The sequence below is a fragment of the Streptomyces sp. KL116D genome, from assembly GCF_030766975.1.
Taxonomy (GTDB): Bacteria; Actinomycetota; Actinomycetes; order Streptomycetales; family Streptomycetaceae; genus Streptomyces; species Streptomyces longispororuber_A.
The window spans coordinates 1-55,482 of sequence record NZ_JASERH010000157.1 but is presented as its reverse complement, the minus strand read 5'-3'; the positions used below and the strand labels follow the sequence as shown (position 1 = coordinate 55,482).

Sequence of the window (55,482 nt, the reverse complement as noted above, 5' to 3'; positions counted from 1 at the left end):
CTCGGGCGGCGCGGGAGTCCGCCCGGGAGTACGCCACCGCCCTGTTCGACCGGTCCACCGTCGAGGTCCCGCCGACCGGTTCGTGCGCGTCCTGAGCCGGCCTCGTCGCCGACCCGCGCGCGGCGTCGCGGCACTCGACGTCCTCGACCTCGGCCGAACGCGACCGCTTGCTCACGCGGTTCGACGACAGCGCGGACCAGGACTGCGAACTGACCTGTCCCCGAACTCTTCGAGAACCAGGTGGCCAGGACGCCCCGGTGCCCCCTGCCCCCGTCTGCGACGGCCGGACCCTGACCTACCAGGAGCTCGACGACCGGGCGAACGACGTCGCCTGGCAGCTCGTCCGGCACGGCGCGGGACCGGACGACCTGCCGCTTTCGCCCTGCCGCGCACCGAGGACCTGGTCGTCGGCCTCCTGGGCATCCTCAAGTCCGGCGCCGGCTACCTGCCGCTTCGACCTGCAGTACCTCGGCGGCCGGGCCGAGCGCGTGCTGTCCGAGGCCCGCCCGCGCTTCGCCGTCACCGACACCGCGACGTCCCGGGACCTGCCGCCGCACGACATGACGACCATCGACCCGACCGGCGCGCCCAGTGGGACGTGCCCTGAGGGTGCTGCACAACGGCGCCAGACGTGCCCCTCGACCCGGACAACCCCGCGTACGTGATGTACACCTCCGGCTCCACGGGCCAGCCGAAGGGCGCGGCCATCACCCACCGCAACGTCGTCAACGGCGTACGAACTGGTGCGCGTCCTCGACGCGCCGCCCGGCTGGCGGATGCTGGCCGGCACCCTCCGTGAACTTCGACGTCTCCGTCTTCGAACTGCTCACCACCCTGCGTCCACCGGCGGCGCCGAACCAGAACTGCGCCGCACGCTGGCGCTCGCCGAGCGCGACGCCTGGGACGGCCACGTCATCAGCGCGGTGCCCCTCGGTGCTTCGGCGAACTGGTGGACCACCTGGCCGAGGCGACCGGAGGTGCGCACGGTCGTCCTGGCCGGCGACGTACTTCCCGCCCGGCTGGAACCGGCAGGTGCGCGAGGCCCTGCCGCACGCGCACAGATCGTCAACCCTACGGGCAGAGCGCGAGAGCCTCTACGCACGCATGGCTCCCCTCGCCGCCGCCGACCTGTGGGACGGCGGCGACGTCAGCCCCCATCGGCAACACCGCTGGGCGTCATGCGCGCCTCACGTCCTTCGGCCTCGGGCCTCGCGCAGACCCGCAGGGGCGTGATCGGTGAGCTGTACGTGGCCGGGACCTGCCTCGGCCGCGGGCTACCACGACCGCCCGGGCCTGACCGCCGAGCGCTACGTGCCGAACCCGTTCGGTCCCGCGGGCGAGCGGATGTACCGCACCGGCGACCTGGCCCGCTGGACCGCGCAGGGGCAGCTGAGTGCGTCGGCCGCGGCGACGGCCAGGTGAAGGTGCGCGGCTTCCGCATCGAGACGGCCGAGGTCGAGGCGGCGATCACCCAGCACCCCGGCATGGCGAGGCCGTCGTGCTCAGCCGCGAGGTGCCCTTCGGGCGGCCGGCAGCTCGTCGCGTACGTGGTGCACTACCGGCGAATGGGGCCGTCGGCGACGACGGTGCCGGCGGCATCGGCGACGTCGACGTCCTGGCCGGCGCCTCGTCCGCCGAACTGCGCACGTCCGTCGCCGCACGGCTGCCCGACTACATGGTGCCGTCCGCCTCGTGGCCCTCGGCCGGCTGCCGCTCGGACCGACCGGCAAACTGGACCGCTCGGCGCTGCCCGAACCGGAGTTCCGCGGCGAGGCCTACCGCGAACCGCGCACCGAGGCCGAGTCCATCATCACCGCGGCCTACGCGGACGTGCTCGGCGTCGACCGGGTCGGCATCGACGACGACTTCTTTCGCGGTCGGCGGCGACAGCCTGCGGCCCATCCAGGTGGTGGCGCGGGCCAGGTCCCGCGGCCTGCACCCGTCCACCCGCGAGATCTTCGAGTGCCGCACCGCGGCCCGCCCCGCCGAGGCCGCCGCCGCCCGCCAGGACCTGGTGCCCCGGCTCGCCGAGGACGAGCACGGCGGCGTCGGCCCGCTGCCGCTCCAGCCGGTGGCCCGGCACGTCGTTTCGAACACGGCGGCGGCACCGACCGGTTCGCCATGTCGATGGTGCCTCGAACTGCCCGCGGACATCGACGCGGACGGCCTCGCCGCGACCCTGGACGCCGTCCTCGACCGCCACGACCTGCCTCCGCGCCCGGCTGCCGCCCGGCGCCGAACCCTCCTCGACGTCCGCCCCCCGGGCACCGTCCGGGCGGCCGACCTGATCCACCGCGTCGACTGCGACGGCCGCTGGGACGATCCCGCCACGCTGGCGGCGGCGAAAGCGGAGCTGGACGCCCGGTCGGCCGGCTCGACCCGGCCGCCGGCACCATGGCGGACTTCGCCTGGTTCGCCGCCCCGTCCGGGCCGGGACGACTGCTCGTCGTCCTGCACCACCTGGTGGTGGACGGCGTCTCCTGGCGCATCCTCATGCCCGACCTGCCGAGGCCTGGCAGCAGGTCAGGTCCGGCCGGACGCCCGAGCTGCCCGCGGTCGGCACCTCCGCCAGACGATGGGCGGCCGCGCTCGCCGACGAGGCGCTCTCCCCGGAACGCGAGGCCGAACTCGCCTACTGGCGCGACCTGTTGGAGGAGCCCGCACCGCCCATCGGCAGCCGGACCTTCGACCCCGCGGTGGACGTGATGGGCACCGTCGACACCGTGCGGGTGCAACTGCCCGCCGACGTCACCGAAGCCGTGCTCACCACACTGCCCGCCGCCTTCAGGGGGCACCGGCACCGACGTGCTGCTCGCCGCGCTCGCCCCTCGCGATCGACCGGTGGCGCGGCGCGGACCGCTCCACCCTGGTCCGCCTCGAAGGACACGGCCGCGAGGGAGGACGCCGTCCCCGGCGCCGACCTCTCCCGGACCATCGGCTGGTTCACCAGCATGTACCCGGCCCGGATCGACGTGCGCGAGGTCGACCTGGCCGACGTCCTCGCGGGCGGCCCCGCCGTCGGCCGGGCCGTCAAACTGGTCAAGGAGCAGTTGCGCGGCGTACCCGACAAGGGCCTGGGCTACGGACTGCTGCGCCACCTCAACCCGGAGACAGGACCGCAGCTCGCCGAACTCCCCGTCCCGCAGATCGGGTTCAACTACCTCGGCCGGATCTCCGAGGCCGACGTGCTTGAGCACCTGCGGGCCGGCGGCTGGGGACCGGCGTCCTGGTCCGCCGAGCTCGTCCCGGCGCCCGACCCCGACCTGCCCGCCCTGTCCGCGCTCGAGGTCAACTCCGTCGCCACCGACACTCCCCGGACGGCGCCCGGCTCCAGGTCGCCTTCATGTTCCCCACCGGCGTCCTGACCCGCGAGCGGACCACCGAACTCGCCGACCTGTGGGTCGAGGTGCTGCACGGCATGGCCGCCTACGCGGCACGCCCCGGCATCGGCGGACTCACCCCGCCGGACGCCCCTGCTCGTCACCGTGCGGCAGACCGAGATCGACGCCTGGGAGGACGGCTACGGCCGGCTGGTCGAGGTGTGGCCGCAGGCCCCCGGCCAGTCCGGCATCCAGTTCCAGGCCGCCCTCGCCGACGGGTCCTTCGACGTCTACCACATGCAGTTCGTGCTGCACCTGACCGGACCCGTCGACCCCTGCCTCGCATGCGCGCGGCCCGGCCAGGCCCCTCCTCGACCGCTACCCGAACCTGCGCTCCGCCTTCCTCGCCACGGCCGACGGCGACCTCGGTGCAGGTCGCTCGCCGAACACGTCACTCCTGCCCTGGCGCCACCTCGACCTGACCGGGCAGGACGCGGCCGGGCAGGACGCGGCGCTCGACCGGGCGCTCGCCGACGACCGGGCCGACCGGGATCGACCCCGCCCGGCCCCCGCTGATCCGCCTCGCCCTGCTCACCTGCGGGCCGCGGCAGGCCAAACTGGATCCTGACGGCCCACCACACCCCTGTTCGACGGCTGGTCCTCACCCCTGGTGATCAAGGACCTGATCCGGCTGTACGCCGAGTCCGGCGACCTCGCCCCGGTCCGCGGCTACGGCGACTACCCTGGCCTGGCTGTCCGCACAGGACCGGACCGCGTCGGCCGCCCGGTGGACCGAGGAGCTCGCCGGCTTCGACCAGCCCACCCTCGTGGCCGCCGACACCACCAGCAAGGGAGACAAGGCCGAGGTGTCCGCCCTCGGCCGGGTCGAGGTGCCGCTGTCCATCGACAAGGGCCGCGAATCTCGCCCGCCGCGCCGCGGAACTCGGGGTCACCCTCAACACGCTCCTCCAGGGGCGCGTGGCGATCGTCGTCTCGAAGCTGACCGGCCAGCAGGACGTCGTGTTCGGCGCCGCCGTCAACGGCCGCCCGGCGGACCTGCCCGGCTCCGACGAGATGGTCGGCCTGTTCGTCAACACCCTGCCGATCAGGGTGTTCTGCCGCCCCGACCAGAGCCTGGGCGACGTCATCGCCGGCCTCCAGGACCGGCAGATCGCCCTCCTCGACCACCACTACTACGGCCTCGCCGACATCCAGCGCGGCGCCGGACTGCCCGCCCTGTTCGACACCATCGTCGTCTTCGAGAACTACCCGATCGACCGCGAGGGCATCGTCGAGGCCAACGCCTCCGCCGGCTTCACCATCGACGCCATCCGCCCCTTCGCCGGCTCGCACTACCCGCTCACCCTCAACTCCTCCGACCCCTACCTGCGGCTCTCCCTCGACTACCAGCGGGACCTCTACGACCAGGGCGCGGCCGAGGAGATCGCCGACCGCCTGGTGCGCGTCCTCGACCAGCTGCTCGACGACCCGGCGACACCCGTCGGCGCCGTCGAGGTGCTCTCGGACGACGAACGGGACCGGCTGGTGCGGCGCGCCAACGACATCGGCGCACCCGGTGGCCGACACCACCCTGCCCGACGCGTTCGAGGGACCAGGTGGCCCGCGACCCCGACCGCGTCGCCCTCATCGGCGACCAGGAGCAGCTGACGTACGGGGAGTTCGACCGGCGCGCCAACCGGCTCGCGCACTGGCTCGTCGAGCAGGGGCGCGAGCCCCGAACGGCTCGTCGCCGTGCGCATCCCCCGCTCCGTCGACCTCATGGTGGCGATCTACGCGGTGGTCAAGGCCGGCGCGGCCTACCTGCCGATCGACACCGAGCTGCCCGACGACCGGGTCCGGCACGTGCTGGACAGCGCCCGCCCGCTCCTCGTCCTCGACGCGGACCTGCCGGACGTGACCGCGTACCCGACGACGGCCCCCCGGCGCGACCTGACCCCGGACCACGCCGCGTACGTCATCTACACCTCCGGCTCCACCGGCGGCCCCAAGGGCGTCCAGGTGACGCACCGGGCCATCACGAACCGGCTCCGCTGGGGCCTCGCGCACTTCGGCGTCGGGGCCGACGACCGGGTGCTGCTGAGCACGTCGGCCAGCTTCGACGTGTCCGTACCGGAGCTGTTCGCGCCGCTCCAGGCCGGCGCGGCCGTCGTCATCGCCCGCCCCGACGGGCGTCGCGACCCGGCCTACCTCGCCGAGCTGATCCGGCGCGAGCGGGTGACCGGCGCGGACTTCGTACCGTCGCTGCTGGAGGCCTTCGTCGCCGAACCCGCGGCCAAGGCGTGCGACAGCCTGCGCTGGATCGAGGTCGCGGGCGAGGCGTTCCCGCCCGCCCTCGCCGACCGGGCCGCCGACGTCCTGCCCGGCTGCGGCGTGCACAACCTCTACGGACCCACCGAGGCATCGGTCGAGGTCACCGCCTGGCAGCACGAGCCCGGCGCGGACCGCGTGCCCATCGGCACCCCCGTGTGGAACACCCAGGTGTACGTCCTGGACGCGGCGCTGCGCCCGGTCCCGCCCGGCGTCGCCGGCGAGCTGTACTCGCCGGCACCGGACTCGCCCGCGGCTACCTCGGACAGACCGCGCTCACCGCGCACCGGTTCGTCGCCTGCCCCTTCGGCGACCCCGGCACCCGGATGTACCGCACCGGCGACGTCGTGCGGTGGAACCGGGACGGCCAGGTCGAATACCTCGGCCGCGCCGACTTCCAGGTGAAGATCCGCGGCTTCCGCATCGAACTCGGCGAGATCGAGCAGGTGCTGGCCGGGCATCCGGACGTCGGCTACGCGGTCGCCGTGGTCCGCGAGGACCACGCCGACGACCAGCGGCTGGTCGCGTACGTCGTACCGGCCGACGGCACCACGGACCCGGCCGGGCTCGACCCGTCGGCCCTGACGGACCTGGCCCGCGCCCACCTGCCCGAGTACATGGTCCCTCGGCGATCGTGCCGCTCGCCGAACTGCCCACCACCCCCAGCGGGAAGCTCGACCGGCGCGCCCTGCCCGCACCGGACCACACCGCCACCGCGACCGGACGCGGGCCGCGCAACCCCACCGAGAAACCCTGTGCCGGCTGTTCGCCGACCTGCTCGGGGTGGCGGAGGTGGGCATCGACGTCGACTTCTTCGACCACGGCGGACACTCGCTGCTGGCCACCCGGCTGATCGGCCGCATCCGCAGGGAACTCGCCGTCGACGTCAAGGTCACGACCGTGTTCCGCCATCCGACCGTCGCCCAACTGGCAGACCATATAGCGGAGTTGGCCACCACGTCGAACCGACCCCGGCTGCGCCCGATGCTGCGCCCGACGAACGTGTAGGAGTGCGTCGATGATCCCGTTGTCCTTCGCCCAGCGCCGGCTCTGGTTCCTCCACTGCCTGGAAGGCCCGTCCGCGACCTACAACATCCCGTTCGTGCTGCGCCTGGACGGGCCGCTGGACACGGCGGCCCTCACCGCGGCGGTGACCGACGTCGTCACCCGCCACGAGAGCCTGCGCACCCTCTCGTCGTCGAGAACGCGGACGGCACCCCGGAGCAGCGGATCCTGCCGCCCGACGAGGCGGCCCTCCAGTTCCGGGAGTCGTCGACGTCGCGCCGGACGCGGTCGACGCGGCGACGCAGGAGGCCGCGTGCCGGGGGCTTCGACCTGGACACGGAACTGCCCCTGCGGACCACGGTGCTGCGCCTGGCACCGCAGGAGCACGTGCTGGTGTTCGTCTTCCACCACATCGCCGCCGACGGGGCGTCGATGGCGCCGTTCCTGCGGGACCTGCTGTCCGCGTACGAGGCCCGCCACCGGGGAGCGCCCCCGGTGGGCCCCGCTCGCCGTGCAGTACAAGGACTACACGCTGTGGCAGCGCGAACTGCTGGGCGACGAGGACGACCCGCAGAGCGTCGCCGCGGGCCAACTCGACTACTGGCGCCAGGAACTGGCCGGCTCCCCGCAGCCCGTCCAGCTGCCCCCTCGACCGGCCGCGGCCGAGCGCCGCCGACCACCGCGGCGGCCACGTCGACTTCTGCCCTCGACCCGGACCTGCTCACCGGCATCGGGAAACTGGCCGCCGAACGCGGGAGCCACCGCGCCGATGGTCGCCCAGGCCGCACTCGCGGTGCTCCTGCACCACCTCGGCGCCGGCCACGACCTGACGATCGGCAGCCCCATCGAGGGCCGCGCCGACGAACAGCTCGACGACCTCATCGGATTCTTCGCCAACACCTGGGTGCTGCGCGTCGACCTGACCGGCAACCCCACGTTCGGCGACCTCCTGGAACAGGTGCGGAGCGGGGCCCTCGCCGCGTACGACAACCAGGACGTGCCCTTCGAGCGCCCTCGTGGAACTGCTCAGCCTGACCGCACCACCGCCTACCAGCCGCTGTTCCAGACGATGCTGGCCTGGCAGTTCGAGTGGTCGCAGATCGAGATACCCGGCCTGCGGGTCACCCTCGTCCCGGCGGGGCACCGGCACCGCGAAGTTCGACCTGTTCCTCAACATCGTCCCGGCCCCGGACGGCGGCGCCTACGGACGGCTTCGAGTACGCGACGGAACTGTTCGACCCCACCCACCGCCGAGAGCCTCGTCGACCGCTACGTGCGCGTCCTGCGGCAGGTGGTCGCCGACTCCGGGACCCGGCTCGGCGGCATCGACGTGCTCACCGGCACCGAACACGACCGGCTCGACCGGCTGTCCGGGACGACCGCGCCGGTGCCCGCCGCGACCGTGCCGGAACTGGTCGCCGCCCAGGTGGCACGGACCCCGACGCGACCGCCGTGGTGTCCGGCGACACCGCCCTGTCCTACGCGGACCTCGACGCCCGCGCGGGGTCGGCTGGCCGCGGTGCTGCGTGCGACCGCGGCGTAGGCCCCGACGTCCTCGTCGCCGTGGCCCTGCCCAGGACCGCCGACCTGGTGGTCGCGCTGCTCGCCGTCCTCGACGGCGGGCGGCGCCTACCTGCCGATCGACCCCGGCTACCCGGCCGCGCGTCGGCCTGCTGCTCGCCACCGCCGAACCCGCGCTGGTCCTCACCGACTACCGCACGGCATCGGCGTCGCCGGCTGCCCCACCCCCGTGCTCCACCTCGACGACTCGCGCCTCGACGGCCCCGCCCCCACCGCCCCCGACACCCTCGACCACCCCCGACCATCTCGCCTACGTGATGTTCACCTCCGGCTCGACCGGAACCCCCCAGGGCGTCGCCGTCACCCACGCCGACGTCGTCAACGGCGTCCAGGACCTGCGCCGGGTCGTGCACGTGGGGGAGGGGTCCGGATGCTCGCTTCGCGACCTCCGTGAACTTCGACGTCTCCGTGTTCGAGATCTTCACCGCGCTCACCACGGGCGCGAGCGTCCACGTCGTCCGTGACGTGCTCGAACTCGCCGAACGCGGCGGCTGGTCGGGCACCACCCCTGAGCGCCGTGCCCGCCGTGCCTCCGCACTCGACCAGCTCGGCACCGACGCCCCGGCAGCCCCCGCCTCGACGTGAGACACCGTCGTCCTCGCCGGCGAGGCCCCCTTCCACCGAACTGGTCCGCAAGGTGCGCCGCGCCCTGCCCGGCGTCCGCGCCGTCAACGCCTACGGACAGACCGAGAGCTTCTACGCCACCACCCACGGTCCCGCAGGAGCAGGCGGCCACGACCGGCGCGAGTCTCCGTCGGCCGGCCTCCTCGCCAACATGCGCGCCTACGTCCTGGGACCCGAACTCACCCCGCGCCGCCCCGGCGTGACTGGCGAGCTGCTGGCCGTCGGCGGGCCGATCGCCCGCGGCTACCACCGCGGCGGTGGGGCGACAGCGCAGCGGTTCGTCGCCCGCCCCTTCGGCCTCGCGGGCGCCCGCATGTACCGCACCGGCGACCTGGCCCGGTGGGACGCCGACGGCCACCCCGTGTACGCGGGACGGGCCGACACCCAGTCGAAGGTGAACGGCATCCGGGTCGAGCCGACCGAGATCGAGACGGTCCTCGCCCGGCACCCGCGATCGGCCGGGCCGTGGTCACCGTCCGCGAGGACCACCGGCACCGCCCGCCTCGTCGGTTACGTGACACCGGCCACCCCCGGCACCCCTCCTCGCCGCAGACCTGCGGCGGTTCGTCGCCGACCGGCTGCCCGGACCGCATGGTGCCCGCCCTCTCGTGGTCCTCGACCGGCTGCCGCTGAACGCGCGAACGGCAAACCGACCGGGCCGCGCTGCCCGAGCCTCCGAGTTCGCCCGCGCCGGGTACCGGGGCGCCGCGCGGCAGACGCCGAGCGCGTGCTCGCCGAGGTGTAGGCCGCGGACGTCCTCGACGCCGAACGGGTGGGCGTCGACGACGACTCCTTTCACCAGCGGCGGGCGACAGCATCCGGTCCATCCCAGGTCGTCGCGCGCGCCAGGACCCGCGGCGTGCTGATCAGCACCCGGGAGGTCTTCGAGCACCGCACCGTCGCCCGGCTCGCGGAACTCGTCGAGGGCCGGGGCGACCAGGAACGCGTGCGGCTGCCCTGAATCTGCCGGGCGGCGCCGTCGGCCGGTCCCCGCTGCCGCCGGGCCGCCGCGCACGTGCTCGCGCTGGGCGGCGGCATCGGCCGGTTCTGCATGTCCGCGCTGCTCACCCTGCCCGACGACATCGACCGCGCCGGACTGCTCGGCACGCTCCGCCGTCCTCGACCGGCACGACGTGCTGCGCTCCCGGCTCTGACCGGGCGGAGCCCGCCCTGTGGATCGACTCCGGCCGGCGGCGTGGACGTGGAAGCGCTGCTGCGCGAGGTCCCGTACGGCGGCGCTGATGTGCAGGCCGAACTCGACGCGGCTGCGGGACCGCCCTCGACCCGGACGCGGGCGTCATGGCGCAGTTCGTCCGCTTCACCACGGACCCGGCCACCGACCCCGCCACCGGCCCCGACCGGTTGCCGATCGTCCTGCACCACCTCGCTCGTCGACGGAGCGTCGTGGCGGATCCTGCTGCCGGACCTGGCGGCCGCCTGGCAGCGGGTCCGCGACGGCCTCGCCCCGCACCGGCCGGCACCGGCACCTCGCTGCGCCGGTGGGCGCACGCCCTCGCCGACGAGGCGGCCACCCCGGAGCGGACGGCGGAACTGCCCGGCTGGCAGGAGATCCTGCGCACGGACGAACCCCCGCTGGGCGCACGGGAGGTGGACCCGGCACGCGACGTCACCGCCACCGTGGACACCGTCCGCGTCCAGGTCCCGGCCGACGTCACCCCGCACCCTGCTCGACACCCTGCCCGCGCTCTTCCACGGCGGCGTCGACGACGGACTCCTCGCCGGACTCGCCTCTGGCACTGGCCCGCCGCCGCGACCGCGAGCACCACCGGCTCCCGCGGCGCTCGTCAGGCTGGAGGGGCACGGCAGGGAGGAGCACCTGGTGCCCGGCGCCGACCCTGTCGGGCACGCTCGGCTGGTTCACCGCCATGTACCCCGTACGCCTCGACCTGCGGGCATCGACGTCGACGACGCCTTCGCCGGCGGCGCGGCCGCCGGCCAGGCGGTCAAGGCCGTCAAGGAACAGCTGCGGTCCGTGCCCGACAACGGCATGGGCTACGGCCTGCTGCGCCACTCAACCCGGGGACCGCAGCCGCCCCTCGCCGGACTGCGGCAGCCGCAGATCGGCTTCAACTACCTGGGCCGCTCCTCCCGCGCCGACCTCCCCGAGGGAACTGCGCGGCCTCAGCTGGACCCCGGACACCACGCACCGCGACCTGATCGCCGCACCCGACGCCGACCTGCCCGTCCTGTCGGCCCTGGAGATCAACGCGGTCGCCACCGGCACCCCCGACGGCGACGAACTCACCGCCTACTTCGGCTTCCCCACCGGCGTGCTCACCCGCGACGAGGTGACCGAACTGGCCGGCCTGTGGGTCGAGGCACTGACCGCCCCTGGCCCGGCACGCCACCACCCCCGGCGCCGGCGGACTGACCCCGAGCGACGCACCGCTGGTCGCGGTGGGCCAGCAGGAGATCGACACCTGAGGCCCGGTTCGGCACGCTGGCCGAACTGTGGCCGACGACGCCCGTGCAGTCCGGGATGCTGTTCCACACCCAGCTCGCCGGATCGTCCTTCGACGCGTACCACATGCAGCTCGTCTTCCAGCTGTCCGGCGACGTCGACCCGGACCGCATGCACCGCGCCGCGCAGGCTCCCTGCTGGACCGGCACGCAGGCCTGCGCGCCGCCTTCCTCGACCGGGCGGACGGCGGCGTCGTCCAGGTGGTGCCCGACACCGTGACCCTGCCCTGGCGGCACCTCGACCTCACCGCGACCGACGGGCCCGAACGCACCGCCACGTTCGAGCGGTTCCTCGCCGAGGACCGGGCCACCCACTTCGACGTGGGCGCCCCGCCCCTGATCCGCCTCGCCCTCGCCGTCCTCGAACCCGGCAGTGCCGAACTCGTCCTGACCGCCCACCACGTCCTGCTCGACGGCTGGTCCCACGCCACTGCTGATGCGGGACCTGCTGCTGCTCTACGCCTCCGACGGCGACCCGGCGGACCTGCCCGCGACCCGCGACTTCGGCACGTTCCTGGCCTGGCGCGCCCGGCAGGACGAGACCGAGTCCGCCCGGGTGTGGGCCGCCGAGCTCGCCGGCGTCGAGGAGCCGACCCTGCCCGCGCCCGGCGCCGACGGCGTGGGCGCCGACGGCGTCGACCAGATCGAGATCCCGCTGCCGGCCGACGAGGCCCGCGAGGCTCACCCGGCGCGCCGCCGAGTGGGGGCATCACCGTCAACACCCTGGTCCAGGGGCGCCTGGGCGCTGCTGCTCGGCGGCCTCACCGGCCGCCAGGACGTGGTGTTCGGCGCCACCGTCTCCGGCCGCCCCCGCCGCCGTGCCCGACGTCGATGCGATGGTCGGCATGTTCATCAACACCCTGCCCGTACGCGTCGAGTACGCCCCCGGCGACACCCTCACCGAGATCTCACCCGGCTCCAGAGCCGCCAGGCCGGCCTCATGGAGCACCACTACTACGGGCTCACCGAGATCCAGCAGACCGTCGGCCTGCCGTCGCTCTTCGACACCCTGGTCGTCTTCGAGTCGTACCCCGTCGACAAGGAGGGCCTGGGCGCCGCCGCCGACGCCGCCGACGGGATCACCTTCACTGGACTGCGCCGTCGACGGCCACCAACTACCCGCTGACCCTGATGGCGGCGGTCGACCCTCACCTCCAGCTCGTCCTCCAGTACGCGCAAGGAGTCTTCGACCGGGACACGGTCCAGGGATTCGCGGCCCGCCTCGTGCGCGTCCTGCGGCAACTGGCGGACCCCGCCGAGCCGACGGCCGCGCGCATTGATCTGCTGGACCCGGCCGAACGCGACCGGCTGCTCACCGAGTTCAACGACACGGCCGCCCCCCACCCCGGACGTCACGGTCCACGGGCTCGTCGAGGCCCCAGACGGCCCGCACCCCGGACGAGGTCGCCGTCGTCGCCGGGGACGCGTCGCTCACCTACCGCGAGGTGAACGCCCGCGCCGACCGGCTGGCCCGCGCGCTGGCCGGGCACGGAGCCGGACCCGAGTCGGTGGTCGCCGTGTCGCTGCCGCGGTCGGCGGACCTCGTGGTCGCCCTGCTCGCCGTCCTGAAGACCGGCGCCGCCACCTGCCGGTCGACCCCAAGTACCCCAGCCACCGGCTGGCGGCGGTCTTCGACGAGGCACGCCCGTGCCTCTCGTCCTGACCGACTCCGCGACCGTCGCGGTACTGCCGCCGCACGACGCCGAGGACGTCCTCCTCGACAGTCTCGACCTGTCCGCCACCGACACCACCGGCCCCGAACTGCCTTGCCACACCGAGCAGTTGGCGTGCGTGATGTACACCTCCGGCTCCACCGGCAAGCCCAAGGGCGTCGCCATCACCCACCGCAACGTGGTCAACGGCGTGCTGCGGCTCGCCTCCCGCGTCGGCCTGGCCCCCCGGCAAGCGGCTCCTCGCGGGCACCTCGGTCAACTTCGACGTCTCGGTGTTCGAGATCTTCACGACCCTCGCCACCGGCGGCGTCGTCGAAGTGGTCCGGGACGTCCTGGTCCTCGGCGAACGGGACGGCTGGCACGGCAGCGTCATCTCCACCGTGCCGTCCGCCTTCGCCGAACTCGTCGACGACGATCGCCGGCCGCACCGACGTCGAGACCGTCGTCTTCGCCGACGAGGGCCCCTGCCCTCGCCTCGCTCGTCGCGAAGACCCGCAACGCCTTCCCCGGCGTCCGGATCGTCAACGCGTACGGGCAGAGCGAGTCGTTCTACGCCACCACCTGCACCCTCACCGGCGACACGGACCGGGACACGGACGGCGCCGCGGGCAGCGTGCCCGTCGGCACCCGCTCGGCAACATGCGCACCTACGTCCTCGGCTCGGGCCTCGCCCCGGTGCCGCAGGGCGTCCGTCGGCGAGCTGTACGTCGGCGGGAACGTGGGCCGCGGCTACCACGGCCGCGCCGCACTCACCGCGGAACGCTTCGTCGCCGACCCGTTCGGCCCGCCCGGCGCCCGCATGTACCGCACCGGGGGACCTGGCCCGCCTCGACGGCGCGGGCCCGCTCACCTCGCATACGCGGGCCGCTCGGACGCGCAGGTCAAGGTGCGCGGCTTCCGCGTCGAGCCCGGCGAGGTCGAGCCGCGCTCACCGCGCACCCCGGCGTCGCACGGGCCGCCGTCCTCGCCCGACCGGCCCGGCAGCGGCGCGGCACCCGGCTCGTCGCGTACGTCGTGCCCACCGGCACCCTGGACACGAAGGGCTGCACGACTTCGTCGCGCGGCGCCTGCCGGACTTCATGGTGCCGTCCGCCGTCACGGTCCTCGACCGGCTGCCGCTCGCCCCGAACGGCAAACTGGACCGGGCCGCGCTGCCCGAACCGGAGTACGCCGGCACCGCCTACCGGGCGCCCCGCACCCCCGCGAGGAAGTCGCTGGCCGCCCTGTGCGCCGAAGTGCTCGGCCTCGACCGCGTCGGCATCGACGACGGCTTCTTCGACCTCGGCGGGCACTCCCTGCTCGCCACCCGGCTCATCAGCCGCGCCCGCGCCGAACTCGGCATCGAGATACCCATCCGCAAGATCTTCGACCTGCCGACAGTGGCCGCGCTCGCCGCGTGGTCGGAGGAATCGGCCGCTCCCGCCGCCCCAGCCTGCGCCAGATGATCGTCAGGGAGTGAAGCGATGATTCCGCTGTCCTTTGCCCAACGCCGCATGTGGCTCCTGCACCAGCTGGAGCGCGGGGGCGGCGACCTACAACATCTCGGCTGCGTTCCGGCTGACCGGAGCCCTCGACCGGGACGCCCTCGTCGCCGCGCTCCACGACGTCGTCGCCCGGCACGAGATCCCTGCGCACCGTCTACGCGACCGACGACGCCGGCGAGCCGCACCCGCGGACCCTGCCCGCGGCCGAGGCCGCGCCCGAGGTGCGGGTCGTCGACGTGGCGCCCGCCGACGTGCCCGCCGTGCTCGACGAGGCCGTCACCCACCGCTTCGACCTGGCCGCCGAACTCCCCTTCCGGGCCAGCCTGTTGCGCTGCTCCGAGGAGGAGCACGTGCTCGTCCTCGTCGTCCACCACATCGCCTCCGACGGCGGTTCCAGCGCCCCGATGATGGGCGACCCTAGTTCGCCGCCTACACCGCCCGCAGGGGACGGCCGCGCACCGGCGTGGGAACCGCTGCCCATCCAGTACAGAGGACTACGCGGTGTGGCGGCGCGAGGTGCTCGGCGACGTGGCCGACCCGGGCAGCCTCGCCGCCGCGCAGGTCGAGTACTGGCGCAAGGAACTGTCCGGGGTGCCGCAGCCGCTGAACCTGCCGCTGGACCGGCCCCGGCCCGCCGAGGCGAGCTCGGACGGCGACACGGTTGGCATCGAGGTGGCCCCCGGCGTGGTGGCCGCCCTGCAGAAGCTGGCCACCGAACGCGGCACCAGCATGTCGATGCTCATGCAGGCCGCGCTCGCCGTGCTGCTGAGCAAGATCGGCGGCGGCGACGACGTGACGATCGGCTCGCCGATCGCCGGCCGACACCGACGAAGCGCTCACCGACCTGATCGGATGCTTCGTCAACACTCAGGTGCTCCGCGCCGACCTGGCCGGGAACCCGTCGTTCACCTCCTGCTCGCCCAGGTCAGGGGACAAGTCGCTCGCCGCCTACGAGCACCAGGACGTGCCGTTCGACGTCATCGTCGAGGCGATCAACCCCGAGCGCTCCGCGGCCTACCAGCCGCTGTTCCAGGTGATCTTCGCCTGGCAGAGCTACACGAAGCCGGATCTCGCGCTGCCCGGCCTCGACGTCGCGTTCGAGCAGGCCGTCCCGTCCACCGCCATGGTCGACCTGACCTTCTTCATGGCCGTCGACGACTCGGGGACGCTGCGCGGCGACCTCCAGTACGCGACGAAGCTCTTCGACCGCGCGTCGGCGCAGACGATCGTCGCCCGGCTCGTCCGCGTCCTCGAACAGCTGGCCGCCGATCCCGGTCTGCGCGTCGGCGACGTCGACGTGCTGATCGAGGGCGAGCGGGACCGCCTGGTGCCCGGGGCCGACGACACCGCCGCCGGCATCCCCGACGCCACCTGGTCGAGCTGTTCGAGCGGCAGGCGGCGCGGCGGGCCGACGCGGTCGCCCTGGTCCACGACGGCGCAGGACACACCACGGCGAACTCAACGCCCGCGCCAACCGGCTCGCCCGGCACCTCGTCACCCGCGGCGTGGGCCCCGAGTCCCTCGTCGGGATCTGCCTGGAGCGCTCCGCCGACCTCGTCGTCGCCCTCCTCGCGGTCCTCAAGGCGGGCGAGCCTACCTGCCCATCGACCCGGCTCCCCCGGCAGACCGCATCGCCTACCTGGTCGAGGACGCCCGGCCCGTCCTGCTGGTGACCACGAGCACCACCGGCGCCGCGCACGACCTGGCCCAGGACCCTCCGCAGGTCCTCCTCGACCGCACCGAGCCTCACCGGACAGCCCGACGCCGACCTCACCGACGCCGAGCGCCGCTCGCCGCTGCGCCCCGACCACCCGGCGTACGTCATCTACACCTCGGGTTCCACCGGCCGCCCCAAGGGCGTGCTGATCCCCGCACCGCAACGTGGTCGGACTCTTCCACGCCACAGGACTTCGCCTTCGGCGCGGACTGACGTGTGGACCCTCTTCCACTCTACGCCTTCGACTTCTCGGTGTGGGAACTGTGGGGACCCGCTGCTGCACGGCGGCCGCCTCGTCGTCGTCCCCCACGACGTCTCCCGGTCACCGGCCGACTTCCGCCGGCTCCTCGCCCGCGAGCGGGTCACCGTCCTCAACCAGACCCCGTCCGCCTTCTACCAGCTCGTCCAGGCCGACGCCCAGACCGACGCCCAGGACCCCGGCGACGAACTGGCCCTGCGCTACGTCGTGTTCGGCGGCGAGGCCCTCGACCTCAACCGCCTCACCGACTGGTACGAACGCCACGCCCCCGACGCGCCGGTGCTGGTCAACATGTACGGCATCACCGAGACCACCGTGCACGTGACCCGCGTCGACCTGGACGAGCGCTCCGCCGCCCGGCACCCGGCCGGCACGATCGGCGGGCCGTCCCCGGACTGCGCGCCTACGTCCTGGACACCCACCTCAAACCGACGCCGCCCGGCGTCACCAGCAACTGTACGTGGCGGGCTATGGCCTGGCCCGCGGCTAGCCACGCCCGGCCGGGGCTGACCGCAGGACGGTTCGTCGCCTGCCCCTTCGGCGCGCCCGGCGAGCGGATGTACCGCAGCGGCGACCTGGTCCGCCGGGGCGCGGACGGCGGCCTGGAGTACGCGGGCCGGGCCGACTCCCAGGTGAAGATCGCGGCTTCCGGATCGAACTGGGCGAGATCGAGCAGGCCATGGCGGGACACCCCGGTGTGGCACAGGCCGTGGTCGTGGTGCGCGAGAACCAGGAGGGCGACAAGCGGCTCGTGGGATACGCGGTGCGCGAACCGACGCCGCGGCGGTCGACCCCGACAGGCTCACCGCCTACCTGCGGGAACAACTCCCGGACTACGATGGTGCCCTCCGCCGTCCAGGTACTGGCGGACGTCCCGCTCACCTCGAACGGCAAGCTCGACCGCCGCGCCCTGCCCGAGCAGGACACCCTCCGCACCCCGGTGGGCGCGCGGCCGCGCAACGCCTACGAGGAGCAACTCTGCGCCCTGTTCGCCGAGTTGCTCGGCGTGGTTTCCCACGTCGGCATCGACGACGGCTTCTTCGCCCTGGGCGGGCACTCGCTGCTCGCCACCCGGCTCAGCGTCCACATCCACCAAACAGTTCGACATCGACATCCCCATCAGGACGTCATCCGCTACTCCCACGGTGGCCGAGCTCGCCGCGCTGATGCTGGCCGGCGGCGTCCCCCGACGACGACGCCGACTCCTTCGCGGTCGTGCTGCCCCTGAACAGCGACCCCGGCACCGGCAAACCGCCCATGTGGTTCTTCCACGGCGGCGGCGGCCTCGGCCTGGGCGTACTGCAGCTTCGTCCTGCACCTGCGGGACCGCGCCGCCTACGCCCTGCAGTCCGCGGCTCCGACGGCGTGGAGGCCCTGGCCGCCTCCGTGCCGGAGATGATCGACGACTACGTCACCGAGATGCTGCGGATCCAGCCGGAGGCCCCCTTCCACCTGGTCGGCTGGTCCTACGGCGGCACCGTCGTGCAGGCCGTCGCGGAGGCGCTCGACCGGCGCGGCCACGAGATCGCCCTCGTCGCCGTCCTGGACGCCCAGCCGGGCGGCCACGGCTTCGCCGACGATCCACGCCGGCAAGGACGCGACGGACTACCGGGCGGAACTGGAGGACGACTTCAGCCAGTACATCCGCACCGGCAACCGGCGGGGGCTTCCTCGACACCATGTCGAAGGTCCTCGCCAACAACACGTCCCCTGATGAGCGACTTCGAATCGCCGGTCTACCGGGGCGACGTGCTGTATTTCAACGCGGCGCTGGAGGAGCCGTCGTACGCGCACCTGTGGCGGCCGGCGCGTCGGCGGCTCCCTGGAGGTGCACGGGTGCAGGCCACGCACCACGAGATGCACATGCCCGCGCCCGTGGCCGAATTCTTCGAGGTCGTCCACCGCAAGCTGGCGGCCCAGGACGAGGGAGTGGGTCGAAGTGACACAGGCCGGTACGTCGGCGGACCACGGGGGACCAGAGCACGCTGCTGTGCGTGCCGTTCGCCAGAGCGGGACCGTCGTTCTTCCACCCGTGGCAGGCGCTGGCCGCCGACCGGTGGCGCGTGACCTCGGTCGAACTGCCCGGCAGGGAACGGCGGATCCTGGGAGACGCCCTACCGCAACGTCGTCGAGGCGGCCAAGGGGCTCCGTCGACGACGTCGTCGCCGACATCGGCGAAGGGAACCGGTGCGTGCTCTTCGGCCACAGCCTGGGCGCGGTCTCGCGTACGAACTGGTGCACCTGCTCGGCACCCGCGGCGTCCACGTCGACCGGCTGGTCGTCAGCGGGTCGCCGGGGCCGTGGACGCAGCGCGAGCGGCGCGCGGCCGGGCTTCCCGACGACGAGTTCCTCGCCAGGGTAGAGGAGTTCGCGGGATTCCGGCACGAAGCGCTCGACCACCCGGAGATGCGGGAACTGATCCTGCCCGTCCTCCAGGCCGACTGCGAGATGCACGAGAGCTACCTGCCGAGCACCGACACACCGGTGTCGGTGCCGATCCACTCGCTGCGGGGCGGCTCCGACGGCCTGGTCACCGCGGACGAGGCCCGCCAGTGGCAGGCCGCGACCACGGCGGAGTTCAGCTACACGGAGTTCCCCGGCGACCACATGTACCTCGTCGACAGCGGCCCGGATGTCCTGGACGCGATCGCGGCCACCTGACCCCGGCCCGCCCGCACGAAACGGCGGCCGTCGGAACCCGGAAGGGTTCCGACGGCCGCCACGGTCATGGCGGGGTCAGCCGCTCACCTCCGGGCCGGCGGACCGAACCAGGTGGTGAGGGCGGTGCGCAGGGCGGCGCGGCCGGGCGGGCCGTCGGGGCCGCCGCCCACGCGACGTGACCGTCGGGACGGACGAGCAGCGCCGCCGGAGCGAGCACCTCGCCGATGACGGGCACCGACCAGTGGTCGGCCTCGCTGCGCGCCTCGACGACGTCCACGCGGTCGGCCCAGCCCGCGGCGACCGCCGCCGACGCACCCCGCCGCGCAGATCGAGCAGCACCGGACGCCCGGCGCGCAGCAGTTCGTGGACCCGGGTGGCGCCGTCGGCCGTCTCGAGGTCCGCGTCCGGCACCCGGCGGCCCGCCAGCGGATGGTCGCAGTCCGCCGGGTACCGGACGTCCAGCGCGGTGAGCATCGCGCGCAGGTGACGGTTCACGTCGTCGAACACCAGCAGCTCGCCGAACACCTCGCGCAGCGCGTCCGTCTGCGGTCCTGGCCGGGCCAGCGCCGACTGCGCCCGGGTGTTGTGCAGCACCCGCTCCGCGACCGGGTGGCGCTCGGCGTGATAGCTGTCCAGCAGGCTCTCCCGGCGCCCGGCCGCGCACCACGGAGGCGAGCTTCCAGCCCAGGTTGACCGCGTCCTGCACGCCCATGTTCAGCCCCCTGCCCACCGGCCGGGAAGTGGATGTGCGCCGCGTCGCCCGCCAGCAGCACTTTCGGCCCTGCCGGTAGCGGTCGGCCTGTCGCGCCGCGTCGTTGAACCGGGAGACCCAGCGCGGCTTCCGCATGCCGAAGTCCGTGCCCGCGAGCCGCACCAGCGACTCCCTGAGCTGCTCGAACGTCGCCGGTTCGGCGGACCCGGCGACCCGGTCGTAGTCGGAGGTGATCACCCGGAACCAGCCCGGCTCGAACGCGATTGCCGAGTAGTCGCCGCCGGGACCGCGCCGCACCCAGACGTACTCCCTCGGTCAGATCCGGGGGTTCCACGTCGCCGATCAGCGCGGTCATCGTCGCCGGCGTGCCGGGAAGCCGATGCCCGCCAGCTTGCGCACCGAGCTGCGCCCGCCGTCGCAGCCCACGAGATAGCGGGCGCGCAGCGCCGCGGTCCCACCCCGTCCGTACCCAGTTCGACGGTCACGCCCTCCGCGTCCTGGCGGATCCCGGTGACCGGAGCGGATCTGCGCACCCGCACGCCGAGCTCGGCGGCCCACTCCTCCAGCAGCCGCTCGATGACCGACTGCGGATCATCAGCGGGTACGCGTGCCGGGACTCGGACTCGTCGAAGTCAGGTAGAGACCGGAGAAGTGGCCCACCGGCTGCAGCTCGCCGGCCGCCAGGAAGCGGTCAGGACGCCGCGCTGGTCCAGCACTTCGAGCGTGCGCGCGTGCATTCCCGCCGGCCCGCGACTCGCCCGTCCGTTCCGCGAGCCGCTCGACCACCGTCACGTCGACGCCCGCCAGCCGCAGTTCGCAGGCGAGCATCAGGCCGGTCGGCCCGGCGCCCGCGATCACCACGTCCCGCGTCGGTATCGCTGTGTCCCCACGTCGTGCCCCCTCAATCCGCTGGGCCTCGCCCGCCGTTGCACATTCGCCCTCACGGTCACGGAGCGCGGATCAGCCGGTCAACCCATCGGCCGGCGCGCGGGCGCGCCCCGCCGACCCGGTGGGAGCGGGCCCCGATCCACGCGACGATCGACTCGCCCGATCAAGGAACGTGTCTCGCCGGCGGGACAGCGCACAGAGCCCGGAGGAAGGAAAGGACCCGCAATGGACCAACAAGCCCGCGCCTTCGAGCGCGCCGGTGTCGCTGGGGCAGGAGATCGCCGAGCTGTGGGGGAACACCTCGACGGCCGGACCGTCGGCGTGGACGACGACTTCTTCGCGCTCGGCGGCAATTCACTGACCGGCATCAAGATCATCGACCGGGTGGCGCAGGACTACGACGTCCGGCTGTCCGTCCGCGACTTCTACCTCGCCCAGACCCCGGCCCGGGTCGCCGAGCTGATCGAGCGGGCGAGGGCCGCGGCGTGAGGCTGACGCCGGGCCCCCGGCGCGCCATCGACCTCGACGCCGTCGACCTGTTCGACCTCGACCTCTACACGGCCGGCGACCCGCACCCGATCTGGGACGAGATGCGCGAGCGGGCGCCCCTGCACCACCAAGTCCTCCCGGACGGCCGGGAGTTCTGGTCCGTGACCCGCTACGAGGACGTCTGCCGGGTGCTCGGCGACCACCGGGAGTTCACCTCGGAGCGCGGCACGGTCTGCACCCATCTCGGGCAGGACGACGTCGCGAGCCCGGCACCCTGCTGACGTCCACCGACCCGCCGCGGCACACCGAGGTCCGCAGGGCCATCGGCGCCCGGCTCACCGCCCGGGCCGTGGCGCCCTGGGAGGACCGGATCCGGCAGTCCGTCGTCCGCTTCCTCGAACCGGCCCTGGACGGCGCCCCCTTCGACCTGGCCGAGCAGGCACTGCTCCTCCCGGCGATCGTCACGGGCCCGCTCCTCGGCATCCCGGAACGCGACTGGGCCGAACTCGTCCAGCTGACCGCGATGGTGACTGCCCCTCCGACCCGCACTTCCAGCTGGGCGGCGAAGCGCGACGCTCGCCATATCTCCACCACGAACTCGTCACCTACGTCACCGACCGGGTGAAGCGGCGGCGGGCCTCCGGCGACACGGACTGGCAGCCTCCTCGACCACCTCATGAGCGTCCACGCCGGGGACGCGCCGCTGACCGACGAGGAGATCGCCCTCGACGGCTACAGCATCCTGCTGGGCGCCAACGTGACGACGCCGCACACCGTCTCCGGCACCGTGCAGGCACTCATCGAGCGGCGAGCAGTTCGACAAGGCACAGGCCGACCCCACGCTGATCCCCCAACCTCGTCGAGGAAGGACTGCGCTGGACCTCCGCCGCCTGCAACTTCATGCGGTACGCCGTCGACGACGTACAGATCGGCGGGGGCACGATCCCGGCCCGCGGCGCCGTCGTCGCCTGGATCGGGTCCGCCAACCGGGACGCGAGTCGCTTCCCCGACCCGCACGTTCGACCTCACCCGCGACAACGCCAAGCGCCAGGTCGCGTTCGGCTTCGGGCCGCACTTCTGCATCGGCGCGCCCCCTGGCCCGGCTGACGCTGCGGATCTTCTTCGAGGAACTGCTCCAGCGATGCGGATCGATCGAGCTCGCCGGCGAACCGCAGCACCTGCGCTCGCACTTCATCGCCGGCCTGACCCACCTGCCCATCGTCACCCAGGAACGGCGGACGCCATGACCCCCGGCCCCACCACCACCGCGTCGCCGTGGTTCGTCCGGCCGCCGGCCCCCGACGCCACCGGCCGAATCTTCTGCTTCCCCTTCTCCGGCGGCGGCGCGTCGGCGTTCAGCGCCTGGCCGGCCGAGATCGGCGGCGCCGAGATCTGCCCGGTGCAGTTCCCCCGGCCGCGAGAACCGGCTCGGCCACCCCCCACTACGGCACCTACGAGCAGCTCGCCGACGACCTCGTCGAAGCCCTGGCGCCGCACCTCGACCGGCCGTTCGCGTTCTTCGCGCACTGCGCGGGCGCCCTGCCCGCCTACGAGACCGTGCTCCGCCTCGCCGGACTCGGCCTGCCACACCGCGGCGCCTGTTCGTGTCCGGCCAGCCGGCCCCGCACGACGCCGCCCGCGACCGCATGCTGAGCATGACCGAACCCCCAGCTCCGCACCGAACTGGAGATGTTCCTGCGCGGCCGGGGCATCGCACCGCGCCCGGACATGATCGACATGGGCCTGTCCGTCCTGCTCCGCGACCACGCCGCCGCCGGCGCCTACCGGCGCGTGGAGCGGGTCGCCGTGCCGTGCCCCGTCGTCGTCCTGCACTGGCGCGACGACCCCGACGTCACACCCCGACCAGCTCGCGGGATGGCGCCCGTACGCGGAGACGGTCGAGGTCCGCCACGTCGACGGCGGCCACTACGACTTCATGGACGCGCCGGACGGCCTGCGCGCGGTGCTGACGTCCTGGCAGTGAGCGATGCAGTCCGTACGCGCCGAGCCGGCCGTACGCCGAGAGGACCGGAAGGGGTTCGCATGAGTGGCGCAGCCACCGGTGTTACCGTCGTCGGGATGTCGTGCCGCTTCCCCGGCGTGCCCGACCTGGGCGCGTTCTGGCGGCTGCTCCTCGACGGGAGGTCGACCGTCGGCACGTTCCCCGGACAGCGGGCCACCGACGCGACCCACCCCGCCCACCCGTCCCCCATGGGCCCAGCCGTCCCCATCCGGACGCCGCCACCGTGCGCACGGGATCGTTCTTCGACTCCATCGACGGCTTCGACGCCGAGTTCTTCGATACGGGCGCGGCGGAGGCCGCCGCCATGGACCCGTGCAGCGGCTCGGCCTCGAACTCGCCTGGGAGGCCGTCGAGGACGCCCGCGTCCCGGCCACCGCGCTCGCCGGCCGCGCCGTCGACGTCCTGGTCGGCGCCGCGCCCTCCGGGTACGAACTGCTGCGCAAGCTGTCCGGCAGCGACCGCGACGACCACTACGCCGCCCTCGGCTCCAGCGGCGCGCTGATCGCGAACCGCATCTCCCACCTGTTCGACGCCCGCGGCATGAGCCTGGCCACGGACTCCGGCCAGTCCTCCTCGCTCGTCTCCCTCGCCCTGGCCTGCGACCGGATCAGGGGCGGCGCCGCCGACCTGGCGATCGCGGGCGGCGTCCACCTGATCGCCGACCCGGAGGCGGGCCTCGGCCTGGCGAACCTGGGCGCCCTCTCGCCCGACGGCCGCTGCTTCACCTTCGACGAACGGGCCAGCGGCTTCGTCCGCGGCGAGGGCGGGGCGTTCGTCGTCCTGAAGCGGCTCGACCTCGCCGTCGCCGACGGCGACCACATCTACGCGGTGGTGCGCGGCTGGGGCGTCGGCAGCGGCGGGGCGTCCAGCCGGATGCCGGACCCCAGCCCCACCGGCCAGGCGGCGGCCGTGCTCGCCGCGCTCGACCGCGCGGAGCTCGGCTTCGACGACGTCGACTACGTGGAGGCCCACGGCACCGGCACCCGGGTCGGCGATCCGGCCGAACTGTCCGGCCTGCGCGAGGTGTTCCGGCGGACCGGCCGCGACCGCCCCCTCACGATCGGCTCGGTGAAGACGAACGTCGGGCACCTGGAGCCCGCCGCGGGCATCGTCGGCTTCGTGAAGACGGCGCTCTGCGTGGACCGGGCGCACCTGGTCCCGCACCTGAACTTCCGCTCCCGAACCCCGCCGTCCCCGACTTCCACCGCGACTTCGAGGTCCTCGACGCCGCACGGCCCTGGCCCGGCAGCCCCGACCGGCCGCGCCGGGCCGGGGTGTCCGCGTTCGGCCTCGGCGGCACCAACGCGCACCTGATCCTCGAACAGGCACCGGGAGACAGCAGCGAACCATCTGAACTCGCTTCTATAGACGGAGAGTTGGCGGTCACGCATGCCGCCGAAGTGCTGCCCTGGGTGCTGTCCGCGCGGTCCGAGCCGGCCCCTGCGCGAGCAGGCCGCACGGCTGCGGGACCTCATGGCAGGCGACACGGCACCGTCGGCCGCCGACGCCGCCCCACTCCCTCGTGTCGACGCGGACCCCCGTTCGCCCACCGGGCGGTCCTGCTGAGCGGCGACCGCGACGAGACGCTGGCCGGTCTCGGACAGCTGGCGACCGGCGGCACGGCGGCACGGGCGGTGCGCGGCACGGCCGGGGAGCGGCGGCGGGCCCGGTCGTCTTCGTGTTCCCCGGCCAGGGCTCCCAATGGCAGGGCATGGGGCGGCAGTTGTACGCCGAGTCGGAGGTCTTCGCCCGGTCGATCGACGCCTGCGACCGCGCCCTGCGGCCCTGGCAGGACTGGTCCCCTGACCGAGCTGCTGACCGGCCCGGAACCGGCACCGGCGGCGGAGCACGGGGACACCGTGATCCAGCCCGCGCTGTTCGCGATGATGGTGTCCCTGGCCCGGCTGTGGCGCTCCCTCGGCGTGGTCCCCGACGCGGTGGTCGGACACTCGCAGGGCGAGATCGCCGCGGCCCTGCGCGTCGGGCGCCCTCTCCCTCGACGACGCGGCACGGGTCGTCGCCCTGCGCAGCCAGGCCCTGACCGACCTGGCCGGCCACGGCGGGACTGACCGCGGTCGCCGCGCCCCTGGGCCAGGTCGAGGAACTCATCGCCCCCTGGCCAGGACGGCTGTCCGTGGCCGCGGTCAACGGACCCCGCCTCGGTGGTGATCGCCGGAGACCCCGGCGCCCCTGGACGAGTTCGCCGCCCGGGCCGCCGACGACGCGGCGTCCGCGCCCGCCGCGTCAGGGTCGAGTACGCCTCCCACTCCCACCACGTCGAGCGCATCCGCGACCGGGTGCTCGGGCCGCCGACGGCATCACGCCGATACCGACGGAGGTGGAGTTCCACTCCACGGTCACCGCCGGGCCCCTCGACACCCGCGCCCTCGACGCCTCGTACTGGTACGACAACCTGCGCTCCACGGTGCGGTTCGGCGAGGTCGTCAGAGCGGCTCATGCGGACCCGCGGCGGCGTGTACGTGGAGGTCAGCCCGCACCCCGTGCTCCAGGTGGCGATGGCGGAGACCGCCGACGCGCTGACCGACCCGCCCAAGGTCGTGGGCACCCTGAGCAAGCACGACGGCAGCGCGGCCGAGGTCCTGGAGTCGCTGGCCGAACTGCACGTGCGCGGCGTACCCGTGGACTGGGAGGCGGCGCTCGCCGCCCACCGGCCGCACCGGACCGCCCTGCCGACCTACCCGTTCCAGCGGCAGCGGCACTGGCTCACCGCCGCCGACGACACCGGGCACCACGACCGGCACCGGACCCACCGCCGGACCCGCCACCGGACCCACCACCGGGCTCGACGCACGCACCGCCGCTGCGGACCTGGGATCGGAGGCGGAGGTCCTCGCGCTCGTGCGCTGAGACCGCGGCCGTCCTCGGCACGGGCGACACGGACCCGGCGGGCGCCGGTCTCGCGGCGCGGTCGACCGAGCCCTTCAAGACCCTGGGCTTCGACTCGCCGATGGCGGTGGCCCTGCGCAACCGGGTCACGGCGGCGACCGGCGTACGGCTCCCGGCCACCGTCGCGTTCACCCACCCCACCCCGCAACGGCTCGCCCGCCACCTCTTCACCCCTCCTCGGAACCGGCGGCGCCCGAACCGGCCGTTCCCGCACCGCCGACACCCGAGCCGCCGGCACCGCGCGAGGAAGCACCGTCGGCCGGCGCACCGCGGAGATCCACAGCGACGACGACCTGTACGCGCTGATCGACCGCGGATACGTGTAGCCGCACCCGACGTCCGGCCGCCGACCCGTGCGGCCACCCGTCCCGTCACACCCAGTCTGCTGAGCAACCGTTGGGGAGGCCCTGGTGGAGGATGTCGACAAGCTCCGGTCCTACTTGCGACGCGCCGTCGGCGACGCGCGCAGCAACTGCGCGAGCGCGTACGCGAGTTGGAGGAATCGGCGCGCGAACCCATCGCGGTCGTGGGCGTGGGGTGCCGCTTCCTGGCGGAGTGACCTCCCCGAGGGGACTGTGGGGCGTCGTGTCCGACGAGGTCGACGCGATGAGCGACTTCCCCGTCGACCGCGGCTGGGACCTGGCGGCACTGCGCGACCCCGACCCGAGGCGCCCGGCACGACGCACCACGTCGCGCACGGGCGGGTTCCACTGCCCGAACTCGCCCGGTTCGACGCGCCGTTCTTCGGGCATCAGCGCCGCGCGAGGCGCTGGCGATGGACCCGCAGCAGCGCCAGCTCCTGGAGACGACGTGGAGGCGCTGGAACGGGCGGGCATCGACCCGGCCGCGACTGCGGGGGCACGGCGACCGGGGTTTTTCACCGGCCTCTACGCCATCGACTACGGCCCGCGGATGGGCGGCGCGCCGCCGGCGACGTCGCGGCTTCGCGCTCACCGGCGCGTACGACAGCGTGGCCGCGGGCCGCGTCGCGTACGACTGGGTCTCGAAGGCCCGGCGATCTCCACCGACACGGCGTGCTCGTCGTCCCTGGTCGCGATCCACCAGGCCGTACAGTCCCTGCGGTCAGGGCAGACGACGCATGGCGCTGGCCGGAGCGTGATGGTCGATGTCCACCCCCGGCACTGCATGGTCGAACTCGCCCGCCAGCGGGGTCTGTCGGAGGACGGCCGCTGCAAGGCGTTCGCGGACGGCGGCGGACGGCACCGGGCCTCTCCGAGGGCGTCGGCGTCATGCGTCCTGGAGCGGCTGTCGGACGCGCGGCGCAACGGCCGCCGGATCTCGGGCGGTGCATCCGCGGCTCAGCGCAGTCAACCAGGACGGCGCCTCCAACGGCCTGACCGCACCCAGCGAGCCCGGCCCAGCAGCGCGTCATCCGCAAGGCCCTCGCCGAACGCCGGGCCTGTCGGTCCCGCCGACGTCGACGTGGTCGAGGCGCACGGCACCGGCACGCGGCTCGGCGACCCCGATCGAGGCGCAGGCGCTGCATGGCGACGTACGGCCAGGACCGCGACCCCCAACAGCCCTTTGTGGCTCGGCTCGTTGAAGTCGAACATCGGTCACACGCAGGCCGCCGCGGGCGTCGGCGGCGTCATCAAGATGGTGCAGGCGCTGCGGCACGGCGTGCTGCCGAAGACGCTCTGCACGTGGACCGCCCCCGACGGACGTGGACTGGTCGACCGGGCGCGGTGCGAGCTGCTGACCGAGGCGAGGGAGTGGCCGGGCGCGCCGGATCACCCGCGCCGCGCCGGCATCTCCGCCGTTCGGCGATCAGCGGCACGAACGCCCACCTCATCCTGGAACAGGCCCCCCCAGCAGCAGAACGCCGGACGGTCCTCCGAGCGAGCAGCCGCCGGGGAGACGGCGCAACATCGGTGCGCCGTCGGTGCCGTGGGTGCTGTCCGCACGGTCGGCGGAGGCCCTGCGCGACCAGCGCCCTGCGCCTGCGCGACACAGTCGCCACCGGCACCGCCACCGGCCTGCCCCCCGCGGACGTCCGGCCACGCACTCGTGACGAGCGCGCTCGCTGTTCGAGCACCGCCAGGTGGTGATCGGCGCCGACTGGGACGAACTCCCGCCGCACTGACCGCCGTCGCCACCGGCGACGAGAACGCCCCTGCGGGAGCGGTGTCCGGAGTCGCACGGGCCGTCGGCGGGACCGTGTTCGTGTTCCCCGGCCAGGGCTCCCAGTGGGTCGACATGGGGCCGGGAGTTGTGGACCACCTCCCCGGTAGTTCGCGGCCCGGATGCGGGAGTGCGCCGACGCGCTGGCACCGTACATCGACTGGTCCCTCGCCGACGTGCTCCGGCGACGCCGAGGCGCTGGAACGCGTCGACGTCGTCCAGCCCGTCCTGTGGGCCGTGATGGTGTCCTCGCCGAACTGTGGCGCTCCTACGGAGTGCGGCCGGACGCCGTGGTCGGCCACTCGCAGGGCGAGATCGCCGCCGCGTGCGTCGCCGGCGCCCTGATCGATCGACGACGCCGCGAAGGTGGTCGCTGCTCCGGTCGAAGGCGATCCTGGCGCTGTCCGGACGCGGCGGCATGGTGTCGGTCGCCCTGCCCGTCGAGGACGTCCGCGCACGCCTCACCGACGGACTGTCGGTCGCGGCCGTCAACGGACCCACGTCGGTGAGCGGGTCTCGGCGACGTCGCCGAACTGGACGCCCTGCTCGCCGCCTGCGCAGCAGGGACGACGTACGGGCCCGCCGGGTACCGGTCGACTACGCCTCGCACTCGGCCCACGTGGAAGCCGTCCACGACGAACTGCGCCGCGTCCTGACGGGACTCGCACCGCGCCCGGCCGACGTGCCCGTTCTTCTCGACGGTGACCGCCGACTGGCTGGACACGACGGGCCTCGACGCCGCGTACTGGTACACCAACCTGCGCCGCACCGTCCGCTTCGAGGAGGCCACCCGCGCCCTGGCCGACCAGGGCTTCGGTACTTCGTCGAGGCGTCCCCGCACCCCCGTCCTGACGCCCGGCCTGGAACAGACCCTGGACTAGCGCGGGCACCCCGCCGCCGTCGTGGGCACGCTGCGCCGCGGCGAGGGCGGACTCGCCCGGTTCCACCGGTCGGCGGCCGAGGCGTTCGTCGCGGGCGCCGCGGTGACGTGGGAGAGCGGCCTTCCCCGGCGTCGACGGCCGCTGGACCGACCTGCCCGCGTACGCCTTCCAGGGGGCAGCGCCACTGGCTGGACGCCCCACGAGAGCACCGCCGCGCACCCTGCCGCACGTGGCGGTACGGGCACGGCAGACCACCCGCTGCTCGACGCCGTCATCGACCTGACCGACGACGCGGAGCACGGCGCGCTGGCCGCGACCGGCCGCCTGTCGGTCGAGCGCCACCCGTGGCTCGCCGCGCACGCAGTCCACGGCGCCGTCCTGGTCCCGGCCGCCGTGCCGCTGGAACTGGCCTGTGGGCGGCCCACCGCGCCGGCTGCGACGTCGTCGACGAACTCACCCTGGAGACGCCGCTGGTGCTGTCCCGGACGGGCGAGCGCGAGATCCGCGTGTTGATCGACGCCAAGCGCGAGATCAGCGTGCACTCGCGCGGCGCGGGCGAGACCGGAGTGGACGCGGAACGCAGTCGGCGTCGCCAGGACCGACCGGCGGACACCCCCGCGCACGAAGACCCCGCGCACCAGGACCCCCGCGCACCAGGACTCTCGCCGCGTGGCCGCCCGCAGGCGCGGTCGCCGTGCCCGCCGACGACGAGCCCGCCGGGCCGCCGCCGCACGGACCGCAGGAGCGTGGCGCCAGACACCCTGTTCGCGGACGTACGGCTGCCCGCGCCCGACCCCGACGCGGCGGACCCGGGGCGCCGGGTTCTGATCCACCCGGCGCTCCTGCACGCCGCCCTGCGACCAGCGGACCCCGGCCGACCGGCGCCGGCACCCGGCCGCGGACCTGGCTGCCGTTCCGGTGCACGGGCATCCGCGTACGACCCACCGACGGGACGACCGCGCTGCGCGTCCGGCTCGCACCCACGGCGAGGACACCGTGTCCGTGACCTCGCCGACGAGCACGGCACCCCGGTCGGCGGCGTCGCGTCGTTGGACCTGCGGCCCTGGACGAGGAACAGCTCGCCGAGCTGAGCACCGCCCTCGACGACCAGGAGTCGCTGTTCCGGGTGGACTGGGTCCCCCTCGCGCCGTCCCGGCGGGCCCCGGCCCCGGTCCGGTACGCCGTCCTCGGCACACCCGACACGGTCCCCGCACCCCTCGCACCGGGCGCCGAGGTCTTCGCCGGCCTCGACGAACTCGCCGCCCACGAAGCGGGATCCCGCCGTTTGTCATCGCGAGGCCTCGAAGGGGCGGGCATCGAGGGGACGGTCCTCGACAGGACGGGCGATGGCGGGGGCGGGCGACGTCCCCGACGTCCCCCGCTGTCGCCGAGCGGAACCTCCACCGGCTGCTGCGGTGGACGCAACGCGGCGCCGCCGACGACCGGTTCGCCGACTCACGCCTGGTCGTCGTCACGACGAACGCGTTCCACGACCAGCACGCGTCCGCCACGAGTACGTCCGCCACGGGAACCGGGAGCAGCCCCGGGAGCCCGCGGCCTCCGCGGCCTGGGGCTTCCTGCGCACCGCGCAGACCGAGAACCCAGGACGGTTCACGCTCGTGGACACCGACGGTCGGCCCGGCTCTCGTGGGCCCGCATCCCTGCGGCCGCCGCGACCGGGGAGGCCCAGCTCGAGAATCAGGTCGGGCAGCGTCACCACCCCAACTCACCCCCGCCCCGGAAGCCCCGGGCCGCACGCCGGACGCCCCGCCCGCCCTCGGCACCGGGACCGATCCTGATCACCGGCGGCACCGGCGGCCGGCGCCCTCCTCGCCCGGCACCTCGTCGAACGGCACGGAGTGCGCAGCCTCGTCCTGACCAGCAGGCGCGGACCGGAGGCCCCCCTGGCGCGGCGGACCTGCGCGCCCAACTCACCGCGGCAGGCGCCCGGACGGAGGTCGTGGCCTGCGACGTCTCACGGACCGCGTCCGTCGCCGAGGTGCTCGCCGCGATGCCGCCCGAGCAGCCGCTGACCGCGGTGATCCACTGCGCGGGCGTGCTCGACGAGCGGCGTCGTCGCGGCGCTGACCGGGGACCGCCTGGACGCGGTCTCGCCCCGAAGGTGCGCGGCGCCTGGCACCTCGCACGAACCGACCGCGCGACCTCGGCCTCTCCTGCGTTCGTCGTCTGTTCTCCTCGGTCGCGGGCGTCGTGGGCACGGCCGGACAGGCCAACTACGCGGCGGCCAACGCGTTCCTCGACGGCCTCGCCGAAGCTCGCCACGCCACGGGACTCCCGGCCCGCTCCCTGTGCTGGGGCCTGTGGGCCGGGAACGCAGCGAGATGATCGCCGACATCGGCGAGGAGGGACGTCGTACGCCTGCGACGGCAGGGCGTGCTGCCGCTGCCGACGCGCCGAGGGGCTCGCCCTCTTCGACGCGGCGATCACCCGGGACGAACCGGTCCTGGTGCCCGCACTGCTCGACCTCCCGGCCCCCCGGCCTGCCGCGGGCCGACCGGCCGGGCCTCGCCGCTCCTGCGCGGGCTGCTCGGCACACCCGCGGACCCCGCCGCCGACCCGTCGGCCCCCGGGCCCGCCGACACCGGACTCGCGGAGCGGCTCAGGTCGCTGCCGCCCGGCGAGGCGGAGACCGTGCTGCTCGACGCCGTACGGGCGCAGACCGCCCTCGTCCTCGGCCACTCCGGCGGCGGACGGATCGGCTCCACCGCCACCTTCAAGGAACTGGGCATCAACTCGCTCACGGCGCTCGACCTGCGCAACCGGCTGGCGGCGGCGACCGGCCGCACCCTGCCCGCCACCCTCGTCTTCGACCACCCGAACCCGCGGCGCCCTCGCGCAGTTCCTGAACACCGGCGGCACCCAGGGATCCGGTGCCGAAGCACCCGGTACCGCACCCCGGTCCCCGGCCGATCACCTGGCCGCGGAGATCGAAGGGCTCGGCGCCCGCATCGAGGACGCGTTCCTCGACCTCGCCGACGAGGGCAAGGCCGCCCTGTCCACGCTGCTCGGCGAGGTGCAGGGCAGGGTCCGCTCGATGGTGGGCGAGGGATCACTGGTCGCCCTCGTCGACCGGATCAGTTCGGCCTCGGCGGGGAGAACTCCTCTCGCTCCTGGACAAAGAGCTCGGCTAGAGAGAGGCGATGACCAACGACAACAACGCCGAGGTTCTCGACTACCTCAAGCGGACCCTCGATCGAGCTCATCGAGACCCGCAAGCGCCTGAAGCGAAGTGACGGAGGCCGCGGCCGAACCCGTCGCCGTGGTCGGCGTCGCCTGCCGGTTCCCGGGCGGCGCGGCGTCCCCGAGAGCTGTGGGAGCTGGTGCGCACCGGCACGGACGCCGTGTCGGCGTTCCCCGACGACCGCAACTGGGACCTGGCGGAACTGTCCGACCCGGACCAGGACCGGCCGGGCAGCTGCCGCACGGGCTCGGGCGGATTCCTGTACGACGCGGGCGACTTCGACGCCGAGTTCTTCGGGATCAGCCCCGCGCGAGGCGCTCGCCGCCGACCCGCAGCAGCGCCTCCTCCTGGAGACCTCCTGGGAGTCCCTGGAGCGCGCCGGCATCGACCCGGCGACTCCCTGCGCGGCAGCAGCACCGGCGTGTTCGCCGGCCTCGCCTACTTCGGCTACGGCAGCCACTTCTCCACGCCCGAGGCCATTCCGGCTACGCCCAGACCGGTTCCCTGCTGAGCGTGGCGTCCGGCCGCGTGGCGTACGTCCCCTGGGTCTCGAAGGCCCGGCGCTCTCGACGGACACCGCGTGCTCGTCGTCGCTCGTGGCCGTGCACCAGGCGGTGCAGTCGCTGCGCCAGGACGAGTGCGGGCTCGCCCTGGCCGGCGGCGTCGACCGTCATGGCGATGCCGCAGGTGTTCCGGGAGTTCTCGCGGCAGCGGGGTCTGTCGGAGGACGGGCGTTGCAAGGCGTTCGCGGAGGCGGCGGACGGCACCGGCTTCGCCGAGGGCGTCGGCGTGCTGGTGCTGGAACGCCTCTCGGACGCGCGGCGCAACGGCCGCCGGATCTGGGCGGTCATCCGCGGCTCCGCGATCAACCAGGACGGCGCGTCCAACGGCCTGACCGCGCCCAGCGGCCCGCCCAACAGCGGGTGATCCGGGCCGCGCTGGCGAACGCCCGGCTCCAGGCGGACGACGTCGACGTGGTCGAGGCGCACGGCACCGGCACCACCCTGGGCGACCCCATCGAGGCACAGGCCCTGCTGGCGACGTACGGCCAGGGACCGCGACCCCTCAACGGCCCTTGTGGCTCGGCTCGTTGAAGTCGAACACCGGTCATACGCAGGCGGCCGCGGGCGTCGGCGGCATCATCAAGATGATCATGGCGATGCGGCACGGTGTGCTGCCGAAGACGCTGCACGTGGACCGCCCGTCGACGCATGTGGACTGGTCGTCCGGGGCGGTGCGGCTGCTGACCGAGGCGAGGGAGTGGCCGGACGCGCCGGACCGCCCCCGCCGCGCCGGCATCTCCAGCTTCGAGCCAGCGGCACGAACGCCCACCTCATCCTGGAACAGCCCCCCGAGGCCGAACCGGACCCGCACCACGTGGGTGAAGTCCCGTCCGTGGAAGGCGAGTTGGTGCCCTGGGTCCTCTCGGCACGGTCGGAGCGCGCGTGCGGGCCAGGCGGCGAAACTCCGCGCCTTCGCCGCGGCCGACGACGACCTCGACGTCGCCGACATCGGCTGGTCGCTGACGTCGAGCCGCTCCCACCTCGACCACCGCGCGGTCGTCCACGGCCGCGACCGGGAGGAACTCCTGAGCGCGCTGGCCACGCTCGCCGACGGCACGGAGTCCACGGCCGTCGTAGCCGCGGCGTCGCGGGCGAGCCCGCCGGAACCGTCTTCATGTTCCCCGGACAGGGCTCGCCCTGGGCCGGAGCCGCCCGCGAGCTGTACGACACCTTCCCCGTCTTCGCGCAGAGCCTCGACGAGACCTGCGCACACTCGACGCGCACCTCCCCTTCGCCCTCAAGCCCCTCACTCCTCGCTGACGAGCCCGCGCAGCGCGACGCTACGGACGTCGCGCAACCCGCCCTGTTCGCCCTCCAGGTCGCCCTGTACCGGCTCATGGCCCGGTACTGCCCCCGGCCCGACCGCCTGATCGGCCACTCTCGTCGGCGAGATCGCCGCCGCCCACGTCGCCGGAGTCCTCGGCCTCGACACCGCGACCCGCCTCGTGGCCGCCCGCGGACGGACCATGCAGACGGTCACCGAGCCCGGCGCCATGCTCGCCGTCCGCGCCTCCGAAGCCCAGGGTGGGCCCGCTGCTCGACGCGTACGACCGGGTCGGCATCGCCGCCGTCAACGGCCCGGAGTCCGTCGTCGTCTCGGGCGCGCGCGACCAGGTCCACGCGCTCCGTGACCTGCGCTCGTCGCCGAGCGGCACCTCGGCGAAGCTCCTCGCCGTCGACCACGCCTTCCACTCCCCGCTGATGGACCCGGTCTGGACGAGTTCGCCGCCGCGCTCGGCGAACTCCCCACGGGCGAGCTGACGATCCCGGTCGTCTCGACCAGGCTCGGCCGCCCGGCCACGCTCCAGGAACTGACGTCCGTGGAGCACTGGGTGCGCCACGTCCGCGAACCCGTCCGCTTCCACGACGCCGTCGAGTGCGCCCGGGAGGCCGGCGCGGACGTGTTCATCGAAGTCGGGCCGGGCTCGACGCTCGCGAGCATCACCCAGGACACCTTCTCCGCCGCGGGCGCGCACGACACCATCGTCGTGTCGTCGTCGCGGCGGGACCGCGGGCCGGTCAGAGCGCTGGCCGCCGCGCTCGCCCAGCTGCACGTCCGGGGGCGCGTCCGTGCACTGGGACGCGGTGTTCGGACCGCGCCGACAGGTGGACCTGCCGACGTACGCGTTCCAGCGGCAGCGCTACTGGATGGACTTCCTCGCCGGGCAGGACACGGCGGACGTCGCCGCCGCCGGCCTGTCGGCCCCCGGCCACCCGCTGCTCGGCGCCGCGGTGGACCGCCCCGGCACCGACGAGGTGGTGTTCACCGGCCTGTGGTCCCTGCGCACCCACGACTGGCTGGCCGACCACACCGTGTTCGGCGCGGTCGTCGTCCCGGCCACGGCCCACCTCGACCTCGCCCTGTCGGTGGGCGACCGCGTCGGATGCGCCACGGTCGAGGAACTCTCCCTGGAAGTGCCCTGATCCTGCCCGACACGGGCGAGGTCCAGGTCCGGGTCGTCGTCGGCGCACCCGATGAGTCCGGCCGCCGCGCCCTGGAGGTGCACGCCCGTCCCGCCGACGACAGCCCGACAGCGGGCGGCTGGACCCGGCACGCACAGGGCACCCTGGCGCCGGACGCCCCTGCGGACCGGCGCCCCGCACGCGCGCCGCCCGGCCACCGGCCGACGCGACACCGCTCGCCATCGACGGCCTCTACGACTCCTTCGCCGACGCGGGCTTCGACTACGGCTCCCGCGTTCCGCGGACTGCGCGAGGTCCGGCGGCACGGCGACGACCTTTACGCCCTCGCCACCCTGCCGGAGAACACCCAGCAGGCGGGCGGGACGTTCGCCCTGCACCCGGCGCTGCTCGACACCGTCCTGCACGCGGCGGTGGCCGGCGGCGTCATCGAGGTGACGGGCGAGCAGGGCTGGATGCCGTTCGCCTGGTCAGGGGCCGCCCTGACCGGCGTGTGCGGCCCGACCGTACGGGTCAGGCTCTCCCCCGGTCGGCGAGGGCGCCGTGTCGCTGACGATCGCCGACGAGGAGGGCCGCGGCACCGCACACGTCGAGACACTCACGTTCCGCCCCGCGAGTCCGACCAGGTGCGCCCGGCGCAGCCTCTACGCGGTGGAATGGCGCACGGCCCCATCAGGCGGTCAATCAACTCCCGCTGCTTCATGGGGAGTTGTGGGAGCGAAGAACGGCCTGGCCGCCCGGCTCGTCGAGACCGGCGGCGAGAACGTCACGCACGCCGCGTCCCTCGACGAGGTCGTCGGCGTGGCTTCTGGGCAGGAAGCCCCCGGCATCTCGTCCTGTGCGTCGACGACACCGCCCCCGACCCCACCGTCCCCCGACCCCACCGCCCTCGGCACCGACCGCGACCTGCTCGCCGAGGTGGCCGACACCGACAGTACGTACTGGACTGGATCCAGCGGTTCCTCGCCGACGACACGCTCGCCGGAACAACGCTGTCCGTGCTGACCCGCCGCGCCCTTTCCACCAATGCGGGCGAGGGCGTGGACAGCCTCCCGGAGCCTCCGTGTGGGGCCTGGTCCGGTCCGCCCAGACCGAGCACCCCGGCAGGTTCCGGCTCCCTGGACATCGACGACGACGAGACGTCCTGGGCCCGGTTCCCGGACGCGCTCGCCCTGGCCGAGGACCAACTGGCCCTGCGCGACGGCACGTTCCTCGTCCCCCGCCTCGCCCCCCGCCCCCGCCCGCCGACCAGCGGATCGAGCCGCCCGCGGACGGCCCGCACCGGCTCGGCATCCCGACCAAGGGGACCCTGGAGAACCTGACCTGGGTGCCGTGCCCCGAAGTCACTGAGCCCCTGACCAGCGGGCAGGTCCGCATCGCCGTACAGGCCGCCGGGCTCCAACTTCCGTGACGTCACCATCGCGCTGGGCCTCGTCGACCGCACCGCCATCGACGCCGGACTCGGCAGCGAGGGCGCCGGGAGTCGTCCTCGACGTCGCGGACGACGTGACCCGGCTGGCCCCAGGCGACCGCGTCACCGGCATCTTCACCGGCGCCTTCGGCCGCGTCGCCGTCGCGGACCACCGCATGCTCATGCCGATCCCCGACGGGTGGAGCTACGCCGGAGCGGCGTCCGTGCCGACTACCTTCCTACCGCGTACCACGGGCTCTTCCACGTCGCGAAGCTCGAGAAGGGGCAGCGGGTCCTCATCCACGCCGCGGCGGGCGGCGTCGGCATGGCCGCCGTCCAACTGGCCCGGCACGCCGGCGCCGAGATCTACGCGACCGCAAGCCCGGCCAAGTGGCCCGCCCTGCGCGCCCTGGGCCTCGACGACGACCACCTCGCGTCCTCCCGCGACCTGGAGTTCGCGCGGAAGTTCCTCGCCACGTCGGACGGCACGGCATGGACGTCGTCCTGAACTCCCCTCGCCCACGCCTTCGTGGACGCCTCGCTGACGCTGCTGCCCCGGGGCGGCGACTTCGTCGAGATGGGCAAGACCGACATCCGCGAGCCGCACCGCGCGTGGCGTGCCGACCACCCGGCGTCGCCTACGAGGCCTTCGACCTCTACGAGGCGGGACCCGACGCGATCCACGCCATGTTCCGGACCGTGCTGGACCTGTTCGCCGACGGCCGGGTGCGCCTGAACCCGGTCACCGTCCGCGACGTCCGCGACGCGCGCGCCACGTTCCGCGAGATGAGCCAGGGCCGCCACACCGGCAAGCTCGTGCTCGACGTGGGCGGCGGCTTCGGCGGCGGCACCGTCCTCGTCACCGGCGGCACCGGCGGCGTGGGCTCCCTCGTGGCACGCCACCTCGTCACCGAGCACGGCGTCCCGCAGTCTGGTGCTGGCCGGCCGACGGGGAGCGGCGGCCGACAGGGCGCGAGCTGGTCGCGGGCGCGCTCACCGGCGCGGGCGCGGAGGTGAAAGGTCGTGGCCTGCGGCGTCTGGACCGGACCGCCCTCTGCCGCCCTGCTCGCGGACCTGCGCGCGGTGCCCGCTCACCGCCGTCGTGCGCGCGGCCGGCGTCCTCGCCGACGGCACCGTCGAGTCCCTGACCCAGAGCCTCGACCACGTCCTGCACGCCAAGGCGGGCGGCGCCGTCAACCTGCAGACTGACCAGGGACCGGCCCCTGTCGGCGTTCGTCGCGTTCTCCCGCCCTCGCGGGTCTACGCTCGGCGGCGGCGGACAGGCGAGACTTACGCGGCGCAACGCCTTCCTGGACGGACTGGCCGCCCACCGCAGGAGCGTCCAGGCTGCCCGGCACCTCGCTGGCCTGGGGCTGGTGGGAACAGAGCAGTGGCATGACCGGGACCCTGGACGACACCGGCCTCTCCCGGCTGCGGCGCGCGGGCATCGCCGCGATGCCGACACCCGAGGCCCTCGCCCTGTTCGACGCGGCGTGCGCCGCCGGCGCGCCGGTCTCCGTCCCCGCCCCGCGTGGACGTCGCCGCCCTGCGGACAGGGCCGTGGACGACGTACCGCTCCTCCTGCGCGACCTCGCCACCACCGGCAGGACCCGCCGCACCGGGCCCGGCCGTCCCAGGACGAAGGCCCGCCTGACCGCCAGGCTCGCCGCCCTGCCCGCCGACGAAGCGGCGGCAGCCGTCCTCGACTGGGTCCGCGACCAGGTCGCCGTCGTGCTCGGCCACCCCTCCGGCGCGGCCGTGGATGCCGGCCAGACCTTCACCCAGCTCGGCTTCGACTCGCTGACCTCGGTCGAACTCTGCAACCGCCTGGCCGCCGCGACCGGACTGCGGCTGCCGTCCACCCTCGTTTTCCAACCACCCGACCCCCACGAGATGGGCGAGCACCTGCACGGCCTGCTGCGCTCCCCGCACCCGACCGGACCCGGCCGGCACCGCCGAAACGCTGAGGACGCCGGGATCCGCGAGGCCCTGCGGCACGTATCGATCGAGGGCCTGCGGCGCGCGGGCCTCTGGACCTGGTCTGGCCTGCGCCGCCACGTCCCCGACGGACGACGGCGGACGGGCCTCGGACACCGGCGCCGAGCTGGACGTGACCGCGGACGAACTGTCGGACCTCGACCTGGACGCACTGGTCGACCTGGCCCTGGACGAGAAGGAGGTAGTGACCATGACCAACTCCGCGGATCGCACGGCGGACGGCGCGGACCGGGTCCAGCGGGCGCTGCGACGCACTCATCGAGAGCGCGACCGCCTCCGCCAGGAGAACGACGCCCTGAAGGCCGGCCGCGGCAGCCCGATCGCCGTGATCGCCATGGCCTGCCGCTACCCCGGCGGCGTGGCCACCCCGAGGACCTGTGGGACATGCTCCGCGAGGCCCGGGACGCCGTGGACACCTTCCCCACGGACCGCGGCTGGCGCGACGTCTGACCCGGACCCCGACACCGTCGCGCTCGTACACCCGGCACGGCGGTCCTGACCGGCGCGGCCGCGTTCGACGCACGGCTGCTCGGCATCAGCCCGCGCGAGGCCCTCGCCATCGACCCGCACCACCGCCTCCTCCTGGAGACGTCGTGGGAGGCCTTCGAACGGGCGGGCATCGTCCCCGCCGACGTACGGGGCACCGACGTCGGCGTCTTCTCAGGCGTGAGCTCGTCCGAGTACGGATGGCGGTTCCTGGAGGCGGGACAGCGGGAACTGGAGGGCCACCTGCTGTACGGCAGCGCCCTGAGCGTCGCGTCCGGCCGCGTCGCCTACGAACTGGGCCTGACCGGGCCCGCCGTGTCGGTGGACACCGCCTGCTCGTCGTCGCTGGTGACCCTCCACACTGGCGGCGCAGTCGCTGCGGTCGGGCGAGTGCTCGCTCGCCCTCGCGGGCGGCGCGTCGGTGATGGCGACCCCCTCGTTCTTCGTGGAGTTCTCCCGGCAGGGCGCCGCCATCCGCCGACGGCCGGTGCAAGGCCTTCGCCGACGGAGCGGACGGGACCGGCTGGGCCGAAGGCGTCGGCGTGCTCCTCCTGGAGCAGCTGTCCGACGCCCGACGAGGCCGGCCACCCCGTGCTCGCCGTCCTGCGCGGCTCCGCCGTCAACCAGGACAGGGCCAGCAACGGCCTGACCGCACCCAACGGCCGCGCCCAGGAGAACGTGATCCGCAAGGCACTGGCGAACGCGGGCGTCGCCGCCGCCGACGTGGACCTGGTCGAGGCGCACGGCACCGGCACCACGCTCGGCGACCCCATCGAGGCGGGCGCCCTGCTCGCCACGTACGGGCAGGGGCAGGGCGGCGGGCCGGCCGCTCTGGCTGGGATCGCTGAAGTCGAACATCGGTCACTCCATGGCCGCCGCCGGCGTCGGCGGGGTCATCAGAGTCCGATCCTGGCGCTGCGCCACGGGCGCCTGCCCAAGACCCTCCCACGTGGACACCCCCTCGAAGCACGTCGACTGGTCGTCGGGCGACGTCGAGCTCCTCGTCGAGGGACGGGAATGGACGGGGCGACGGGCCGCGGCGGAGCCGCCGTGTCGTCGTTCGGCGTCAGCGGCACCAACGCGCACGTGATCCTGGAAAGGGCCCCGCCGCAGGAACCGGCGGACCCGGTGGGCCAGGCCCCGGCGGCCCGAGGCCGTGACGGGCGGCCTCGTCCCCTGGGTGCTGTCGGGCAAGAACGCGGCAGCCCTGGAGCGCCAGGCCGCCAAGCTCCGCGACTTCGTCACCGCCCGCCCCGGCACCGATGCGGGCGACACCGCCGACACCGCCGACATCGCCGCCATCGGTGCGACGCTCGTGTCGGACCGGACGCGCTTCGAGCACCGTGCCGTGGTCCTGGGCCCCGACCGCGACGCACTGACGAACGGCCTTGCAGCGCTCGCCGGCGGCACGGAGTCCACCGCCGTGGTCGGGGGCAGCGCAGGGAACCCCGGCCGGGTCGCCTTCATGTTCCCCGGCCAGGGCTCGCAGTGGGCCGGCATGGGCCGCGCAACTGTACGACGCCTTCCCGGTGTTCGCGCAGTCCCTCGACGCGTGCGCGGACGCCCTCGCCGAGTGGGTCGACTGGTCCCTCCCTCGACGTGCTGCGCGGCACCGAGGGGGCACCGACCCTCGACCGGGTGGACGTCGTGCAGCCCGCGCTGTTCTCCGTGATGGTGTCCCTGGCCGCGCTGTGGCGCTCCTGGGGCGTGGAACCCGCCGCGGTCGTCGGCCACAGCCAGGGCGAGATCGCCGCCGCCCACGTCTGCGGCGCCCTGTCCCTGCGCGACGCCACCAAGGTCGTGGCACTGCGCAGCAAGGCCCTCATCGACCTGATCGGCCACGGCGGCATGGCGTCGGTCGCCGAATCCGCGGACGTCGTGGCCCGGGCGCTCGCCCCGTGGAGCGACACGGTGAGCGTCGCCGTCGTCAACGGCCCCCCGCTCCCTGTGGTGGTGTCCGGAGAACCGGACGCGCTCGACGAGTTCGTGGAGAAGATGAAGGCCGACGGCGTCCAGGCCCGCCGGATCTCGGTCGACTACGCCTCCCACTCGCCCCACGTGACCCGCGTCCGCGACCAGGTGATCGACGCCCTGTCCGACATCAGCCCCCCGGACGTCGACGCTGCCCTTCTGCTCCACCCTCTACGGCAAGGTCATCGACACCGCGGCACTGACCGGCGCGTACTGGTACGACAACCTGCGCGAACAGGTCCTCTTCGCCACGTCCGTCCGGCAGCTGGCCGACGACGGATTCCGGACGTTCATCGAGATGAGCCGCACCCCGTCCTCACCGTCCCCGTGCAGGGAGACCGTCGAGGGACCTCGACGACGCGCTGGTCCTGTCACTCGGCCCGCCGCGACCGCAACGAAGTGCAGTCCCTCGTCGGCTCCCTCGCGCAGCTGTACGTGCGGGGCGGGACCGTGGACTGGGACGCCCTGCTCGGCCCCGCCCCAAGGCGGACCTGCCGACGTACGCGTTCCAGCGGCAGCGGTTCTGGCTGAACTCCTCGCCCACCGCGGCCGCCGAGATCACCCCGGCCACGGAACCGCCCGCCGACGACGACCGGGCGAACCCCTGCCGGAGAGGATCTCCGCCCTACCCGACGACCAGGCGCAGCAGCTCGTCCTCGACCACGTCCTGGAGAAGGTCGCCGTCGTCCTCGGCCACTCCTCCACCAATCCCTCGACCCCGACCAGGAGTTCAAGGAGATCGGCTTCGACTCCCTGCTCTCCGTCGAACTGAGCAAACGCCTCAGCGCGTCGGCCGGACTCAGGCTGCGGGCGAACCTGGTGCTGCGCCACCCGTCCCCGCGCCGCATCGCCCCGGACACCTCGTGTCCTCCCTGGCTGGCCCGGCGCACCCCGCACCACCGCGTAGACCCGTCCCGCCGGCGGGACACCGCAAACCCACAGCGCCCCGTCCGCCGGCCCCCAGCTGTCTTGAACGGCTGATTCACTTCCCAGAAAGTGGAGGTGATCTGCGCATCCCCGCGATTTCCGCGATTCCCGGACCTGTTCTCTGAGGGTTTCGATCCGTGTGCGTTCGTTCAGCGCGTCGTCTGCGCATAAAGGACTGTGGCTGGCGGAGAAGGTGTCTCCCGACACGCTGAACCATGCGCTGACCATGTGGGACGTGGCCGGTGAACTCGACGCCGCCGTCATGGAATCCGCGTTCCCTGCACGTGCTCGACGAAGCGGAGTACTCCGCGTCACCTTCGCCGACGACGGCGGCGGACTGCGGCTCACCCCCGCGCACTGGGGGACTGGCGGCCCTTCCACCTGGACGTCAGCGCCGAGCCCGACCCCGAACAGGCCGCGCGCACCGCCCTGGCCGACCTGCTGCGCACACCGTTCGACCTGGAGCGCGACCTGCTCTTCCGGCTCGGCGTGGTGAAACTCGCGGCGACCCGCTCCCTCGTGGTGATCGCCTACCACCACCTCGTCTCCGACGGCTTCGGCACCGGCGGCGCTGCTCTCGAAGCGCCTCGCCGAGGTGTGCGGCACTCGCCCGCGGACGGCAGGTACCGGAGCTGCCGCACCCTGGGACGTCGAGTCGTTCGCCGCCGAGACCGAGCAGTACCGACTCCCCGACGTTCGCCGAGGACACCGCGTTCTGGCGCGACTACCTGAGCCGACGCGCCCCGCCCGCCCAGGTCCGCGCATCGCCCTGCCCAAGCGACCCGGACCGCGCTCGCCGCGCCGACGTGCGACGCCGACGCTGGGGCAGACTGACCGAACCCATCGGCATGGTCAGCCGCACCCCTGACCGTGCCGCGCGCCGAGGCGGACACCTGGACCGACGCCGCGCAGACCCTGGGCGTGTGGATGTCCACGATGCTGACCTCGGCCGCCGCCGTCTGCTTCCGGCACCGCTGCGACCGCCCGGACTTCCTGCTCTCCTGGCCGTGGGCAGCCGGGTCGGCGTCGCCAGCCGGACCCCAGGACTGGCCGTGAACGTCGTGCCCGTACGCGTACGGGTCCCGCCTCGGCGCGACCTTCACCGAGATCGCCGACGCCATGGTCGACGAGACGTACGAACTCTTCGGCCACACCGCCTGCCACTACTCGGACATCCAGCGCGCGAGCGACACCGCCCCCCGGCGACCGCGGCAGCTTCGGCGCCGTCATCAGAACGTCGTCGACTTCGTCGAGCAGCTCCACTTCGCCGACAGCCCGGCGCGCTACCTCGGCGGCACGACCGGCGCCTTCGACGAACTGTCCATCGCCGTCTACAACGACGGGACCGCCGACAGCGACCTGTACCTCCGGCTCGACGCCCCCACCCGCCTGTACTCCCGCGCCGAACTCCACTTCATCGGCGCCGAGTTGATCGACCACGTCCGCGCCCTGGTGGCCGCCGACGACCGGCCGGTCGGCGCACTGGACGTCCTGGGCGGCGCCGAGCGACCGCGTGCTGAGCGCACCGCCCGCCACGGACACCACGGCGGGGCCGACGCCCGGCGAACTGTTCGCCCACCAGGTGGAACGCGCCCCGGACGCCGTCGCCCTCGTGTCCCGGCGACGAGACCGTCTCGTACCGCGAACTGGACGAGCGCTCGGACCGCGTCGCCGAGGCGCTGCGCCGGCGCGCACGTCGGACCCGAGACCGTCGTCGCCCGTGGCGCTGCCCCGGTCGGTGGACCTGGCCGTCGCCCTGCTGGGCGTGGTGAAGGCGGGCGGAGCCCACCTGCCGATCGACCCTGGGCGCTCCCCGCACCGCTGATCGCGGCGCGCATCGGCGACGGCGCCACCCCGGCGCGCGCCCTGCTCACCGACACCACGACCGCCGGAACGCTCCTGACGGCCTCCCGGTGCCGGTCCTGCTGCTCGACGCCCTCCCGCCGGACCACGACGACGCACCGCGGCCCCCGCCCGCCGCGGCCGGACCACCTCCTGGCCGTGCTGCCCGACGACCCACAACACCCGGTGGCGCTACGGGAGTTGCCGTCACCACGGCAACCTGGCGCACCACGTCACGGACCGGCACTGGCAGGACGCGGCCCGGGGCACCGTCGCTGTGGCACGCACGCACCTCCGACACCCTCGCCCTCGACCTGTGGGCACCCTGCTGAACGGCGGCCGCGTGGTCGTCGCCCCGCCCGGCGACCTCGACGTGGACGCGCTGACCAGGCCCGCGCGGCCGACGACATCACCGCGGTGTGGCTGCCCGCCGGCCTGTTCACGACCATCGCGGCGCAGCGCCCCGACCACCTCGCGGGACTGCACACCGTCTGGACCGGCGGCGACCGCGTCCCCCGCCGCCGCACTGCGCCGCGTACAGGAGGCCTGCCCCTGGCCTGACGACCGTCGACACGAACGCCCCGACCGCCGAAACCGCCCTACGTCCTGGGCCCGGGCCTCGCGCCCGTCCCCGTCGGCGTCACCGGAGAACTGTACGTCGCCGGGCCCGCCGTACCGCGGCTGCCCCGGGAGCCCCGCACGGACCGCGGACGCTTCGTGCCCCTGCCCGTTCGGACCGGCCGGCGCTCTCATGCAGCGGACCGGCGACCGGGTGCGCAGGGACGCCGACGGCCGGCTCACCCACGTGGGCCGCACCGACGCCCACATCGACGTCCGGGGAGTCCGGGTCGAACCGGCCGAGGTCGAGGAGGCACTGGCCGAACACACCGGCCTCGCCCAGGCGGTGGTCGTCGCCAGGGACGACGCCTCCGGACAGCGCCGGCTCGTGGCCTACGTCGTCCCGGCCTCCCCGGCCGGACCGGCGGGACCCGCCGAACCAGCCGGACAGGACGGGCAGGCCGATCCGGCCGAACTGGCCGAGGAACTGCGCCGGTTCGCCGCGGGCCGGCTCCCGGAGCCCATGGTGCCCACGGTGATCACCGTCCTCGACCGCCTGCCGATGACGTCGGACGGACGCGTCGACCGGGCTGCGCTGCCGCAGCCCACCTTCGACGACGGCACGTACCGGGCCCGCGCGCAACGACACCGAGCGGGCCCTGGCCGCGGCCTTCGCCGACGTCCTCGAACTCGACCGGGTCGGCATCGACGAGGACTTCTTCGACCTCGGCGGCAACTCGCTGCGCGCCATCAGGCTCGTCGGCCTGATCCGCACGGAACTCGACCAAGAGGTGTCGATCCGGCGGCTGTTCGCCCGCCCGCACCGTCATCGCCCTCTCCGACATGTGGCGGGACCTCGCCCGCTCAGCCGGCCCACGCTGCGCCGCCGGGACGAAGGAGGGGCGCCGTCCTCTGACCTGCCAGGCCTCCACCCGCCCCGGTCACTGGTGCGGGATGTCGACGCCGACCGCCCGCAGATGCGCCTCCAAGGAGCTCGTTCAGGCGGGCGGCGGCCGGCGCCTGGTCCTCCCGGTGATGGTTGATCAGGCCGTAGCGGGTGGCGGCGTCCGGCCGCGCCTCGAACTCGGCGGGCATCGCCAGCAGTTCGCGGTCGGCCAGCAGCTTCGCCGCCAGGGCGGCGGCGAGCTCGTCGAGCCGCGGGTCGTCCGCATCCCACGACTCGGCACTCCCGGCAGCGCTTCATCAACGCCACGTACTGCGGATCGCCGAGCCCGCGCTCCAACTGGGCCAGGGAAACTGTCGAAGACCTCCGGCACCAGCGCACGGGCCAGTATCAGGGCCTCCTCCTGAAGCGCCACGTAATCGGCACCGAAACCGAGCTCGGCCATCAGGTCCAGGGCCGCACAGGCCCGCTCCGGGCAGCAGCAGCCGGTCACCCGCGGCGAGCCGGCGCAGCACCGTGCGCCGCGCGGTCAGCTCCGCGATCCGGTCGGTGAGCCGGCGCTCCACGTCGTCCAGGGCGGCGGCGGGCGCTCGGGACCGGCGTCGAGCAGCCCCCGATCTCCACCAGCGGCACGCCCGCCCCCGCGAGCGTGCGGACCTGCACCAGCCGCACCATGTCGGGTGATCCGTACCGCCGGTAGCCGGACCGGTCCCGCTCCGGTTCGTCGACCAGGCCGAGGCGGTGGTAGTGGCGCACGGTCTTCACCGTGACGCCGGCGAACGCGGCGACCTGACCGATCGTAGTCCGTACACCATGCGCTCAGCCGGTCCCCTGGTCGTGGGCGGCCGCGATCTCGCGGACCGCGTCCGCGACCGCGCAGAAGATCCCTGCGCAGGACCTTCGAGTGGTTGCTCGCCACCTTCGCGCTCACCTCGATGTTCGGGTTCCGGGCGAGCACCGGATCGAGCGAGGCCCGCATCTGCTCCATCTCCTCCTCGCCCCCGCCGAGACTGGCCCCCGTGGCCAGGACGTACCGCACCGGGCAGGGCACCCGGTCCAGGACCGGCCCGATGGAGAGCGTTGAGCTCGTTCGCCTCGATGTTGATGTCCGCGATGCTGGTCGGCGCTCATCCGCGCGGCCAGGCCGAACGGGCGCAGCAGCGGCAGCAGCAGCCGCATCCGCCGGAACAGCCGCCGGATCCGCGCCTGTCCTCCTCGCCGGTCAGCCCGTACGGTACGGCGCCGTCGACGCACACCACCCCGAGCACCCGGTCCGGATTCCGGCCGGCCCAGTGCACCGCGAGCGCCGCGCCGTAGGACCAGCCGACGAGCAGCGGCCGTTCCGCACCGGTCGCCGCGACGACGGCGTCGATGTCCCGGAGGCACGCCTCGAAGGAGTAGTCCGCCGACCGCCTGGAGCAGCCGCGGGCCCGCTCGTCGAAGGTGATGTGCCGCCAGCCGGGGCCGAGTTCGGCGATCACCGGCCGCCAGGGCCGTTGATCGGCGTAGAAGCCGTTCAGATGGACGACGGCCCGGCCGGGGCCACGGGTGTCGGTGACGGCCAGGGCCGTGTCGTCGACGGGGACCATGCCGGTCCGGGGCGAGAGAGCTGAACTGGTCATACGAGCAGCGTCCACCCTGCCCTTGGGTCAAGGTCAACCCAGGACATTCGGCCGAGTCGTGCCCCAGAGGCAGGGTGGGATCTGTTCGGTTATCCGCTTCTTTGACCACTACGAGCGCCCGCGACGCCGTTGGTCGCGGAGGCGCCCTCAGTGCACGAGGTCCTGCTCGTGCTCCGACCGGCTCTGCGGCACCCGCGCCGTTGCGGGCCGCAGCCGCCGCTGCAGCTTCTCACCCTCGACGTCGACGTTCGGCAGCAGCCGGTCGAGCCACTTCGGCAGCCACCAGGCCGCGTCACCGAGCAGCGAGTGCACGGCGGGCACGATCACCATGCGGACCACGAGGCGTCGAACAGGACGGCAGAGGCGAGACCGAAGCCCATCATCTTCACCAGGTCGTTGACCTCGACGACGAAAGCCCGAGAAGACGCTGATCATGATGAGGGCGGCGGCCGCGACCACCGTCCGCTGTGCCGGAAACCGGTGACGACGGCGTCCTTCGCCGACGCGCCGTGGACGTACGCCTCACGCATCCGCGTGACCAGGAGAGACCTCGTAGTCCATGGCCAGACCGAAGACCACACCGATCATGAAGATCCGGCATCGTCGTCATGATCGGCCCCGGCTGCTCGATCCGAGACGTCCTTCGCCCAGCCCCACTGGAACACCGCGACCACCGCGCCGAGCGCCGCGCTCACCGAGCAGGAAGCCGAGGGGCCGCCTTGAGCGGCACCAGGATCGAGCGGAACACCAGGATCAGCAGCAGGAAGGCCAGACCGACCACCAGGCCCAGGTAGGGCAGCAGCGCGTCGGACAGGGTCTCCGAAGTCGATGAACAGCGCGGTCTGGCCGGTCACCCAGGATCTCGGTGGCGCCCGCGGACGCCGCGAGCGACGTGGCCTTCGCGCGGATGTCCTTGACCAGCCGCTCGGTGGTCGCGTCGGTCGGGCCGGTCTTCGGGACGACGGAGAGGATCGCGGTGTCGCCCGCCTTGTTCGGCGTGGCCGCGGACACCGAGTCGACGCCCGTGGTCTTCTTGAGCGCCGCGCCGACCTCGTCGCCGGCGGCGGCCGCGTCCCCGTCCCTCGACGGTCACGGTCAGCGGGCCGTTGAAGCCGGGCCCGAAGGAGTCGGACAGCAGGTCGTACGCCTTGCGCTGGGTGGTGTCGGTCGCCATCGTGCCCTCGCCGGGCAGCCCCAGCTCCAGCTTGGTGGCGGGCAGCGCGAGCGCGCCGAGACCGACGACGGCGAGCAGGAGCACGCCCAGCGGGCGACGGACCACGAACGCGGCCCAGCGGGTGGCCAGATTCGGCTGGTACGCGCCGCGAGCGCTTCGCGGCCTTCGCCTCGGACCTGGCCTGTTTGCGCGCCGACAGCGGCTTCTTGACCTTGACGAGGTGGCGGTCCGCGACCCGCAGCACGCGGCGCGGCGCGAAGCCGAGCAGGGCCGGGCACGAAGGTGACCGCGATCAGCACGGCGACGGCGACCGTACCCGCCGCGGCGAGACCCATCTTGGTGAGGACCGGGATGTCGACGACCGCGAGACCGGCCAGCGCGATGATGACCGTGAGCCCGGCGAAGACGACGGCCGAACCGGCCGTGCCCGTCGCGCGGCCCGCGGCCTCGCCGGCTCGTGCCCTTCGGCGATCTCGGCACGGTAGCGGGACACCACGAACAGGGCGTAGTCGATGCCGACCGCGAGGCCGATCATCATCGCCAGCGTCGACGTCGTCGCGGACAGCCCGAGCGTGGAGCCGAGCGCGGCGATGGCGGACGATGCCGACACCCACCCCGATCAGGGCGGTCAGCAGCGGCATCCCGGCGGCGATCAGCGAACCGAAGGTGAGGAACAGGGACGACGGCCGACAGCAGCACACCGATCTGCTCGCCGGTGCCGGACATGGCCGCGTCGACCGCGACCGCGTCACCGCCCGCCTCCACGGTCAGCCCGCCGTCACGGGCCCGGTCGGCCGCCGCGGTGAGCGCGTCGTGCGCCTTGTCGGTGAGGTCGGGCGCGGTGACCTTGTACGTCACCACGGCATAGGCCGTCCGGCCGTCCGCACTGATCGAGCGGGCCGCGAACGGATCGGCGACGCCCGCCACCTGGGGCGCCCGCCCCAGCTCGCCGACGGCGCCGATCGCCGCCTTCTCGTCGGCGATCTTCTCGCCCTCGGGCGCGCGGATCACCATACGGGCGGTGGCACCGTCGGCGGAGGCGGCGGGGAACTTCTTCTCGAGCAGGTCGAACGCCTTCTGCGACTCGGTGCCCGGCATCGAGAACTGCTCGGTCGGCGGGGCGGGCGCCGCCGAGGCCTGCGGCACCGACGCCACGAGCGATCAGGACCCACAGCAGGGTGACGAGGCCGCGCCGCCGGAAGGCAAGCGGCCGAGTTTGTACAAGGCTAGCCACAGGAAACCGCGCTTCCATCGAGTGGGGGTGAGCGGGACACGTGCGACCGACCGCCCGGGCGCGAAAGGTCCGGCGGACGGCTCGGCCAGGTACACGGTGGCCCAAGGCGCGGCCAAACGGCCGAATTCTCCGGGGACTTGGAACCACCCCTCAGCAGACCTCCAGAAGCGGCCGACACCCAGAGGCACTTGATCAGCCGTCAGGACAGGCCCCTGCACCGCCCCCGCCGCCGGGGCGCACGGCGCGCTGCACCAGCCGGAATCGACCACACCCCATGTGACGCTCCAGCCGCCCCTGAGACCGTCCACCCGGGGGCCACCACCCACGCAAGCTCCCCCGACGAGCGCCCTTGCACCGGCGCGAGACCAGGAGCTCAAGGCCACTGGTCGCTCCCGCACGACCCCAACCGACCAGCGCCCAGGAGTGCCATGTCCACCCAAGAGCTCATCCGCGAGAGACCAGAGCGCCGTCCAAACCGAGAAGACCCGCTTCCGCCCGGACATCCAGAGCACTGCGCGCCCTGGCCGTGGGACTCGTCGTCTTCCACCACCTGTGGCCGACCGTCCTCACCGGCGGATTCGTCGGAGTCGACGCCTTCTTCGTCATCTCCGGCTACATCATCGGTGCACAGCTGATCCACGAGCTCAACGGCACCGGCCGCATCCGGATCGCGGACTTCTACGCACGGCGCGTACGCCGCCTGCTGCCCGCCGCCCTCCTCGTCCTGACCAGCGTCGTCGTCGCCGTGCACACCCTCGCCCCGCAGGACCGCTGGGGCGACCACGCCCGCAGGTACTGGCCAGCGCCCTGTACGGACAGAACTGGCTGCTCGGCGCCGAACCCGTCGACCCGTACAAGGTCACCGCCGTGGCGCTACTTCTGGTCACTCTCGGTCGAGGAGCAGTTCTACCTCGTGTGGCCGCTGCTCCTGCTGCTCCTGTTCAAGCTGCGCGCCCCCCGCTGGCCCGCATCGCCCGCCACGACGGGCCTGGGACTCGTCTCGCTGCTCTGGTGCGTCCGCCTCACCGAGTCCGACCCCGCCGCGGCGTACTTCGTCACCCAGGTCCGGGTGTGGGAGTTCGCGATCGGCGCCGCCATCGCCCTGGCCGGCACCCGGCTCGCCCTGCCCAAGGCCCTCGCCACCGCGACCTCCCTCCTCGGCCTCGCCCTGCTCGTGGGCTCGGCCGTGCACTACACCGGCCTGACCCCTACCCCGGCTCCGCGGCGCTCCTGCCGACGCTCGGCGCGGGCCTGATCATCGCCGCAGGGCACCGCGCCCGGCCGTCAATGGCACACCGCCGTGACCTCCTCGAAGCCGGTCCAGCTCCTCGGCGACATCAGCTACTCGCTCTACCTCTGGCACTGGCCGCTGCTCATCCTGATGCCGCTCGCGGTGTCCGGGGAGTGCTGGACACGCCGGTGCGGCTGGGAGTCCTGGTGACCGCGCTGGTCCTCGCGTACCTCTCCAAGCGCTTCGTCGAGGACCCGGTCCGCCGCTGGGACGTGCTGACCGGCAGCACGCGGCTGACGTTCGCCGCGATGGTGCTCGGCCTGGCCGCGGTCGGTCTGGCGGTCGCCGCCCTGCTATAGCGTTCACCTCCATATCATTGCAACGACTGGTCAACGCAATCGTTGCGTTAGGCGTGAGACCGTTGCAACAACTTTCCTCTAATCACCTGCGGTTATGGCGATTTGACGCAACGAGCCTGTTGCTGGATCAGTGAATGCAACGTAGTGTTTCTCTCATCGGAAGAGCGGGCCGGAAGGGGCGCGCACCACCGGAGAAGGAGGCACGATGCAGAAGTTCGACACTCCCGCCCCGTCTCGGCCGTCCTCGACATCCCGCCGGCCGCATCCAGCTCATCGCCGCCGACCGCACCGACACCACCGTCGAGATCCTGCCCGCCAACCCGCCAAGGGCCGCGACGTCAAGGCCGCCGAACAGGTCGAGGGTCGCCTACGCCGACGAGGTCCCTGCACGTCGGGCCCCCAGCCCAGAACCGGCTCCTCGGCAGCACCGGCTCCGTCGAGGTCACCGTCCAACTCCCACCGGCTCCCGCGTCGAGGCGAAGGCCGCCGCCGCCGAATTCCCGCGGCGTCGGACGCCTCGGCGACGTCGCCGTCGACGGCGGCCACGGCCTCGTCAGAGCTCGACGAGACCGACGCGCCACCTCACCGGCCTCGACGCCGACATCACCATCGGCCGCCTCAACGGCCCCGGGCGAGATCAGCACCCAGCGCGGCAACCTGAACATCACCGAGGCCACCCGCGGCACCCTCAAAGCTCACCACCCAGATGGGCAACATCACCGTCGGAGCGGCCCACGGCATCTCCGCCACCCTCGACGCCGGCACCTCACACGGCCGCATCCACAACACGCTGAAGAACTCCGACGACACCCCCGGCCTGACCATCCACGCCACCACCTCCCAGGGCGACATCGCCGCCCGCAGCCTCTGACCCGCACCGCCCTCGAAGGAGCATCCCCATGACCAACCTGGCCATCGCGGCGCACGGGCTGCGCAAGTCCTACGGGGACAAGACCGTCCTCGACGGCATCGACCTGAACGTCGAGGAAGGCACCGTCTTCGCCCTGCTCGGCCCCAACCGGAGCCGGCAAGACCACCGCCGTCAAGATCCTCTCCACCCTCGTCTCCCGGACCACGGCAGACAGGCCCCATCAGGTCGGCGGCCACGACCTCGCCACCCAGGCACACGCCGGCCCGCGCGCCGCGATCGGCGTCACCGGCCGGTTCTCCGCCGTCGACGGCCTGATCACCGGCGAGGGAGAACATGCTCCTCATGGCCGACCTGCACCACCTCCCCCAAGGAGGAAGGCCGCCGCGTCGCCGCCGAACTCCTGACCCGCTTCGACCTCACCGACGCCGCCAAGAAGCCCGCCTCCACCTACTCCGGCGGCATGAAGCGCCGCCTCGACATCGCCATGACCCTGGTCGGCAACCCCGGATCATCTTCCTCGACGAACCGACCACCGGCCTCGACCCCCGCTCCCGCCACAACATGTGGGGCATCATCCGCGAACTCGTCAACGACGGCGTCACCGTCTTCCTCACCACCCAGTACCTCGAAGAAGCCGACGAACTCGCCGACCGCATCGCCGTGCTCAACGACGGCAAGATCGCCGCCGAAGGCACTCGCCGACGAACTCAAGCGCCTCATCCCGGGCGGCCACGTCCGCCTCCGCTTCACCGACCCCCTGGCCTACCAGTCCGCGGCCACCGGCGCCCTCCGCGAAGCCACCCGCGACGACGAAGCCCTCACCCTCCAGGTCCCCAGCGACGGCAGCCAGCGCGAACTCCGCCGGATCCTCGACCAGTTGGACGCCGCCGGCATCAGAGGCCGACGAGACTGACCGTCCACACCCCCGACCTCGACGACGTCTTCTTCGCCCTCACCAGCACCACCACAGTCCCCGACCAGCCGGATCCAGCCGACCCAGCCGAAGGAGGCCGTGCGATGAGCTCCCTCTCCCTCGCCGTCCGTGACTCGTCCACGATGCTGCGCCGCAACCTCCTGCACGCCCGGCGCTACCCCTCACTCACTCTGAACCTGCTGCTCACCCCGGTCATGCTGCTCCTGCTCTTCGTGTACATCTTCGGAGACGCCATGCAGGACGGCGGAGCAGGCCGCGACGCCGCTACATCGCGCTACATCGTCCCCGGCATCCTCCTCATGACGATCGGCTCCACCACCATCGGCACCGCGGTCTCCGTCTCCACGGACATGAGCGAAGGCATCATCGCCCGCTTCCGCACCATGGCCATCCACCGCAGCTCCATCCTGTTCGGACACGTCGTCGGCAGCGTCCTGCAGACCCTCATCAGCGTCATCCTCGTCGGCGCCGTCGGCGTCGCCATGGGCTTCCGCTCCACCGACGCCACCGTCCTGGAATGGCTCGCCGCGCTTCGGCCTCCACCTCGCCCTCGTCGCCCTCGCCTTCACCTGGATCGCCGTCGGCACTGGGCCTCGGCAGCCCCCACCGCCGAAGCAGCCAGCAACAACGCGCCATGCCAGCTGATCCTGCTCCCCCTCATCTCCAGCGCCTTCGTCCCGCTCGACTCGATGCCCGGCTGGTTCCAGCCCATCGCCGAGTACCAGCCCTTCACGCCCGCCATCGAGGGACCCTCCGCGGCCTCGCTCCTCGGCACCGAGATCGGCAACAACTGGTGGATCGCCACTCGCCTGGTGCATCGCTCCTCACCGCACTCGGCTACCCGCTGGTCCAAGGCCCAGTTCAACAGCGACCCCAAGTAGCCAAAACGACGCAGGCCATCCCCCTCTCTCTGCGTCCACCACGGCGGCGTACACCGACCCAAGGTCGGTGTACGCCGCCACACATGTGTCTGGGAGCGCATTTGCTGGAGATCGTTGGGGTACCTGCAATGGCGGCGCAGTGCTCAGCACGGCGTGAGAGAGAGTAGCCCACAGGCCGTCCGTGTGGTCGCTGAGGTTGGTGGCTACCAGCGGCGGGCGCCTCACTGGAGGGCGTACGTGGAGAAGCCTGTCTGTCCCGCGGCGATCGCCTGGCCGCTCACGATGCCGTGTCCACGATGCTGACGGGGTGCAGCGATCAGCACTTGCGCGATGCCGTGGACGCCGCTCCAGCGGTCGGCGCCGGCATCGGCGGAGAGGACAGTCCTGCTGGAGATCGGCGGAATCCCGTCTTCGTCAAACAGATCAGGCTGACCGACCTGGAGCGACGCCAGGGAGAACGTTCACTCCACGGCGAATGTGTTCGCCCCTGCCGTCTTCTGTCACTACGGCATCCGGCCGGATCGGCAGCGTTTCGCCGCCTGGCGCGAGTTGGCCGTGCGCACGACGAGCGACGAACTGCGAAGTTCCACTCGCGGGCGACTTTACAACGGATTCCCCCTGATGCACCACTGGCGGGTGCTACTCAGACCATGGTCGGCCGCTCCCTGTGAGAACTAGCCGACATGGAACGGGCTGCCACCTACTGGGGAGGCGGGGCCAGAAATCCTCGCCCGACTCTCCAGGCTCTGCAACTTACTCGACGGCGAGCATCGCACTTTGTTCCTCAGGCCTGGCATCCCACCCAGAATCTGCACGACTGGCTGGGCGCCCAAGTCGGAGACAGTGATGGGAGGCGGCCGAGCTGCAGACGCCTGCGCCATGGTGGAGAAGGAGACTGGAAGCCGGCATCGCGTTCATGAACGCTTGCGTGGTCTGCTGCTGCGCTTCGGGCGCCCCACTTCGAGAACATCCCTGACCGACGGCCGACAACTCTCTAGCTACCGACTACGGCCTCGCGATCTCACTCCCACTTCCAACTCGCCCAGGATGAGACCGACACCGCCAGCTCACCACCACGCCTACGACCGGTACTACCACCGCCACGCACCACGGTAGCGGCCTGGCTGGCCGTTGCCCTGCACGGGCACGAGCCACGACGAGCACCCAGGGCTCCTTTGTTGCGCACCTGCGCTGGAGGACCTCCTCAAGGGCGTTCCCGCAGAGGATCGCGGAAATCCTGGCCGTCATGCGCCAATCGCCGAGGTGATGGAGCGACTTCTCTCGCCGATTCAAAGCAGACCAAGCCAGTACAGTTCCTTACCCGCTGGAGGGCTACGCCGGATCGTGCGGTGGGTGGAGGTGGTTCAGCCACGATCGTGTGGAGTGCTAGGCATAGCCACAGGCGCATCTCCAGACTTCATAATTCATCTGGCCTCAAAAAATGACACGCAACGAGCGCTGACAGGCGCCCTCACTGTGACCAGTAATGTGCAGTCGGGAGGACTCTGCTCGACACGAACGCAGAGTGACTACAGTCCAGTAGCCGGTTTTCGGTGGGTCCGCGCGGGCACGTGGACTCACAGGCTGGATCGCGGGCGATCCGGCCGTCACTGCGGAGCGGTGCTGACATGACGACTGGTGACGTCAGCTCCACGGCGGAGTCGGCGTTCGGCACGGAGTGCCGGCGTCCACTGCAACGGCGGCGCGTCGTCTGCGGA

The 55,482-nt window shown here is 73.3% G+C and carries 61 protein-coding genes and 33 pseudogenes; 85 read left to right on the top strand and 9 right to left on the bottom strand.

The features are described 5' to 3' along the window. Positions 1–257: 257 nt before the first annotated feature. The 3 genes from RBJ77_RS62155 (at position 258) to RBJ77_RS62145 (ending at position 1,422) form a co-directional block, all read left to right on the top strand. Positions 258–665, top strand: coding sequence for a hypothetical protein (locus RBJ77_RS62155; RefSeq protein ID WP_372352917.1), 408 nt, complete (start codon positions 258–260; stop codon positions 663–665). Then, positions 632–799 carry an AMP-binding protein gene (locus RBJ77_RS62150; protein WP_372352916.1) on the top strand — a complete coding sequence of 56 codons (168 nt, stop codon included), beginning with the start codon at positions 632–634 and terminating at the stop codon, positions 797–799. The genes RBJ77_RS62155 and RBJ77_RS62150 overlap by 34 nt, the downstream gene beginning before the upstream one ends. A 437-nt stretch (positions 800–1,236) precedes the next feature. After that, a complete protein-coding gene (locus RBJ77_RS62145; RefSeq protein ID WP_372352915.1) occupies positions 1,237–1,422 on the top strand; it encodes a hypothetical protein in 186 nt (61 codons plus the stop codon). A 249-nt stretch (positions 1,423–1,671) separates the two neighbouring features. Here the strand turns inward: RBJ77_RS62145 and RBJ77_RS62140 are convergent, their stop codons facing one another. Continuing rightward, positions 1,672–2,097 carry a hypothetical protein gene (locus RBJ77_RS62140; RefSeq protein ID WP_372352914.1) on the bottom strand — a complete coding sequence of 142 codons (426 nt, stop codon included), beginning with the start codon at positions 2,095–2,097 and terminating at the stop codon, positions 1,672–1,674. 551 nt (positions 2,098–2,648) lie between these two features. Here RBJ77_RS62140 and RBJ77_RS62135 point away from each other — a divergent pair. The 28 genes and pseudogenes from RBJ77_RS62135 to RBJ77_RS62000 all read left to right on the top strand — a co-directional run bounded on the left by RBJ77_RS62135 (position 2,649) and on the right by RBJ77_RS62000 (position 19,133). After that, positions 2,649–3,365: a condensation domain-containing protein gene (locus RBJ77_RS62135; protein ID WP_372352913.1), complete on the top strand. Its 717-nt coding sequence runs from the start codon at positions 2,649–2,651 to the stop codon at positions 3,363–3,365. A gap of 120 nt (positions 3,366–3,485) precedes the next feature. Continuing rightward, positions 3,486–3,896: a hypothetical protein gene (locus RBJ77_RS62130; protein WP_372352912.1), complete on the top strand. Its 411-nt coding sequence runs from the start codon at positions 3,486–3,488 to the stop codon at positions 3,894–3,896. A 45-nt stretch (positions 3,897–3,941) separates the two neighbouring features. Then, positions 3,942–4,988 carry a condensation domain-containing protein gene (locus RBJ77_RS62125; RefSeq protein WP_372352929.1) on the top strand — a complete coding sequence of 349 codons (1,047 nt, stop codon included), beginning with the start codon at positions 3,942–3,944 and terminating at the stop codon, positions 4,986–4,988. 84 nt (positions 4,989–5,072) lie between these two features. Continuing rightward, the gene (locus tag RBJ77_RS62120) at positions 5,073–6,053 is read left to right on the top strand and encodes an AMP-binding protein (protein WP_372352911.1); all 981 of its coding nucleotides are present in this window, start codon (positions 5,073–5,075) and stop codon (positions 6,051–6,053) included. Next, a pseudogene (locus RBJ77_RS62115) lies at positions 5,975–6,220 on the top strand (hypothetical protein); the annotation flags it as partial. The gene RBJ77_RS62120 and the pseudogene RBJ77_RS62115, both read left to right, overlap by 79 nt. Before the next feature lie 181 nt (positions 6,221–6,401). Continuing rightward, the gene (locus RBJ77_RS62110; RefSeq protein WP_372352928.1) at positions 6,402–6,656 is read left to right on the top strand and encodes a phosphopantetheine-binding protein; all 255 of its coding nucleotides are present in this window, start codon (positions 6,402–6,404) and stop codon (positions 6,654–6,656) included. A gap of 10 nt (positions 6,657–6,666) precedes the next feature. Further along, positions 6,667–6,783, top strand: a pseudogene (locus tag RBJ77_RS62105) (hypothetical protein); the annotation flags it as partial. A 95-nt stretch (positions 6,784–6,878) separates the two neighbouring features. Next, a pseudogene (locus RBJ77_RS62100) lies at positions 6,879–7,091 on the top strand (condensation domain-containing protein); the annotation flags it as partial. A gap of 73 nt (positions 7,092–7,164) precedes the next feature. Then, positions 7,165–8,196 (top strand): condensation domain-containing protein, encoded by a 1,032-nt coding sequence (locus tag RBJ77_RS62095; protein WP_372352927.1) that lies wholly within the window; start codon positions 7,165–7,167, stop codon positions 8,194–8,196. Next, positions 8,106–8,492, top strand: coding sequence for a hypothetical protein (locus RBJ77_RS62090; RefSeq protein WP_372352910.1), 387 nt, complete (start codon positions 8,106–8,108; stop codon positions 8,490–8,492). The genes RBJ77_RS62095 and RBJ77_RS62090 overlap by 91 nt, the downstream gene beginning before the upstream one ends. After that, positions 8,477–8,698 (top strand): annotated as a pseudogene (locus RBJ77_RS62085) (AMP-binding protein); the annotation flags it as partial. The gene RBJ77_RS62090 and the pseudogene RBJ77_RS62085, both read left to right, overlap by 16 nt. Next, complete coding sequence (locus tag RBJ77_RS62080; protein WP_372352934.1) at positions 8,625–8,819, top strand: hypothetical protein; 195 nt, start codon at positions 8,625–8,627, stop codon at positions 8,817–8,819. The pseudogene RBJ77_RS62085 and the gene RBJ77_RS62080, both read left to right, overlap by 74 nt. Before the next feature lie 52 nt (positions 8,820–8,871). After that, a complete protein-coding gene (locus RBJ77_RS62075; RefSeq protein ID WP_372352909.1) occupies positions 8,872–9,603 on the top strand; it encodes an AMP-binding protein in 732 nt (243 codons plus the stop codon). 270 nt (positions 9,604–9,873) lie between these two features. After that, positions 9,874–11,250, top strand: coding sequence for a hypothetical protein (locus tag RBJ77_RS62070; protein ID WP_372352908.1), 1,377 nt, complete (start codon positions 9,874–9,876; stop codon positions 11,248–11,250). Between the two features lie 96 nt (positions 11,251–11,346). Beyond that, positions 11,347–11,559: a hypothetical protein gene (locus RBJ77_RS62065; protein WP_372352907.1), complete on the top strand. Its 213-nt coding sequence runs from the start codon at positions 11,347–11,349 to the stop codon at positions 11,557–11,559. Then, positions 11,475–11,705, top strand: a pseudogene (locus RBJ77_RS62060) (hypothetical protein); the annotation flags it as partial. The gene RBJ77_RS62065 and the pseudogene RBJ77_RS62060, both read left to right, overlap by 85 nt. A gap of 70 nt (positions 11,706–11,775) precedes the next feature. Further along, complete coding sequence (locus RBJ77_RS62055; protein WP_372352906.1) at positions 11,776–12,465, top strand: condensation domain-containing protein; 690 nt, start codon at positions 11,776–11,778, stop codon at positions 12,463–12,465. Positions 12,466–12,470: 5 nt separating this feature from the next. Next, positions 12,471–12,788 carry a hypothetical protein gene (locus tag RBJ77_RS62050; protein WP_372352933.1) on the top strand — a complete coding sequence of 106 codons (318 nt, stop codon included), beginning with the start codon at positions 12,471–12,473 and terminating at the stop codon, positions 12,786–12,788. Further along, positions 12,779–12,886: pseudogene (locus RBJ77_RS62045) on the top strand (hypothetical protein); the annotation flags it as partial. The gene RBJ77_RS62050 and the pseudogene RBJ77_RS62045, both read left to right, overlap by 10 nt. A 1,205-nt stretch (positions 12,887–14,091) precedes the next feature. Continuing rightward, a complete protein-coding gene (locus RBJ77_RS62040) occupies positions 14,092–14,457 on the top strand; it encodes a phosphopantetheine-binding protein (RefSeq protein WP_372352905.1) in 366 nt (121 codons plus the stop codon). 182 nt (positions 14,458–14,639) lie between these two features. Then, positions 14,640–14,837: pseudogene (locus RBJ77_RS62035) on the top strand (hypothetical protein); the annotation flags it as partial. A 160-nt stretch (positions 14,838–14,997) separates the two neighbouring features. Then, a pseudogene (locus tag RBJ77_RS62030) lies at positions 14,998–15,267 on the top strand (condensation domain-containing protein); the annotation flags it as partial. 100 nt (positions 15,268–15,367) lie between these two features. Further along, positions 15,368–15,763 (top strand): annotated as a pseudogene (locus RBJ77_RS62025) (condensation domain-containing protein); the annotation flags it as partial. Between the two features lie 226 nt (positions 15,764–15,989). Then, positions 15,990–16,169, top strand: a pseudogene (locus RBJ77_RS62020) (hypothetical protein); the annotation flags it as partial. 123 nt (positions 16,170–16,292) lie between these two features. Next, entirely contained in the window at positions 16,293–16,982 is a 690-nt protein-coding gene (locus RBJ77_RS62015) for an AMP-binding protein (protein WP_372352926.1), read from the top strand. Positions 16,983–17,151: 169 nt separating this feature from the next. Next, positions 17,152–17,700: a phosphopantetheine-binding protein gene (locus RBJ77_RS62010; RefSeq protein ID WP_372352904.1), complete on the top strand. Its 549-nt coding sequence runs from the start codon at positions 17,152–17,154 to the stop codon at positions 17,698–17,700. After that, on the top strand, positions 17,688–18,539 hold the full coding sequence (locus RBJ77_RS62005; protein ID WP_372352903.1) for a thioesterase domain-containing protein: 852 nt from the start codon (positions 17,688–17,690) through the stop codon (positions 18,537–18,539). Before RBJ77_RS62010 ends, RBJ77_RS62005 begins: the two co-directional genes overlap by 13 nt. Before the next feature lie 120 nt (positions 18,540–18,659). After that, on the top strand, positions 18,660–19,133 hold the full coding sequence (locus RBJ77_RS62000) for a thioesterase II family protein (RefSeq protein ID WP_372352902.1): 474 nt from the start codon (positions 18,660–18,662) through the stop codon (positions 19,131–19,133). A gap of 64 nt (positions 19,134–19,197) precedes the next feature. Here RBJ77_RS62000 and RBJ77_RS61995 read toward each other — a convergent pair. The 5 genes and pseudogenes from RBJ77_RS61995 to RBJ77_RS61975 form a co-directional block, all read right to left on the bottom strand. Further along, positions 19,198–19,607 (bottom strand): annotated as a pseudogene (locus tag RBJ77_RS61995) (polyketide hydroxylase). A 17-nt stretch (positions 19,608–19,624) separates the two neighbouring features. Then, complete coding sequence (locus RBJ77_RS61990; RefSeq protein WP_372352901.1) at positions 19,625–19,906, bottom strand: hypothetical protein; 282 nt, start codon at positions 19,904–19,906, stop codon at positions 19,625–19,627. Then, positions 19,837–20,007: pseudogene (locus tag RBJ77_RS61985) on the bottom strand (FAD-dependent oxidoreductase); the annotation flags it as partial. The gene RBJ77_RS61990 and the pseudogene RBJ77_RS61985, both read right to left, overlap by 70 nt. Positions 20,008–20,196: 189 nt before the next feature. Further along, entirely contained in the window at positions 20,197–20,403 is a 207-nt protein-coding gene (locus tag RBJ77_RS61980) for an FAD-dependent monooxygenase (protein ID WP_372352900.1), read from the bottom strand. A gap of 36 nt (positions 20,404–20,439) precedes the next feature. Continuing rightward, complete coding sequence (locus RBJ77_RS61975; RefSeq protein WP_372352899.1) at positions 20,440–20,706, bottom strand: FAD-dependent monooxygenase; 267 nt, start codon at positions 20,704–20,706, stop codon at positions 20,440–20,442. 252 nt (positions 20,707–20,958) lie between these two features. On the opposite strand from RBJ77_RS61975, the gene RBJ77_RS61970 reads away from it, so the two are divergent. The 48 genes and pseudogenes from RBJ77_RS61970 to RBJ77_RS61735 all read left to right on the top strand — a co-directional run bounded on the left by RBJ77_RS61970 (position 20,959) and on the right by RBJ77_RS61735 (position 45,597). Continuing rightward, positions 20,959–21,222 (top strand): phosphopantetheine-binding protein, encoded by a 264-nt coding sequence (locus tag RBJ77_RS61970; RefSeq protein ID WP_372352898.1) that lies wholly within the window; start codon positions 20,959–20,961, stop codon positions 21,220–21,222. Next, complete coding sequence (locus RBJ77_RS61965) at positions 21,219–21,503, top strand: hypothetical protein (RefSeq protein ID WP_372352897.1); 285 nt, start codon at positions 21,219–21,221, stop codon at positions 21,501–21,503. The genes RBJ77_RS61970 and RBJ77_RS61965 overlap by 4 nt, the downstream gene beginning before the upstream one ends. 68 nt (positions 21,504–21,571) lie before the next feature. After that, entirely contained in the window at positions 21,572–21,847 is a 276-nt protein-coding gene (locus RBJ77_RS61960; RefSeq protein WP_372352896.1) for a hypothetical protein, read from the top strand. Between the two features lie 275 nt (positions 21,848–22,122). Continuing rightward, a complete protein-coding gene (locus RBJ77_RS61955) occupies positions 22,123–22,329 on the top strand; it encodes a hypothetical protein (RefSeq protein ID WP_372352895.1) in 207 nt (68 codons plus the stop codon). A gap of 168 nt (positions 22,330–22,497) precedes the next feature. After that, complete coding sequence (locus RBJ77_RS61950; protein WP_372352894.1) at positions 22,498–22,875, top strand: thioesterase domain-containing protein; 378 nt, start codon at positions 22,498–22,500, stop codon at positions 22,873–22,875. A 36-nt stretch (positions 22,876–22,911) separates the two neighbouring features. Then, positions 22,912–23,409: pseudogene (locus tag RBJ77_RS61945) on the top strand (beta-ketoacyl synthase N-terminal-like domain-containing protein); the annotation flags it as partial. 148 nt (positions 23,410–23,557) lie between these two features. Then, positions 23,558–24,358 (top strand): annotated as a pseudogene (locus RBJ77_RS61940) (polyketide synthase); the annotation flags it as partial. A 20-nt stretch (positions 24,359–24,378) separates the two neighbouring features. Then, positions 24,379–24,543: pseudogene (locus tag RBJ77_RS61935) on the top strand (hypothetical protein); the annotation flags it as partial. 561 nt (positions 24,544–25,104) lie between these two features. Then, complete coding sequence (locus tag RBJ77_RS61930; RefSeq protein WP_372352925.1) at positions 25,105–25,314, top strand: acyltransferase domain-containing protein; 210 nt, start codon at positions 25,105–25,107, stop codon at positions 25,312–25,314. 93 nt (positions 25,315–25,407) lie between these two features. After that, positions 25,408–25,869 (top strand): annotated as a pseudogene (locus RBJ77_RS61925) (acyltransferase domain-containing protein); the annotation flags it as partial. A gap of 317 nt (positions 25,870–26,186) precedes the next feature. Next, a pseudogene (locus RBJ77_RS61920) lies at positions 26,187–26,318 on the top strand (acyl carrier protein); the annotation flags it as partial. 609 nt (positions 26,319–26,927) lie between these two features. Next, entirely contained in the window at positions 26,928–27,272 is a 345-nt protein-coding gene (locus tag RBJ77_RS61915) for a beta-ketoacyl synthase N-terminal-like domain-containing protein (RefSeq protein WP_372352893.1), read from the top strand. Further along, positions 27,272–27,751 (top strand): annotated as a pseudogene (locus RBJ77_RS61910) (polyketide synthase); the annotation flags it as partial. The gene RBJ77_RS61915 and the pseudogene RBJ77_RS61910, both read left to right, overlap by 1 nt. 665 nt (positions 27,752–28,416) lie before the next feature. Then, positions 28,417–28,803, top strand: a complete 387-nt coding sequence (locus tag RBJ77_RS61905; RefSeq protein ID WP_372352892.1) for an acyltransferase domain-containing protein — start codon at positions 28,417–28,419, stop codon at positions 28,801–28,803. Then, positions 28,713–28,925 (top strand): annotated as a pseudogene (locus RBJ77_RS61900) (hypothetical protein); the annotation flags it as partial. The gene RBJ77_RS61905 and the pseudogene RBJ77_RS61900, both read left to right, overlap by 91 nt. A 70-nt stretch (positions 28,926–28,995) precedes the next feature. Next, entirely contained in the window at positions 28,996–29,175 is a 180-nt protein-coding gene (locus RBJ77_RS61895; protein ID WP_372352891.1) for a hypothetical protein, read from the top strand. Between the two features lie 21 nt (positions 29,176–29,196). After that, complete coding sequence (locus RBJ77_RS61890) at positions 29,197–29,688, top strand: hypothetical protein (protein WP_372352890.1); 492 nt, start codon at positions 29,197–29,199, stop codon at positions 29,686–29,688. Next, positions 29,649–30,266, top strand: a complete 618-nt coding sequence (locus RBJ77_RS61885; RefSeq protein ID WP_372352932.1) for a hypothetical protein — start codon at positions 29,649–29,651, stop codon at positions 30,264–30,266. Before RBJ77_RS61890 ends, RBJ77_RS61885 begins: the two co-directional genes overlap by 40 nt. Positions 30,267–30,521: 255 nt before the next feature. Further along, a complete protein-coding gene (locus RBJ77_RS61880) occupies positions 30,522–30,974 on the top strand; it encodes a hypothetical protein (protein WP_372352889.1) in 453 nt (150 codons plus the stop codon). Then, positions 30,968–31,309: pseudogene (locus tag RBJ77_RS61875) on the top strand (KR domain-containing protein); the annotation flags it as partial. The gene RBJ77_RS61880 and the pseudogene RBJ77_RS61875, both read left to right, overlap by 7 nt. Before the next feature lie 77 nt (positions 31,310–31,386). Beyond that, positions 31,387–31,521 carry a KR domain-containing protein gene (locus RBJ77_RS61870; RefSeq protein WP_372352888.1) on the top strand — a complete coding sequence of 45 codons (135 nt, stop codon included), beginning with the start codon at positions 31,387–31,389 and terminating at the stop codon, positions 31,519–31,521. A gap of 48 nt (positions 31,522–31,569) precedes the next feature. Continuing rightward, positions 31,570–32,340: an acyl carrier protein gene (locus RBJ77_RS61865; protein WP_372352887.1), complete on the top strand. Its 771-nt coding sequence runs from the start codon at positions 31,570–31,572 to the stop codon at positions 32,338–32,340. 176 nt (positions 32,341–32,516) lie between these two features. Beyond that, positions 32,517–32,630: pseudogene (locus RBJ77_RS61860) on the top strand (hypothetical protein); the annotation flags it as partial. Positions 32,631–32,724: 94 nt separating this feature from the next. After that, positions 32,725–33,009: pseudogene (locus RBJ77_RS61855) on the top strand (beta-ketoacyl synthase N-terminal-like domain-containing protein); the annotation flags it as partial. Positions 33,010–33,055: 46 nt separating this feature from the next. Then, positions 33,056–33,304 carry a beta-ketoacyl synthase N-terminal-like domain-containing protein gene (locus RBJ77_RS61850; protein WP_372352886.1) on the top strand — a complete coding sequence of 83 codons (249 nt, stop codon included), beginning with the start codon at positions 33,056–33,058 and terminating at the stop codon, positions 33,302–33,304. Continuing rightward, a pseudogene (locus tag RBJ77_RS61845) lies at positions 33,301–33,917 on the top strand (polyketide synthase); the annotation flags it as partial. The gene RBJ77_RS61850 and the pseudogene RBJ77_RS61845, both read left to right, overlap by 4 nt. Positions 33,918–34,054: 137 nt before the next feature. Further along, positions 34,055–34,261, top strand: a pseudogene (locus RBJ77_RS61840) (acyltransferase domain-containing protein); the annotation flags it as partial. A gap of 203 nt (positions 34,262–34,464) precedes the next feature. Continuing rightward, positions 34,465–34,701, top strand: a complete 237-nt coding sequence (locus RBJ77_RS61835; protein WP_372352885.1) for a hypothetical protein — start codon at positions 34,465–34,467, stop codon at positions 34,699–34,701. Then, positions 34,653–34,943: pseudogene (locus tag RBJ77_RS61830) on the top strand (acyltransferase domain-containing protein); the annotation flags it as partial. The gene RBJ77_RS61835 and the pseudogene RBJ77_RS61830, both read left to right, overlap by 49 nt. A 67-nt stretch (positions 34,944–35,010) precedes the next feature. Further along, a complete protein-coding gene (locus tag RBJ77_RS61825) occupies positions 35,011–35,364 on the top strand; it encodes a hypothetical protein (RefSeq protein ID WP_372352884.1) in 354 nt (117 codons plus the stop codon). After that, positions 35,325–35,837 (top strand): annotated as a pseudogene (locus tag RBJ77_RS61820) (polyketide synthase dehydratase domain-containing protein); the annotation flags it as partial. The gene RBJ77_RS61825 and the pseudogene RBJ77_RS61820, both read left to right, overlap by 40 nt. A 235-nt stretch (positions 35,838–36,072) precedes the next feature. Then, positions 36,073–36,366 carry a hypothetical protein gene (locus tag RBJ77_RS61815; RefSeq protein ID WP_372352931.1) on the top strand — a complete coding sequence of 98 codons (294 nt, stop codon included), beginning with the start codon at positions 36,073–36,075 and terminating at the stop codon, positions 36,364–36,366. Next, a complete protein-coding gene (locus tag RBJ77_RS61810; RefSeq protein ID WP_372352930.1) occupies positions 36,360–36,683 on the top strand; it encodes a hypothetical protein in 324 nt (107 codons plus the stop codon). The genes RBJ77_RS61815 and RBJ77_RS61810 overlap by 7 nt, the downstream gene beginning before the upstream one ends. Positions 36,684–36,971: 288 nt before the next feature. Further along, positions 36,972–37,280, top strand: a complete 309-nt coding sequence (locus tag RBJ77_RS61805) for a hypothetical protein (protein ID WP_372352883.1) — start codon at positions 36,972–36,974, stop codon at positions 37,278–37,280. Beyond that, positions 37,265–37,789: a zinc-binding dehydrogenase gene (locus RBJ77_RS61800; protein WP_372352882.1), complete on the top strand. Its 525-nt coding sequence runs from the start codon at positions 37,265–37,267 to the stop codon at positions 37,787–37,789. The genes RBJ77_RS61805 and RBJ77_RS61800 overlap by 16 nt, the downstream gene beginning before the upstream one ends. A gap of 378 nt (positions 37,790–38,167) precedes the next feature. Next, a complete protein-coding gene (locus RBJ77_RS61795) occupies positions 38,168–39,220 on the top strand; it encodes a beta-ketoacyl reductase (RefSeq protein WP_372352881.1) in 1,053 nt (350 codons plus the stop codon). A 45-nt stretch (positions 39,221–39,265) separates the two neighbouring features. Then, positions 39,266–39,559 (top strand): annotated as a pseudogene (locus RBJ77_RS61790) (beta-ketoacyl synthase N-terminal-like domain-containing protein); the annotation flags it as partial. Positions 39,560–39,680: 121 nt separating this feature from the next. Next, positions 39,681–39,768 (top strand): annotated as a pseudogene (locus RBJ77_RS61785) (hypothetical protein); the annotation flags it as partial. A gap of 79 nt (positions 39,769–39,847) precedes the next feature. Continuing rightward, positions 39,848–40,012: pseudogene (locus RBJ77_RS61780) on the top strand (hypothetical protein); the annotation flags it as partial. Positions 40,013–40,091: 79 nt separating this feature from the next. Continuing rightward, positions 40,092–40,346 carry a hypothetical protein gene (locus RBJ77_RS61775; protein WP_372352924.1) on the top strand — a complete coding sequence of 85 codons (255 nt, stop codon included), beginning with the start codon at positions 40,092–40,094 and terminating at the stop codon, positions 40,344–40,346. Between the two features lie 66 nt (positions 40,347–40,412). Then, positions 40,413–40,928 (top strand): hypothetical protein, encoded by a 516-nt coding sequence (locus tag RBJ77_RS61770; protein WP_372352880.1) that lies wholly within the window; start codon positions 40,413–40,415, stop codon positions 40,926–40,928. Further along, positions 40,895–41,758, top strand: coding sequence for an acyltransferase domain-containing protein (locus tag RBJ77_RS61765; protein WP_372352923.1), 864 nt, complete (start codon positions 40,895–40,897; stop codon positions 41,756–41,758). The genes RBJ77_RS61770 and RBJ77_RS61765 overlap by 34 nt, the downstream gene beginning before the upstream one ends. Before the next feature lie 207 nt (positions 41,759–41,965). After that, entirely contained in the window at positions 41,966–42,208 is a 243-nt protein-coding gene (locus RBJ77_RS61760; protein WP_372352922.1) for an acyl carrier protein, read from the top strand. A gap of 213 nt (positions 42,209–42,421) precedes the next feature. Then, positions 42,422–42,886: a condensation domain-containing protein gene (locus RBJ77_RS61755; RefSeq protein WP_372352921.1), complete on the top strand. Its 465-nt coding sequence runs from the start codon at positions 42,422–42,424 to the stop codon at positions 42,884–42,886. Positions 42,887–43,024: 138 nt separating this feature from the next. Next, entirely contained in the window at positions 43,025–43,210 is a 186-nt protein-coding gene (locus tag RBJ77_RS61750; RefSeq protein WP_372352879.1) for a hypothetical protein, read from the top strand. A 63-nt stretch (positions 43,211–43,273) separates the two neighbouring features. After that, positions 43,274–44,557 carry a hypothetical protein gene (locus RBJ77_RS61745; protein WP_372352878.1) on the top strand — a complete coding sequence of 428 codons (1,284 nt, stop codon included), beginning with the start codon at positions 43,274–43,276 and terminating at the stop codon, positions 44,555–44,557. A 190-nt stretch (positions 44,558–44,747) separates the two neighbouring features. Further along, a pseudogene (locus tag RBJ77_RS61740) lies at positions 44,748–45,071 on the top strand (hypothetical protein); the annotation flags it as partial. 73 nt (positions 45,072–45,144) lie between these two features. After that, positions 45,145–45,597 carry a phosphopantetheine-binding protein gene (locus tag RBJ77_RS61735; protein WP_372352920.1) on the top strand — a complete coding sequence of 151 codons (453 nt, stop codon included), beginning with the start codon at positions 45,145–45,147 and terminating at the stop codon, positions 45,595–45,597. A 350-nt stretch (positions 45,598–45,947) separates the two neighbouring features. On the opposite strand, the gene RBJ77_RS61730 is transcribed toward RBJ77_RS61735, so the two are convergent. The 3 genes and pseudogenes from RBJ77_RS61730 to RBJ77_RS61720 all read right to left on the bottom strand — a co-directional run bounded on the left by RBJ77_RS61730 (position 45,948) and on the right by RBJ77_RS61720 (position 49,490). Beyond that, the gene (locus tag RBJ77_RS61730; protein ID WP_372352877.1) at positions 45,948–46,214 is read right to left on the bottom strand and encodes a MerR family transcriptional regulator; all 267 of its coding nucleotides are present in this window, start codon (positions 46,212–46,214) and stop codon (positions 45,948–45,950) included. 371 nt (positions 46,215–46,585) lie between these two features. Beyond that, positions 46,586–47,080: an alpha/beta fold hydrolase gene (locus RBJ77_RS61725; RefSeq protein WP_372352876.1), complete on the bottom strand. Its 495-nt coding sequence runs from the start codon at positions 47,078–47,080 to the stop codon at positions 46,586–46,588. A gap of 147 nt (positions 47,081–47,227) precedes the next feature. Next, positions 47,228–49,490, bottom strand: a pseudogene (locus RBJ77_RS61720) (MMPL family transporter). A gap of 347 nt (positions 49,491–49,837) precedes the next feature. Here RBJ77_RS61720 and RBJ77_RS61715 point away from each other — a divergent pair. From RBJ77_RS61715 to RBJ77_RS61690, 6 genes and pseudogenes are all read left to right on the top strand, one after another. Beyond that, a complete protein-coding gene (locus RBJ77_RS61715; protein ID WP_372352875.1) occupies positions 49,838–50,743 on the top strand; it encodes an acyltransferase family protein in 906 nt (301 codons plus the stop codon). 45 nt (positions 50,744–50,788) lie between these two features. Beyond that, positions 50,789–50,929, top strand: a complete 141-nt coding sequence (locus tag RBJ77_RS61710; protein WP_372352874.1) for a hypothetical protein — start codon at positions 50,789–50,791, stop codon at positions 50,927–50,929. Beyond that, positions 50,926–51,078 carry a hypothetical protein gene (locus RBJ77_RS61705; RefSeq protein WP_372352873.1) on the top strand — a complete coding sequence of 51 codons (153 nt, stop codon included), beginning with the start codon at positions 50,926–50,928 and terminating at the stop codon, positions 51,076–51,078. Before RBJ77_RS61710 ends, RBJ77_RS61705 begins: the two co-directional genes overlap by 4 nt. Positions 51,079–51,784: 706 nt before the next feature. After that, positions 51,785–51,949: a hypothetical protein gene (locus RBJ77_RS61700; protein ID WP_372352872.1), complete on the top strand. Its 165-nt coding sequence runs from the start codon at positions 51,785–51,787 to the stop codon at positions 51,947–51,949. Positions 51,950–51,977: 28 nt separating this feature from the next. Then, positions 51,978–52,942: pseudogene (locus tag RBJ77_RS61695) on the top strand (ATP-binding cassette domain-containing protein); the annotation flags it as partial. A gap of 24 nt (positions 52,943–52,966) precedes the next feature. Next, positions 52,967–53,764, top strand: a pseudogene (locus RBJ77_RS61690) (ABC transporter permease). The last annotated feature ends 1,718 nt before the right edge of the window (positions 53,765–55,482 follow it).

Excerpts from the sequence above, each read along its gene's own strand:
- RBJ77_RS62055 (WP_372352906.1), top strand. The coding sequence starts at position 11,776 with ATGCGGGACCTGCTGCTGCTCTACGCCTCCGACGGCGACCCGGCGGAC.
- RBJ77_RS62050 (WP_372352933.1), top strand. The coding sequence starts at position 12,471 with ATGGCGGCGGTCGACCCTCACCTCCAGCTCGTCCTCCAGTACGCGCAA.
- RBJ77_RS62040 (WP_372352905.1), top strand. The coding sequence starts at position 14,092 with ATGGTGCCGTCCGCCGTCACGGTCCTCGACCGGCTGCCGCTCGCCCCG.
- RBJ77_RS62010 (WP_372352904.1), top strand. The coding sequence starts at position 17,152 with ATGGCGGGACACCCCGGTGTGGCACAGGCCGTGGTCGTGGTGCGCGAG.
- RBJ77_RS61970 (WP_372352898.1), top strand. The coding sequence starts at position 20,959 with ATGGACCAACAAGCCCGCGCCTTCGAGCGCGCCGGTGTCGCTGGGGCA.
- RBJ77_RS61955 (WP_372352895.1), top strand. The coding sequence starts at position 22,123 with ATGCGGTACGCCGTCGACGACGTACAGATCGGCGGGGGCACGATCCCG.
- RBJ77_RS61915 (WP_372352893.1), top strand. The coding sequence starts at position 26,928 with ATGGACCCGCAGCAGCGCCAGCTCCTGGAGACGACGTGGAGGCGCTGG.
- RBJ77_RS61905 (WP_372352892.1), top strand. The coding sequence starts at position 28,417 with ATGCGGGAGTGCGCCGACGCGCTGGCACCGTACATCGACTGGTCCCTC.
- RBJ77_RS61880 (WP_372352889.1), top strand. The coding sequence starts at position 30,522 with ATGGCGGGGGCGGGCGACGTCCCCGACGTCCCCCGCTGTCGCCGAGCG.
- RBJ77_RS61850 (WP_372352886.1), top strand. The coding sequence starts at position 33,056 with ATGCCGCAGGTGTTCCGGGAGTTCTCGCGGCAGCGGGGTCTGTCGGAG.
- RBJ77_RS61800 (WP_372352882.1), top strand. The coding sequence starts at position 37,265 with ATGGACGTCGTCCTGAACTCCCCTCGCCCACGCCTTCGTGGACGCCTC.
- RBJ77_RS61795 (WP_372352881.1), top strand. The coding sequence starts at position 38,168 with ATGACCGGGACCCTGGACGACACCGGCCTCTCCCGGCTGCGGCGCGCG.
- RBJ77_RS61745 (WP_372352878.1), top strand. The coding sequence starts at position 43,274 with ATGGTCGACGAGACGTACGAACTCTTCGGCCACACCGCCTGCCACTAC.
- RBJ77_RS61725 (WP_372352876.1), bottom strand. The coding sequence starts at position 47,080 with ATGACCAGTTCAGCTCTCTCGCCCCGGACCGGCATGGTCCCCGTCGAC.
- RBJ77_RS61700 (WP_372352872.1), top strand. The coding sequence starts at position 51,785 with ATGGGCAACATCACCGTCGGAGCGGCCCACGGCATCTCCGCCACCCTC.